This is a genomic window from uncultured Methanobrevibacter sp., assembly GCF_937898925.1.
Classification (GTDB): Archaea; Methanobacteriota; Methanobacteria; order Methanobacteriales; family Methanobacteriaceae; genus Methanobrevibacter.
The window spans coordinates 1-52,399 of the sequence record NZ_CALDKF010000100.1 but is presented as its reverse complement, the minus strand read 5'-3'; the positions used below and the strand labels follow the sequence as shown (position 1 = coordinate 52,399).

General features: G+C 33.3%; 46 protein-coding genes. 30 read left to right on the top strand and 16 right to left on the bottom strand.

The features are described from left to right. The coding region (locus tag Q0409_RS08100) for an amidohydrolase family protein (RefSeq protein WP_298536876.1) at nucleotides 1–442 on the top strand (442 nt) is incomplete at its 5' end. A gap of 91 nt (nucleotides 443–533) precedes the next feature. Here Q0409_RS08100 and Q0409_RS08095 read toward each other — a convergent pair. Beyond that, nucleotides 534–785: a hypothetical protein gene (locus tag Q0409_RS08095; RefSeq protein ID WP_292788822.1), complete on the bottom strand. Its 252-nt coding sequence runs from the start codon at nucleotides 783–785 to the stop codon at nucleotides 534–536. 230 nt (nucleotides 786–1,015) lie between these two features. Between Q0409_RS08095 and Q0409_RS08090 the strand changes: the two genes are divergently transcribed. Together Q0409_RS08090 and Q0409_RS08085 are read left to right on the top strand one after the other, a co-directional pair. Beyond that, complete coding sequence (locus tag Q0409_RS08090) at nucleotides 1,016–1,228, top strand: heavy-metal-associated domain-containing protein (protein WP_298536871.1); 213 nt, start codon at nucleotides 1,016–1,018, stop codon at nucleotides 1,226–1,228. Nucleotides 1,229–1,373: 145 nt separating this feature from the next. Beyond that, nucleotides 1,374–3,857 carry a heavy metal translocating P-type ATPase gene (locus Q0409_RS08085; protein WP_298536868.1) on the top strand — a complete coding sequence of 828 codons (2,484 nt, stop codon included), beginning with the start codon at nucleotides 1,374–1,376 and terminating at the stop codon, nucleotides 3,855–3,857. A 102-nt stretch (nucleotides 3,858–3,959) separates the two neighbouring features. Here the strand turns inward: Q0409_RS08085 and Q0409_RS08080 are convergent, their stop codons facing one another. Then, nucleotides 3,960–4,811, bottom strand: coding sequence for a hypothetical protein (locus Q0409_RS08080; protein WP_298536866.1), 852 nt, complete (start codon nucleotides 4,809–4,811; stop codon nucleotides 3,960–3,962). 149 nt (nucleotides 4,812–4,960) lie between these two features. Next, entirely contained in the window at nucleotides 4,961–6,439 is a 1,479-nt protein-coding gene (locus Q0409_RS08075; RefSeq protein WP_298536863.1) for a TrkH family potassium uptake protein, read from the bottom strand. A gap of 331 nt (nucleotides 6,440–6,770) precedes the next feature. On the opposite strand from Q0409_RS08075, the gene Q0409_RS08070 reads away from it, so the two are divergent. The 7 genes from Q0409_RS08070 to trpA all read left to right on the top strand — a co-directional run bounded on the left by Q0409_RS08070 (nucleotide 6,771) and on the right by trpA (nucleotide 13,640). Continuing rightward, nucleotides 6,771–8,414, top strand: coding sequence for an anthranilate synthase component I family protein (locus Q0409_RS08070; RefSeq protein ID WP_298536862.1), 1,644 nt, complete (start codon nucleotides 6,771–6,773; stop codon nucleotides 8,412–8,414). After that, nucleotides 8,411–8,980: an aminodeoxychorismate/anthranilate synthase component II gene (locus Q0409_RS08065; RefSeq protein WP_298536859.1), complete on the top strand. Its 570-nt coding sequence runs from the start codon at nucleotides 8,411–8,413 to the stop codon at nucleotides 8,978–8,980. The genes Q0409_RS08070 and Q0409_RS08065 overlap by 4 nt, the downstream gene beginning before the upstream one ends. A 98-nt stretch (nucleotides 8,981–9,078) precedes the next feature. Then, entirely contained in the window at nucleotides 9,079–10,086 is a 1,008-nt protein-coding gene (gene trpD / locus Q0409_RS08060; protein ID WP_298536856.1) for an anthranilate phosphoribosyltransferase, read from the top strand. Nucleotides 10,087–10,114: 28 nt separating this feature from the next. Next, nucleotides 10,115–10,891 (top strand): indole-3-glycerol phosphate synthase TrpC, encoded by a 777-nt coding sequence (gene trpC / locus Q0409_RS08055; RefSeq protein WP_298536853.1) that lies wholly within the window; start codon nucleotides 10,115–10,117, stop codon nucleotides 10,889–10,891. A 15-nt stretch (nucleotides 10,892–10,906) separates the two neighbouring features. Further along, a complete protein-coding gene (locus Q0409_RS08050; protein WP_298536850.1) occupies nucleotides 10,907–11,548 on the top strand; it encodes a phosphoribosylanthranilate isomerase in 642 nt (213 codons plus the stop codon). A 104-nt stretch (nucleotides 11,549–11,652) separates the two neighbouring features. Then, nucleotides 11,653–12,837 (top strand): tryptophan synthase subunit beta, encoded by a 1,185-nt coding sequence (trpB, locus tag Q0409_RS08045; protein ID WP_298536848.1) that lies wholly within the window; start codon nucleotides 11,653–11,655, stop codon nucleotides 12,835–12,837. A 17-nt stretch (nucleotides 12,838–12,854) separates the two neighbouring features. Beyond that, nucleotides 12,855–13,640 carry a tryptophan synthase subunit alpha gene (gene trpA, locus Q0409_RS08040; protein ID WP_298536846.1) on the top strand — a complete coding sequence of 262 codons (786 nt, stop codon included), beginning with the start codon at nucleotides 12,855–12,857 and terminating at the stop codon, nucleotides 13,638–13,640. A 78-nt stretch (nucleotides 13,641–13,718) separates the two neighbouring features. Here trpA and Q0409_RS08035 read toward each other — a convergent pair whose 3' ends face one another. From Q0409_RS08035 to Q0409_RS08005, 7 genes are all read right to left on the bottom strand, one after another. Beyond that, nucleotides 13,719–15,104, bottom strand: coding sequence for an MFS transporter (locus tag Q0409_RS08035; RefSeq protein WP_298536843.1), 1,386 nt, complete (start codon nucleotides 15,102–15,104; stop codon nucleotides 13,719–13,721). A gap of 52 nt (nucleotides 15,105–15,156) precedes the next feature. Beyond that, on the bottom strand, nucleotides 15,157–16,521 hold the full coding sequence (locus Q0409_RS08030; RefSeq protein WP_298536839.1) for an MATE family efflux transporter: 1,365 nt from the start codon (nucleotides 16,519–16,521) through the stop codon (nucleotides 15,157–15,159). A 28-nt stretch (nucleotides 16,522–16,549) separates the two neighbouring features. Beyond that, nucleotides 16,550–16,996 (bottom strand): MarR family winged helix-turn-helix transcriptional regulator, encoded by a 447-nt coding sequence (locus tag Q0409_RS08025; protein WP_298536837.1) that lies wholly within the window; start codon nucleotides 16,994–16,996, stop codon nucleotides 16,550–16,552. A 64-nt stretch (nucleotides 16,997–17,060) separates the two neighbouring features. Next, nucleotides 17,061–17,753, bottom strand: coding sequence for a uracil-DNA glycosylase (gene ung, locus Q0409_RS08020; RefSeq protein WP_298536834.1), 693 nt, complete (start codon nucleotides 17,751–17,753; stop codon nucleotides 17,061–17,063). A 54-nt stretch (nucleotides 17,754–17,807) separates the two neighbouring features. Further along, the gene (locus tag Q0409_RS08015; protein WP_298536831.1) at nucleotides 17,808–18,899 is read right to left on the bottom strand and encodes an acyltransferase; all 1,092 of its coding nucleotides are present in this window, start codon (nucleotides 18,897–18,899) and stop codon (nucleotides 17,808–17,810) included. Nucleotides 18,900–19,035: 136 nt separating this feature from the next. Then, entirely contained in the window at nucleotides 19,036–19,773 is a 738-nt protein-coding gene (locus tag Q0409_RS08010) for a flavodoxin family protein (RefSeq protein WP_298536828.1), read from the bottom strand. 21 nt (nucleotides 19,774–19,794) lie between these two features. Then, entirely contained in the window at nucleotides 19,795–21,120 is a 1,326-nt protein-coding gene (locus tag Q0409_RS08005; protein ID WP_298536825.1) for a GNAT family N-acetyltransferase, read from the bottom strand. Nucleotides 21,121–21,407: 287 nt separating this feature from the next. On the opposite strand from Q0409_RS08005, the gene Q0409_RS08000 reads away from it, so the two are divergent. Next, complete coding sequence (locus tag Q0409_RS08000) at nucleotides 21,408–22,034, top strand: sister chromatid cohesion protein PDS5 (protein WP_298536822.1); 627 nt, start codon at nucleotides 21,408–21,410, stop codon at nucleotides 22,032–22,034. A gap of 85 nt (nucleotides 22,035–22,119) precedes the next feature. Here Q0409_RS08000 and Q0409_RS07995 read toward each other — a convergent pair whose 3' ends face one another. Continuing rightward, nucleotides 22,120–22,869: a TatD family hydrolase gene (locus Q0409_RS07995; protein ID WP_298536819.1), complete on the bottom strand. Its 750-nt coding sequence runs from the start codon at nucleotides 22,867–22,869 to the stop codon at nucleotides 22,120–22,122. Nucleotides 22,870–23,010: 141 nt separating this feature from the next. Between Q0409_RS07995 and Q0409_RS07990 the strand changes: the two genes are divergently transcribed. After that, a complete protein-coding gene (locus tag Q0409_RS07990; protein WP_298536816.1) occupies nucleotides 23,011–23,724 on the top strand; it encodes a tRNA threonylcarbamoyladenosine dehydratase in 714 nt (237 codons plus the stop codon). Between the two features lie 6 nt (nucleotides 23,725–23,730). Here the strand turns inward: Q0409_RS07990 and Q0409_RS07985 are convergent, their stop codons facing one another. Together Q0409_RS07985 and purB are read right to left on the bottom strand one after the other, a co-directional pair. After that, nucleotides 23,731–24,192 carry a pyridoxamine 5'-phosphate oxidase family protein gene (locus tag Q0409_RS07985; RefSeq protein WP_298536814.1) on the bottom strand — a complete coding sequence of 154 codons (462 nt, stop codon included), beginning with the start codon at nucleotides 24,190–24,192 and terminating at the stop codon, nucleotides 23,731–23,733. 154 nt (nucleotides 24,193–24,346) lie between these two features. Beyond that, entirely contained in the window at nucleotides 24,347–25,696 is a 1,350-nt protein-coding gene (gene purB, locus Q0409_RS07980; protein WP_292786409.1) for an adenylosuccinate lyase, read from the bottom strand. A gap of 323 nt (nucleotides 25,697–26,019) precedes the next feature. On the opposite strand from purB, the gene Q0409_RS07975 reads away from it, so the two are divergent. The 6 genes from Q0409_RS07975 (at nucleotide 26,020) to Q0409_RS07950 (ending at nucleotide 30,847) form a co-directional block, all read left to right on the top strand. Then, a complete protein-coding gene (locus tag Q0409_RS07975; protein ID WP_298536809.1) occupies nucleotides 26,020–26,826 on the top strand; it encodes a CPBP family intramembrane glutamic endopeptidase in 807 nt (268 codons plus the stop codon). A gap of 95 nt (nucleotides 26,827–26,921) precedes the next feature. Beyond that, entirely contained in the window at nucleotides 26,922–27,722 is an 801-nt protein-coding gene (locus Q0409_RS07970; protein WP_298536806.1) for a CPBP family intramembrane glutamic endopeptidase, read from the top strand. 269 nt (nucleotides 27,723–27,991) lie between these two features. After that, nucleotides 27,992–28,234: a helix-turn-helix transcriptional regulator gene (locus tag Q0409_RS07965; RefSeq protein WP_292786401.1), complete on the top strand. Its 243-nt coding sequence runs from the start codon at nucleotides 27,992–27,994 to the stop codon at nucleotides 28,232–28,234. Nucleotides 28,235–28,297: 63 nt separating this feature from the next. Beyond that, the gene (locus Q0409_RS07960) at nucleotides 28,298–29,032 is read left to right on the top strand and encodes a DUF4013 domain-containing protein (protein ID WP_298536803.1); all 735 of its coding nucleotides are present in this window, start codon (nucleotides 28,298–28,300) and stop codon (nucleotides 29,030–29,032) included. Between the two features lie 83 nt (nucleotides 29,033–29,115). Beyond that, nucleotides 29,116–29,979: a DUF4013 domain-containing protein gene (locus Q0409_RS07955; protein WP_298536801.1), complete on the top strand. Its 864-nt coding sequence runs from the start codon at nucleotides 29,116–29,118 to the stop codon at nucleotides 29,977–29,979. A 58-nt stretch (nucleotides 29,980–30,037) separates the two neighbouring features. Continuing rightward, nucleotides 30,038–30,847, top strand: a complete 810-nt coding sequence (locus Q0409_RS07950) for a hypothetical protein (RefSeq protein WP_298536798.1) — start codon at nucleotides 30,038–30,040, stop codon at nucleotides 30,845–30,847. Nucleotides 30,848–30,986: 139 nt separating this feature from the next. Here the strand turns inward: Q0409_RS07950 and Q0409_RS07945 are convergent, their stop codons facing one another. After that, nucleotides 30,987–31,370, bottom strand: a complete 384-nt coding sequence (locus Q0409_RS07945; protein WP_298536795.1) for a hypothetical protein — start codon at nucleotides 31,368–31,370, stop codon at nucleotides 30,987–30,989. A 129-nt stretch (nucleotides 31,371–31,499) separates the two neighbouring features. On the opposite strand from Q0409_RS07945, the gene Q0409_RS07940 reads away from it, so the two are divergent. The 6 genes from Q0409_RS07940 (at nucleotide 31,500) to lysS (ending at nucleotide 41,929) form a co-directional block, all read left to right on the top strand. Then, nucleotides 31,500–32,303 carry a CPBP family intramembrane glutamic endopeptidase gene (locus tag Q0409_RS07940; RefSeq protein WP_298536792.1) on the top strand — a complete coding sequence of 268 codons (804 nt, stop codon included), beginning with the start codon at nucleotides 31,500–31,502 and terminating at the stop codon, nucleotides 32,301–32,303. Between the two features lie 100 nt (nucleotides 32,304–32,403). Further along, nucleotides 32,404–33,009 carry a site-2 protease family protein gene (locus Q0409_RS07935; RefSeq protein ID WP_298536789.1) on the top strand — a complete coding sequence of 202 codons (606 nt, stop codon included), beginning with the start codon at nucleotides 32,404–32,406 and terminating at the stop codon, nucleotides 33,007–33,009. Nucleotides 33,010–33,233: 224 nt separating this feature from the next. Next, nucleotides 33,234–33,395 (top strand): preprotein translocase subunit Sec61beta, encoded by a 162-nt coding sequence (locus Q0409_RS07930; protein ID WP_295607977.1) that lies wholly within the window; start codon nucleotides 33,234–33,236, stop codon nucleotides 33,393–33,395. 344 nt (nucleotides 33,396–33,739) lie between these two features. After that, nucleotides 33,740–37,153 carry a DNA polymerase II large subunit gene (gene polC, locus Q0409_RS07925; protein ID WP_298536786.1) on the top strand — a complete coding sequence of 1,138 codons (3,414 nt, stop codon included), beginning with the start codon at nucleotides 33,740–33,742 and terminating at the stop codon, nucleotides 37,151–37,153. 391 nt (nucleotides 37,154–37,544) lie between these two features. Then, entirely contained in the window at nucleotides 37,545–39,857 is a 2,313-nt protein-coding gene (nrdD, locus tag Q0409_RS07920) for an anaerobic ribonucleoside-triphosphate reductase (protein ID WP_298536783.1), read from the top strand. A 485-nt stretch (nucleotides 39,858–40,342) separates the two neighbouring features. Beyond that, a complete protein-coding gene (gene lysS, locus Q0409_RS07915; protein WP_298536781.1) occupies nucleotides 40,343–41,929 on the top strand; it encodes a lysine--tRNA ligase in 1,587 nt (528 codons plus the stop codon). A 287-nt stretch (nucleotides 41,930–42,216) separates the two neighbouring features. Here lysS and Q0409_RS07910 read toward each other — a convergent pair whose 3' ends face one another. After that, nucleotides 42,217–43,047: an acyltransferase gene (locus Q0409_RS07910; RefSeq protein WP_298536779.1), complete on the bottom strand. Its 831-nt coding sequence runs from the start codon at nucleotides 43,045–43,047 to the stop codon at nucleotides 42,217–42,219. A 678-nt stretch (nucleotides 43,048–43,725) separates the two neighbouring features. Between Q0409_RS07910 and Q0409_RS07905 the strand changes: the two genes are divergently transcribed. Both Q0409_RS07905 and thiC read left to right on the top strand, forming a co-directional pair. Then, nucleotides 43,726–44,646, top strand: coding sequence for a carbohydrate kinase family protein (locus Q0409_RS07905; RefSeq protein ID WP_292787602.1), 921 nt, complete (start codon nucleotides 43,726–43,728; stop codon nucleotides 44,644–44,646). Nucleotides 44,647–45,103: 457 nt separating this feature from the next. Then, a complete protein-coding gene (gene thiC, locus Q0409_RS07900; RefSeq protein ID WP_298536777.1) occupies nucleotides 45,104–46,402 on the top strand; it encodes a phosphomethylpyrimidine synthase in 1,299 nt (432 codons plus the stop codon). A 96-nt stretch (nucleotides 46,403–46,498) separates the two neighbouring features. Here the strand turns inward: thiC and Q0409_RS07895 are convergent, their stop codons facing one another. Further along, entirely contained in the window at nucleotides 46,499–47,434 is a 936-nt protein-coding gene (locus Q0409_RS07895) for a LysR family transcriptional regulator (protein ID WP_298536775.1), read from the bottom strand. Nucleotides 47,435–47,672: 238 nt separating this feature from the next. On the opposite strand from Q0409_RS07895, the gene hxlB reads away from it, so the two are divergent. The 4 genes from hxlB to Q0409_RS07875 form a co-directional block, all read left to right on the top strand. Then, nucleotides 47,673–48,263 (top strand): 6-phospho-3-hexuloisomerase, encoded by a 591-nt coding sequence (gene hxlB / locus Q0409_RS07890; RefSeq protein ID WP_298536772.1) that lies wholly within the window; start codon nucleotides 47,673–47,675, stop codon nucleotides 48,261–48,263. A 118-nt stretch (nucleotides 48,264–48,381) separates the two neighbouring features. Then, complete coding sequence (locus Q0409_RS07885) at nucleotides 48,382–48,954, top strand: FmdE family protein (protein WP_298536769.1); 573 nt, start codon at nucleotides 48,382–48,384, stop codon at nucleotides 48,952–48,954. A gap of 852 nt (nucleotides 48,955–49,806) precedes the next feature. Beyond that, on the top strand, nucleotides 49,807–50,628 hold the full coding sequence (locus Q0409_RS07880; protein ID WP_298536766.1) for a formate/nitrite transporter family protein: 822 nt from the start codon (nucleotides 49,807–49,809) through the stop codon (nucleotides 50,626–50,628). A 593-nt stretch (nucleotides 50,629–51,221) separates the two neighbouring features. Then, nucleotides 51,222–52,399 (top strand): molybdopterin oxidoreductase family protein (locus Q0409_RS07875; RefSeq protein WP_298536763.1); only part of this gene is annotated, 1,178 nt, incomplete at its 3' end.

Sequence of the window (52,399 nt, the reverse complement as noted above, 5' to 3'; positions counted from 1 at the left end):
CACCCCTACTTTAATTGTTCATCATACCCTTATTGAAGAGGGATTCCCAGTTTGGGATAGTTTTGCTGATAGTAAGATCAAAAAGCTTAAGGAAGTCGTAAAGATCCAAAAGGAAAACATAGAAACTGCTTACCAGGAAGGAGTTAATTTCCTAATGGGTTCAGATTGTGGTGTAATAGATCATGGTCGAAACCTTGGAGAATTGAAGCAACTTGTAGATGTTGGATTGAGCCCTATTGAAGCTATCCGAGCAGGAACCATTGAAGGGGCAAAATTCTTCAATCAGGAAAATGAATTAGGTTCCATTGAAGCAGGAAAAATAGCTGATATGATCATTGTTAAAGACAATCCAATTGATAAGATAGAGTCTTTAGCAAATAATGATAACATTTTAACTGTAATTCAGGATGGAAAAATATTGAAGCATAAGCCTATTTTTTAAGTTGTTTAAAAAGAGAGTTTATTAAATAGGGAATTCAGTCAAAATCAGAAAAATAGCTTTTTTTTAAAAAAAATAAGAGATAATAAAAATATTATCTCTTGAATATCCCTTTTATTTTGTCTAAGATACCGGTAGTAGTGAGAACACCTACACCTATGGTGTAAATATCTTTAGCTCTTGCCTTATCCACTCCCAGTTTCTCAGCAATCAAGTTAACTATCACGTCTTCAGCTCCTCCGCCAGCAGAGAAGTTGTTTGCGAAAATATCGCTAACGATATTTCCTTGGTCTTCAGTCAAGTTAGCTTGTTTCATAAGTTCTTGAATAAGATCTGCATTAGTCATAATAAATTATTTGTTCTTATTTATATTTAATACCCTACTATTTTTTTTAAAACCACAATATTTTTTTATTTTTATGAATTATTTTTTATTAAAAATCAAAATTATTGAATATTGTTTAAAGGCATTATTGATTTTAATTTTTAGGCATACCAAAACTTTATATTATGTTTCGATATATATAATTATATAAAACAATAATAGATTATTATTAAGAATTTAAAGGTGAAAATATGGCAATCGATAAAAAAGAAGTAAAAGTTGTCGGAATGCACTGTCCTTCATGTGCAAAAGCGGTTGAACTTTGCATGATGGATTTAGATGGTGTAGAATCTGCTGTTGTAGATTTAGACGCTAATAAAGTGGAAGTTGAATACGATAGTGAAAAAGTATCTGATGTTGACTTAGCAGGTGCTGTTAAGGAAGCAGGATTTGATGTAGAATAATTAAATGGTTTTTTAAACTATTTTTTTTATTTTTTTCAATATTATTTTTTCACTTACATTTAGATGATTATATATTCATAGAAATTTATTATAATTTATTTTATTTCATGAAATGTTTTTTTAATGATTATCAGGAGGAATTATAATGGCTCAAAAAGAGTTGGATATTCCAGTGGATGGCATGCACTGTTCATCCTGTTCATTGCTTGTTGAAAAATCACTGGGAAAGCTTGATGAAGTGGAATCCATCAATGTGGATTTAAATACCAACAAGGCACATATGGTTTTGAATGACAAGATTTCTCCAGATGTAATCGATAAAACCGTTGAATCAGTTGGATTTACTGTTCCAAAAGATGAAGTTGTAATTCAAATTGATGGAATGCATTGTGCTTCCTGTGTAAACAATGTTGAAAAGTTCTTGCCTAAACGTGTTTATGGTGTTGTAGAGGCAAATGCCAACTTATCCAATCAAAAAGTTACCATAAAGTACTATCGAGACATGCTAAACCTTAAGGAGATTCAAAAGACCATTGAAATGTTGGGATTTGAATATATAGGTCTTGATGGTGAACTTGATGTGATGGATGAAGATGAAAGATACCAAAAGGATCTAAGAGGCAAATTGTATAGAATCATCGTAGGTCTTGTATTTGCAGCAATTTTAATGGCAATCATGCAATTCCATATAATGATTCCTCCATTGACTATGGGTCAGCTCTCCTTGATTATAGCTATTTTCCCATTCTGTTATGTAAGCTATCCAATCTTAAAGACAGGTTGGAACTCATTCAAGCATAAAAACCTTGATATGGATGTAATGTATTCCATGGGTATTCTTGTAGCATTCGTATCAAGCGTATTGGGTACATTTGGCATAGTTCTCGATTCAAGCTTCATGTTTTATGAATCTGCTGTTATGCTTCCTTCCTTCTTGACTATTGGAAGATACTTGGAAGCAAGGGCTAAAAGAAAAACATCCTCATCAATCAAGGAGCTTATTGGATTGCAGCCAAAAACTGCAACACTTGTCACAACCGATGAATCAGGAAATTCCATTGAGAAGGAAATAGATATTGAAGACATTGAAATAGGAAATATCCTGCTTGTAAAGCCTGGTGAAAAGATTCCAGCAGACTCCATTGTAGTTGATGGTGAAAGCTATGTTGATGAGGCTATGATTACTGGAGAACCAGTTCCTAAACTTAAAAAGGCAGGAATCAATGTATTCTCAGGAACAATCAATCAGGATGGTGCCTTAAAGGTTGAAGCCCAAAAGATTGGTTCAGAGACAGTGCTCTCACAAATCATTCAGCTTGTGGAAAAAGCACAAGGATCCAAACCTCCAGTTCAAAGGCTTGCAAATAGAATCGTCAGCTGGTTTATACCTGTAATCCTTACAATAGCTATTATCGTATTCCTATTATGGTACTTTGTAGCAGATTCTGGATTATTGTTTGCTCTCACTTGCCTTATTTCAATTCTTGTGGTTGCATGTCCATGTGCACTTGGTCTTGCTACTCCAACAGCAGTGACTGTAGGTGTTGGAAGGGCAGCAGAATATGGAATCCTCATCAAAAACGGTGAAACATTGGAAAGCTCTAAGGATGTAGATGTATGTGTATTCGATAAAACAGGTACAATTACAGAGGGCAAACCGGATGTATCAGATATCATAGCATTTGATGGTGATGAATCAAAATTCCTTCAAATACTCTCAAGTGTTGAGAACAATTCCAATCACCCTATTGCCAAATCCATATTAAGCAGATTTAAAGCTAATAACATTCAATTGGCAAATGAAGGAAAAGAAGATCTTTCATTGCTTGAAGTGGATGATTTTGAAAACATCACTGGTAAAGGATTAAAGGCTAAGGTAAATATTGGCGGTGAGATGAAAAACGTTCTTGCTGGAAACCTTAAGCTTATGGAATCAGAAGGCGTAAGTTTAAGTGATGATATCTTATCTGATTTCGACAATTTCGTATCTGAAGCAAAAACAACTATTGTGATGGCTGTTGAAGGCGAGATTAAAGGAATAATTACTTTAATGGACAAGATAAAGGAAAATTCAAAATCAGCTATTGATGAATTGCATAAGATGGGCATTGAAACCTATATGCTTACAGGAGACAATGAAAAGACTGCAAGTTCCGTTTCAAATGCAGTTGGAATAGATAATGTAATGGCGAATGTGCTTCCGAATGACAAGCTCGATAAAGTTCAGGAACTTCAAAATAAAGGAAAAAGAGTCTTATTCGTTGGTGATGGTATTAACGATGCTCCTGCACTTTCACAGGCAGATGTCGGTGTAGCTATGGGAAATGGTACAGACATTGCTATGGAAAGCGGGGATATTGTCATTATGGAAGGAGATCTTGAAAATGTGGTGGCTTCCATTCAGTTCTCTAAAAAGGTAATGACAAGAATCAAGGAAAACCTTTTCTGGGCATTTGCATACAATATGATTCTTGTTCCTGTAGCTGCAGGTATACTTTATCCTATTTGGGGCATAGTTTTTCGTCCAGAATGGGCTGGTCTAGCTATGGCATTAAGCTCAGTTACAGTAATTAGTTTGTCCTTATTGCTTAAACGCTATGTGCCACCAATTAAAAAACAAGTTGCTTAGTTATTCCATTGTTTAATTAATCGAACTTTTAATTAAATGAATGGAATTTTATTTTCTATTTTTTAATCCTATTTATCCTATTTTTTATTAACTATTTTTTAATTAATCATCTTTTTTTAAATCATCAGAACTTTCAGCATTATTGTTAATGTTATTTTTTTTAATTAACTCTTCCAATTCTTCAAATCTCTTATTGAAGTGTCTTGAGAGAAGTGCTGTGGTTAATGTTGCAGTACCAACACCGGATAGGATATATCCTCCCCAAACAAGGAATAGGCTATTCAATTTACCTATGGGGCTGTCCCCTAATACCGCATAACCATTACTTGTGAATGCATTTGATACCATTACCAATGAGTCCAATAAATTTTTTCCTTCAGCAAAGGATGTGAAAATGAAACTTACAAATACAAGTCCAAATAACAATAAGATACTTATTCCTAGTCCATTTGATTCGGTAAAATGAATAAATTTGCTGTAATAGACTTTAATCACATAAGCTAATCCTATAAAGTGGACAGCTAATAATATCAATAACAATATTGCAGGGTCATCAAGGGTAGAGTGTAGCAATGAGGAAAGAGGGATTAAAAATAACATGATTATTTTTTCTGTTGTGGTATCTTTCTTAATTGCCAAACAAGCTATCAGAGATACGAGTGTATCATAGAAAATGAAATGTCTGTAAAAGTCATCTGATGCCCAAAATACTATTGAATAAAGGATATCTACAAAACAAAGTGTTATGATTATAAGATAAAAGACTTGTTTTAATGTTTGAGTCTCTTCCTTAGGCAAATATTCTGTTGCATTCAATAATCTGTTATGCCTATTTCTCTTGAGATATTTGATTATGTATGAACTTATAAAATAAAGTCCAAAGAAGAATACTACTGCTAAAATAATGAATATTATTTGTTCTGTTATGTACATGAGACTTGCTTGACTAACCATTAATTTTCCCCACTCAACTTTCAATAATAATAATTATGATTTTATGAGTAATTAAGTTATGTATTATCTTAACTTAATTACCTTTATGAATTTTGGAGTAGATTTTGGATAGATTTTAGAGTAGAATTTGGGGGCAATTAAGTTATGCATTATCTTAAGTTAATTATTCTTCTGAACTTTCTTTTAGCTAATTTTAAGCTTTGGTCGAATGTTCTGAATCCTAATTGTATTGTAAGTAAAATCGGGATGATTTCCAATCTTCCTATCCACATCAAGAATATCAGCATTATTTTAGGAAATGTCGCTAAGCTTCCATTTATAATGCCAGTACTTAATCCAACGTTACCTATTGTGGAGGTTACATCAAACAATGAATTGATTGGATCATTTGTATAGAATGTCATTATTATCCATGATACAATCAAAAACATCAGATAGACTATTATGTATGAAGACGCTTCCTTAATTTCCCTTTCATTAAATGTTCTGTTGGCTATCTTGGTGCTAACAACTCTTTTAGGGGCAATTACGTTTGTAACGGTAAGGTTTATGCCTCTTAAGAATGTGATTACCCTAATGGTCTTTACAGCACCTACAGTTGATCCGGAGGAACCTCCCATCACCATCAGCATCATTATAATTATCAATGAGGCAGGGGCCCAAGATGCCAATTCGCTGGTACTTGCAATATTTGCGCCTGTTGTTGTCACTGCTGAAACTATATGGAATATCACATTCATTGGAGCCATGTGAGTTATTGCTGCAATCAGTATTCCGCTGATTATGATGCTTAGGATAATGGCTTGGAATTGTATATCATTTATTATGGATTTTCCTTTTGTCTTAACTATATTATAATGGACTGCAAAGCTTGTAGCCCCGAGCAACATTAAAATCATTGTAATTATATAGACAATGTTGTCGTTATAGAATCCCACATTTGCATTCTTTATTGACATTCCTCCAGTGGAAATGGTTGTAAATGTAAGATTTACAGAGTCAAAGAGAGGAAGTCCAGCCAAAAGGTATAGAAAAATGCCGAATAAAGTGTAAATAAGGTATATTTCTATTGTTTTATTAAGGGTATTCTTAATGTTTGGCCTAATCTTATCGTCTCTTGCCTCTGACTTATATAATTTAAAAGCGGAGGTTCCCGGTTTAATGAGGAGACTTATAAAAATGATTACTACCCCTAATCCTCCAACCCACTGTTCAAGGCTTCTTAAAAATAGTATTGATCTTGGAAGGGATTCTATATCAGCAAACATGGTCAATCCACTTCCAGTCCATGCTGAAACGTTTTCAAAAAAAGCGTCTATAAATGATATGTCCAATATCAGCATCATTATGATAGCTCCAACAAGCCCTGCCCATAGCCATGCAACACTTGATATGAACATTCCATGCTTGAATTTAAGCTTATCGTACTCGTTAAACTTTTCAGCAAATAAAAAACCTAATCCAATTGATAATGCTGGTGGAATCAAGCCTATGAGGTATGCATGTTCAAGGTAGTAAAGGTCTACGAATATAGGCAGCATCAAAATTGCACCAATCCCTACCATAATGTATCCAAGATAATGCAGGATGATTTTTATATCTTGTCTTGATAAGTAATTTATCCTCATGATATCCACCTTTTAAATCAATGGCTTTTGATTAGATTTTAAATGAGATTATTCATTTATTAACTTTTTTACTTAGTTTAAAAACTAAACGAAGTTAATAATTAATTGAATAATTTTTAAAAATATTTATTTTATTTATAATATATTGAATAATGTTTATAATTATATTAAATCATTATTTAAATTTTTTTATCATCGATGTAATTATCAAGACTTCTAATTAATGTACATTTTTATACAACAAAGATTTAAATAGTACATTATACATAATAAAGTATACATTATTTAAAATTAAATTAAATTAAACATATAATAATAAAGGAGATTAAAAGTGTTTTTCCCCAATATTGAAGAAGCAAAAGAAATAGCTAAGGATTCGTCATATAAAAGGATTCCAATTAGCTACGAGATATTTTCAGATACAAAAACTTCCATTGAAGTTTTAAGAAGACTTAGAATCTTAAGCAATCATTGCTACATGCTTGAAAGTGTAGAGGATTCTAAAAATTGGGGAAGATACAGTTTCTTAGGATTCAATCCTATTCTTGAAATCACTTGTCAAGACGGCAATCTCTCTATTAAAGGCAAGTCAAGCTTTAGCGATTGTGAAATTGAGGATAAGGAAGACAAATGCTTCAATGTCAAAACCGATAATCCTGGAGAGTATATCAGGCAAATCGTTGAAGAGAACAAATCCCCAAAGATTGAAGGGATGCCTCCATTTTCAGGAGGGCTTGTAGGCTATTTCTCTTATGATTACATTAAATACAGTGAACCTTCACTTATACTGGATGCTCAGAATCAGGATGCTTTTAAGGATGTTGACTTGATGCTTTTTGATAAGGTAATTGCATTTGACAACTTTAAGCAAAAGATTGTTGTTATAGTCAATATGGAAATGGATGAAGACCAAAACTCCATTGAAGAGAACTATGCTGAAGCATGCAAATCCATCTTGGACATAGTGGACATCATCAAGGCAGATAATATTGTGGATTTGCTTGATGATGATTTCAATCATCATTTAACAAATAAGAAGACCTTGGAAGCTAGCCAAAAGATGAAGGAAATAGATTCCTTGGAAGAGATAAATAGGATTAGAAAGGAAATTACAAAACATTTGCCTATTGAACTCAAATCTGATTTCAGATACTTGTTTTCAAAAGATGAATACTGCAATATGGTTGAAAAGGCAAAGGATTACATTACAGAAGGTGATATCTTCCAAGTTGTCCTCTCCAATAGGATTGAAGCAGACATTGAAGGAAGCCTGTTTGATGTTTATAGGGTTCTTCGAACTACAAACCCTTCCCCTTATATGTTCTATTTCTCAAGTGATGACATAGAGATTGCAGGTGCAAGTCCTGAAACCCTTGTAAAGCTTGTTGACGATCATGTCTACACTTTCCCGCTAGCTGGAACCAGACCAAGAGGAAAAACAGATGAAGAAGACAGATTATTGGAAGAGGACTTGCTTGCTGATGAAAAGGAATTGGCTGAACATAATATGCTCGTTGACCTTGGAAGAAATGATATTGGTAAAATAAGTGAAATAGGGTCTGTTAAGGTAAATAGGTATATGGATATTGTAAGGTTCTCCCATGTGATGCATATAGGTTCAACTGTTGAAGGAGTATTAAGAGAGGATTATGACTACTTGTCCACAATTGATTCAATCCTTCCTGCTGGAACTTTGTCTGGAGCCCCAAAGATAAGGGCATGTGAGATAATCAATGAGCTTGAAGACAATAAGAGAGGAATCTATGGTGGAGCTATTGGATACATCGATCTCACAGGCAATCTTGACACTTGCATTGCAATCCGGATCGCATTTGCAAGGGACAAAAAGGTTTTCATAAGAGTTGGTGCAGGCATAGTTGCAGACAGTGTTCCTGAGAATGAATTTATTGAATGCAACAATAAGGCAAGGGCAGTTATGGATGCTTTAAGAATGGCAGATGGGGGGATTGAATGATTCTACTTATAGACAATTATGACAGTTTCTCATATAATCTATTCCAATTGATTGGTGAAGTCAATCCGGATATAATGGTTTATAGGAATGACAAGATAAGCATTGATGAAGTTAGGGCTTTGAATCCCGAAGCGATTATATTGTCTCCAGGTCCTGGAAGATGTGAAAATGCAGGAATATGCATAGATATAGTTAAGGAATTTTACAATGAAATTCCAATTTTAGGGGTCTGTTTAGGCCATCAGGCAATCTGTACAGCATTTGGAGCTAAGGTTTCATATGCAAAAAGGTTGATGCATGGAAAGTCTTCAAGAATTTCTTTAGATTCAGATTCAATTTTTAAAAGGTTGCCAAATGAGATAACCGTTGGAAGATATCATTCTTTAAGCTTGTTGGAGGATACACTTCCAGATTCATTGAAAATCATATCCAAATCAGAGGATGATGGTGAAGTAATGGCTGTAAAGCATAAGGAATTTGATGTTTATGGGCTACAGTTTCACCCAGAATCAATATTGACACCAGATGGATTAGCAATTATAGAGAATTTTTTAAATAAAGTATAATAAAATTGGATAGAAGCAAGTATTATTTTTATAAAATTTGTAAAATTGATTAGTTACAGACATTAAGAATTTTTAAAAAAGCAAGAAAAAGGGATTTTATGATTAAAGAAGCAATTTTAAAGGTATATAAACATGAAGACTTAACTTATGAGGAAGCTTATGAGACAATGGATGAGATCATGAGCGGAAAGGCAAGTGAAGTACAAATGAGCGCATACTTAACAGCAATGTCAATGAAAGGTGAAACAATTGATGAGATCACTGCATCCGCTGAAGCTATGAGGGCTCACTGTGTAAGATTATTGAATGATGAGGAAGTCGTTGAAATTGTTGGAACTGGAGGGGACGGTTCAAACACATTCAATATTTCCACCACATCTTCCATTGTGATTTCCGCAGCAGGTGTTCCAGTGGCAAAGCATGGGAACAGGTCCGCTTCAAGCAAATGTGGTGCAGCAGATGTGCTGGAAGAATTAGGAGTCAATATCCATATTAGTCCTGAAAAAAGCTTAAGTTGCCTAAAGGAAATAAACTTATGTTTCCTCTTTGCTCAAAACTATCATCTCTCAATGAAATATGTTGCAGGGGTGCGTAAAGAGCTTTCAATCAGAACAATATTCAATATTTTGGGGCCTTTGACAAGCCCGGCAGGTGCTTCAATGGAAGTTTTAGGAGTGTATGAAAGGGAACTTCTGGAGCCTCTTACAGATGTTTTGAAAAATTTAGGAGTCAAATCTGCTATGGTTGTTTATGGATTGGATGTGATGGATGAAATCTCAGCAAGTGACAAGACTGCAGTATGTGAGCTTAAGGATGGCAAGACAAGGACATATGAGCTTTCTCCAGAGGACTTTGGCATGACCATTTCATCTAAGGAAGACCTTGTTGGTGGCGATGCAAAGGAAAATGCAGAAATCACATTATCTATTTTAAATGGAGAAAAAGGTCCAAGAAGAAATGCAGTTCTATTGAATTCAGCTGCAGGATTGTATGTTGCAGGAAGAGTGGATTCATTGGAAGATGGAATCAGGTTAGCTGAAGAGGTCATTGACTCAGGCAAGGCATTGAATCAGCTTGAAAGATTCATTGAAGTTACAAATAGATAAATACCTTAGCTTACTAATAGATGATTATATGCTGGAAAAAATTGTTGCAAAGACTGAAGAGAGATTGGTTGAATCAAAAAGGAATAAGCCTTTAAGCCAACTCAAAGAGGAAGTATCAAAACTGGATATCAATGATGACTTCCCTTTTAAGGAAGCTTTGAAAGACCCTGAAATTGCCATCATTGCGGAAGTCAAGAAAGCTTCTCCTTCAAAAGGATTAATAGCTGAAGATTTTGATTACATTAAAATCGCAAAGGATTATGAGCAAGCAGGAGCATCTGCAATATCAGTTTTGACAGAACCATATTTTTTCAAAGGATCTAACGATTACCTTAAGGAAATTGCTGAAAATGTAGCTATTCCAATTTTAAGAAAAGACTTTACAATAGATGAATATATGATATGGGAAGCTAAATCATTAGGGGCTTCAGCTATTCTTTTGATTGTTTCAATACTTGAGGATGTTCAATTGAAGAGATATTTGGATTTGGCTCATGATTTAGGTCTTTCTGCTATTGTTGAAACTCATGATGCAAATGAGATCAGGACTGCAATAGATGCTGGTGCAGAGATAATAGGTGTAAACAATAGGAATTTAGCAGATTTTACTGTTGATATTGAAAACAGCATAAACCTACGTAGAGTGGTTAGTGATGATATCCTATTTATCTCAGAAAGTGGAATTAAAACTGCTGAAGATGTAAGGAGATTGAAGGAAAACAATGTCGATGCAGTCTTGATAGGTGAAACTTTAATGAGAAGTGATGATAAAAAGGCTATGATTGAGGAGTTGAAGAACGCTTAATTTTGGAGTTAAAGAATGGTTAAGCTTAAGATTTGTGGAATGAGAAGGTCTGAAGATATAGAAATGGCAAATAGACATAAGACAGATTACATTGGATTTGTTTTTGCTGAAAGTCCACGTAAAGTATCATTTGAGCAGGCTAAGGAATTGTCAGAGCTTTTGAGTGATGAGATTGTTCCTGTAGGGGTTTTTGTAAATGAGCATATGAAGCTTATTGTTGACTTATTCAGGGATGGAATAATCGAAATGGCTCAGCTTCATGGAGATGAAGATGAAAAGTATATAAGGAATCTAAAAGATAAATCAATTGAAGAAACTGGAAAACAAATACCTGTAATAAATGCAATTGAAATAAAAGATGGTGCTGATTATAATGATGAGCTATTGAAGTGGCGAGATTCAGCATCTGACTATTTTATTTTAGACAGTGGAAAAGGGTCTGGCAAAACATTTGACTGGAGTCTTATAGATAAAGAGAGCGAATTCTTTAAGAATTCCATTTTTTTAGCTGGAGGGCTGAACAGTGAAAATTTGGCTTTAGCTATTGAGGAATTCAATCCATTTGCAGTTGATTTAAGCAGTTCTGTTGAAACGGATGGATTTAAGGATGAAGAGAAGATTAAGGACATCATTAAAATCATGGAAAATTATAGATAATAATAATTAATAATAAATATTTGAATTTTATAATTGTAGATATTTGGATAATAATTACTAACAATATTGATTTTTATTTTTAGAGATAGAATTGGAGATAGAATATGAGCAGAGGAAGATTTGGAGTTCATGGTGGACAATACATGTCTGAAACATTGATGAATGAACTCCTGAACTTGGAAGAACAATATAATCATTTTAAGGAAGATCCTGAATTTGTAGAGGAATTGAACACTCTATTGAAGGAATATGCAGGAAGGCCTTCATTATTGTATTATGCAAAGAGAATGACCGAAGATCTCGGTGGAGCAAAGATTTACCTTAAGCGTGAAGACTTGAACCATACTGGAGCTCACAAAATAAACAATGTGCTTGGCCAATGCCTTTTGGCTAAAAAGATGGGAAAGACCAGAGTCATTGCCGAAACTGGTGCTGGTCAGCATGGAGTGGCTACTGCTACTGCAGCAGCTTTATTAGGTATGGAATGTGAAGTGTTCATGGGTGAAGAGGACACCAAGCGTCAAGCATTGAATGTATTTAGAATGGAACTTCTCGGAGCTAAGGTTCACACCGTAACAACCGGTTCAAAAGTGCTTAAGGATGCGGTGAATGATGCATTCAGAGAATGGATTTCAAGAGTTGATGACACTCACTATGTAATAGGATCCACTATGGGGCCACATCCATTTCCAACAATTGTAAGGGATTTCCAAGCTGTAATCAGTGAAGAGATAAAAGAGCAAATCATGGAGCTTGAAGGCAAATTGCCAGATATGGTTATCGCTTGTGTTGGTGGTGGAAGCAATGCTATGGGAGCATTCTACAATTTCTTGGAAGATGAAGAGGTAAAGCTTGTAGGTGTTGAAGCTGCAGGAAAGGGAATTGATACTGAATTCCATGCAGCAACAATTGCTAAAGGTGAGCTTGGAATCTTCCATGGAATGAAATCTTATTTCTGTCAAGGAAACTATGGTCAGATTTCTCCAGTTTATTCTATCTCTGCAGGACTTGATTATCCTGGAATTGGTCCTGAACATGCCTATTTGCATGATATCGGAAGAGCAGAGTATGTTTCAGCAACTGATGATGAGGCAGTGGAGGCATTTGAATACTTATCCAGAATGGAAGGAATCATTCCAGCTATTGAATCTTCCCATGCAATAGCCCATGCCATGAGAATTGCAGGGGATATGGATAAGGATGATATTGTTGTAATCAATGTATCTGGCCGTGGAGATAAGGATGTAGCAGCTATTGCTCGCTATAAAGGAGTTGAATTATACGAATAATTGTAGGTGTGTTTGAAATGAGTGATAAGAAAGATATAAAGATTGCTGATGCCTTCAAGGATGGAAAGGCTTTCATTGGATTCTTGACTGCAGGGGACCCTACAATTGAAAAGACTGTAGAATATGTTTTGGCTATGGAAGAGGCAGGATGCGACTTGGTTGAGATAGGAATTCCTTTTTCAGATCCTGTAGCTGAAGGGCCTGTCATTCAGGAAGCAAACATCAGGGCGCTTTCAAACAATACAAACACTGATGACGTTTTTGAAGCAATCAGGCAAATCAGGGAAAAGTCAGATGTTCCATTGGTGTTCTTGACTTATATCAATCCAGTATTCTATTATGGCTATGACAAGTTCTTCAAGAGATGTCAGGAATTAAATGTCTGTGGAATCATTTCACCAGACCTTCCATATGATGAAAAGGATGAGATTCTTGAAGTGACTCAAAAGTATGGCATTGACATTATCAGTTTGATTGCCCCTACCTCAAAGGAACGTATACAGATGATTGCAAGGGAAGCAAGCGGATTTATTTATGTTGTTTCATCATTAGGGGTCACTGGTATGAGAAGTGAGATTAGGACAGACTTGGAATCTATTTTAAAAGATATTAAGGAAGTTACTGATGTTCCAGCAGCAGTTGGTTTTGGTATCAATACTCCGGAACAGGCAGAAAATATTGCAAAAGTGGCTGATGGTGTTATTGTAGGAAGTGCAATTGTTAATATTATTGCAGAGCATGGAGAAAATGCAAAAGAGCCTCTTGTAAATTATGTCAAATCTATGAAAGATGCTATTTCCTAACATCTTTCTTTAATATTTTTTATACTTATTTTTTTTCAATTTTTTATAGTTTTTTTTATTATAATTTTTTTTTAATAATTATTGATTTGCTTTCATGGTAGCTATTTGCTCGTCACGGCTTTTCAATCTCAAGGTGAATGCAAATGCAATGATTGCAACTATTGTTGCTAAAAACAAGCTGATCCTATAACCTAAGATTCCAGCAAATGATGCAATTATTCCACCAATGAGAGCTCCACCTATCAATTGCCCTGCACTTGAGAGCATGTTTACAATAGCTTGGCCCGCTCCTCTTTCATATGGTTTTGCTTCAGTTAGAACTATGTATCTCAAAGGAGCTCCAATGATTGTTACAAGTCCTACACCAATCATGCATCCTGCTATTATGAAAAATATTAGATTGCTTGGATAAACTGCAATTGCAAATAATCCTATTGCAAGCATCATTGTTCCAACTGCCATGGTCTTGCGGGAACCTGTAGAATCCAGAATCTTACCGAGTATTGGTGCTGCAACTGCATTTGCTCCCAAAATTGGAATCAGCATCAGGCTTGCATATTGTTCATTCAATCCCATTGAAAGTATTACAAGTGATGGGATGAATATTGCTGAAGAGTAGATTATTCCATAGCATAATGTTTCAATACAGGCAATGCTGATTTCCCTGTTTTTAAGCATGTGTATAGGCACAATGGACTCTTCCGCTCTTTTTTCCACTTTTAAGAATATTGGAATTAGGATAATAAACATCAATAGGAATGGTAGGACATTCACAAACAATAGGCTGTTTATGAAATTGCTTGAATCGATTTGGTTTAGGCCATAAGCTAAAAATATCGCAAGCAGGCTTAGTATTAGGATTCCTAAATAGTCTATCTTCATTTTTTTATCTTCTTCCATTTCAGGAAGGATGTACCATGCAAATGCTATTATGAAAATGGCTATTGGAATGTTTATTGTAAAGCACCAATTCCAACCATATGGAATCAAAGCCGCTCCAACCAATGGGCCTCCAATTGCAGAAATACCGAATACGCTTCCAAGGATTCCCAATGCCTTTCCTCTCTCTTCAAGTGGGAATGCATCTCCGATAAACGCTCCCGCTACAGGGAATATTCCTCCACAACCGAAACCTTGCACTATTCTTCCTAAAAATATTGCCTCTATGCTGAATGCAGATGCTATTAGGCATGATCCTATTCCAAAAAGAATCACATCTAAGATAAAGACCTTTTTTCTACCGTAAAAGTCTGAAAATTTAGCCATGACTGGAGAGCCAATCATGAAAAATATTACAAAAAGTGTAAATATCCAACTTGATTCCCTACTTGTCAATTGGAAGCTTTGTTCGATTGATGGAAGCACTGGGCCTATGATTCCAGTATCCAATGAGCCCATAAACACTCCTATTAAAAATAATATGAGTATCAAATTCCGTGTTTTTGTATCTAGTGTTTTTTGCATAGTATTTTTTCCTTTAGATTATATTGTTATTTAGTAGTGTAATAATTGATAATTAAGTGCCGAATTTCTCTCTCACTTTCTTGATTGTGAATCTTGCAAATGCGAAGTTCAAGATACTTGCAGTTATTCTTCCCACTGCCAGACCTGTCCAAATACCAACAAGCCCCCATCCTAATACTATTCCGAGGGTGTATGTTGCGGTAACAGTAAAGATAACCTCTCTGATAATGGTCCACATCAAGCTTATGGTTCCCTTACCCATTCCTTGGTATAGGAAACTTGAAGTCATTCCCGCTCCAGTGAGTGGGAGACAAAGGCTTGCTATTCTTAAGAATCTGGTAATTTCTGGAATCAAAACTGCTGTCTCTTCAGTATATGCAAATAAAGTTGCAAGCTGTGGTGCAAATGCAACCAGTATTATTGTAACAGCTGTTCCAAATGCTACACCAAATTTAACCCCATATAAATGAGCTCTTGATAGGTAATCGCCATTTTTAGCACCGTAAGCGCTTCCTGAAACTGCAGCCACTGCGCTACCGATAGCTGTAAGTGGCATTATAGCAAAAAGGTATAATCTTTGGCCTGAGGTGAATGATGCGATACCATATTCTCCTCCAATTGTTGAGATGAACACTAAATATAAGCTTACAGCAACAGACATCATGAACATATCCATAGATGCTGGAATACCTACTTTCAATATGTCTTTAGCTATTTTGGACTCGAATTTGAACTCTCTTAAATTGACATCCACATAGGTGTCCTTCTTGATGAGAATCCAGTAGAGGATTACAGATGCAGATCCTAGAGCGCTGAAAATTGTTGCCATGGATGCACCTGCAGAACCGAAGCCCAATACATAAATGAAGATAGGGTCAAGAATGGCGTTAAGGGTTACAGATACAATCATTGCATACATTGCTCTTTTCATGTCCCCTTCACCACGAAGGATACCGCTTCCTCCGTTACCGAACATAAAGGCAATAAGGCCTAAAAATAGAGGGGTTCCATATTTAATTCCTTCAGCAAGGTTTTGTCCGCTTGCTCCATAGATACGAAGCAAAGGCTCCTGAATGAATAAGAGAATCACTGTAAGAAATATTGAAGCCACTAAAAATATTAAAAGAGCATGTGCTGCAGACTTATTGGCACCTTCATGATTTTTTGCACCAACAAAACGGCTGATACTGCTTGTTGCACCATTTCCAAGACCTACGCTCACACCATTCAATATCATGAAGATAGGTGTTACAAAACCTATTCCAGCTATTGCAGCCTGTCCAAGCCCAGCTACCCAAATACCGTCAATGATATTGTATGATGCTGTCAAAAGCATTGATATCATGATTGGGATAGCAAGCTTTTTAACTGCTGTTTCTGGATTTCCCCTCATTAATTCCACATTTTTATTCGCCATTTCAATCCCTAATCTCTAATAATAATCATTATTTTAATATTTCCTCTGTTTTTCTAGCTATTTCTCTTAATTGGTCTTTTGCATCATCGTCTAATTTGTCTATTCCAACCAGTTCTTCCCACTTATTCAAATCATTTTCTAATAGAATAGCTAGTTTCTCTCCTTTTTCTGTTATATTTAAGATGTATTTTCTTCTATTGTTTTTATCGATGACTCTTTCAACATATTCATGGTCTTCCAATTTTCTTAAAGCTTTAGCAATTGTTCCTTTGCTTTGACCAAAAATAGTTGCCAAATCATCTTGGGATAAATTTTTTCTTTTATAGATTTCCATCAAGTATTGGCCTTCATGAACCATATCTATTTGGTTTGGGTTTTTCTGAGAATATCTTAATTTATTTCTTGATATGTGATGTATCAGTGCAATAAAAGGCATTGAATCAAATTTATCCAACTGTTTTTCATTTTCTGTCATGATTAATAGTTGGTTTTTGAAATATATAAATGTTTCTTAGGAAACTGTTTATCAATGAACGATATTAAAAAAGAGTTTGTTGGCCTTTAGTTGAGCTATTGATTTTCCAATCGATTTCTTCTAAATTGTTTTCCTTTAGGAATTCATTAGCCAATTTAAAATGATTGCATCCAAAGAATCCTCTTCTTGCAGAGAATGGACTTGGATGTGATGATGTTAGCACTAAATGGTTAGGATTATCGATCAATTCCTTTTTGAGTTCTGCCTGTTTTCCCCATAAAAGGAAAACGATGGGATGGGTTTGTTGATTTAAGATGCTTATTACATTGTCTGTTAATGTCTGCCAACCGCATTTGCTGTGTGAATTCGCATTTCCCTCTTCAACGGTGAGTACAGTATTGAGTAGGAATACCCCTTGCTTAGCCCAGGATTCAAGGCATCCGGAATCTGGAATAGGATAACCGTATTCCGATTCTATTTCCTTAAAGATATTTTTTAGAGATCTTGGGATTGGATGCCCTTCTGGTGTTGAGAATGCAAGACCGTGAGCTTGTCCTTCTTCATGATAAGGGTCTTGGCCTAATATGACAACTTTTACATTGTCTATAGGGCATAGCTTGAAGGCATTGAATATCTCTTCTTTTGGAGGATAGATTGTTTTGGTTTTGTATTCTTCTTTTACAAATTCTTTTATTTTCAAGAAATATTCCTTTTCAAATTCCTCTTCTAAAACATTATCCCAACTGTTTCCAATCATAAAATCACTTTTTTAATATGCATTTTTAGGGTTAATATAAATATTTTTTATTTATTATTTCTTTCCTGTTACCTTGTCCAAATATGGAATCTTATCTAAAATAGATAGAATTGCTAAACTGATTGCTGTTGTGATAATCACTAAAACAGGTATCCCAATCAATGAGCTGCCTTGAGTGAAATTGATGAATTTTATTAAATTGATTTTTATGCAATATAAAACCAAGTAATGAATAAGATAAATTCCATAACTGTAATTGCTTATTGTTGTAAATGCATTTCCTAATCTATTATTTTCCATATCAATGAATGATTTGGTCTTGGATAAGTATTTAAACAGTAAAAATGCATTTGCAGACATGAACAGAATCAATAAATTGAAATAGCTTAATCTGACGAATTGGTGCACTAGATGAGACCTTGGAACTACAAAACAGAATATGTACCAAAGGTAAGATCCTATGAATAGCAGAGCTGTTATAATTATTAGGTATTTTCTATCAATTCTCTTTTCCAAAAAGTCGCATTTTGCCAAGAAGTAGCCAATTATTATATACGCCAGGAAAGAAATGTAATAGGTTAATCTAGGACTATATGGATTGAATAGTTGGTAATGACTTAATCCAATGTAAATTACAGAAAGAATTGCTAAAATTGTGATGAATCTCTGATTGAAATCATTGATGCTGATATCTAATTGCATCACTTTGTTAATAATGAATATTCCAACATAAGCTATTATGATCATCCAAACGAACCAGAAATGAACTCCTAATGTTCCTGCTGTTCCAAAGAATATCTTTAGGGCACTGTCTAAGTTAAATCCATGGTTCATAATGATTGTAAATATTATATAAACCAATACCCAAAACAGGAAAGGTATGAAAAGTCTTGATAATCTCTTTTTAAAGAATTTTATTAAAGTGTCTTTTTTGCCTATAAGCAACGCTCCACTAAGCATTACAAAAATAGGAATTGAAAAGTCTCTAAAACAGTCAAAGAATACAGAAATATAAAGATTAGGGCTATTTATATCTCTAGATACGTATGAAACGGATACATGACAAAATACGATTCCAATTATTGCCAATGCTCTCAAGACATCGTAATAGAATATTCTTTTTGAGGGTGCTTTAGATTGATTCATAGGATTACCATTACTTACTTTTTGATTATATTTATTCTTAATAATCTTTATCTTCAATTAATCTTTATCTTCAAATAATCTTTATATTTTTAAAGTTTTAATAGTTTTTCTTTTGGTTTAAGAGAGGATTTACAACTTATTTCATCACTCTTTTAAGTATGGAAAACATTATTTTAGCAAAAATCTTCTTTAGGATTCCCAAGTTTACGTTTGGAGCAAAATCGTAATTCACCAAGCCTGTGCTTTCCCAGTATTCTGCATCTGCTTCAAGTGGGTCTTCGCTTAATGCCATAACTCTCCATACATTGTAGAATATCAAATCCATAATCTTTGGAGAGTGGAGTTTTTTGGAAGATACGTCCTTATGGAACTTTTGAGCAATCTTGTTGATTTCTTCCCTATTGATGTCCTCCTTTCCACCACAAGCATAAGTTATCTTATAGTTTTTATTGAATCCCCAATGCCTTAAGGTTTCATCAATGTATTTTGCAACATCCTTTTGGCCTGCTCCTGCTGTGGATACAACGATTAAGGCTTTCTTGTCAAAGAATTCTGGCCTATGGTATAGATAAGCGGTATGGTCGAAGAAGTTCTTAAGGAGTCCAGTGACATTCATAGCATAAACTGGACTTGCTATAACTATTCCGTCTGCCCATCTGATTTTGTCTATAATCGGTTGTACAATATCTTGATGAGGGCAGTGATCTTCTCCTTCCATTATGCATTTGAAGCAGCCATTGCACATTGGTATTTTAGCTTTCATCAATTGGATTTCTTCAAATTCTGCATCCTCTCCTAGATTAGCTTTAGCTTGCTTAACCATGCTCCATGTATTTTTCTTTCTTGGAGATCCATTGATTATAATGTATTTCATCACAACACCTTTATAATAATTTTATATGTCTAATTGTCCTTCTAAGACCTTTTTTTCCTTATATTCAAAGTTTTTATCAAATTCATCTACATACTTTTCATCAACATCAAATACTTCTGGGTTGTGGAATATTCCCTTATCATAATCCAAGTCGTTTAGGGTATTCTCATTTTCATCCAATATTTTTATCATGAAAAATGGATTTTCGTCTTCGATATCTGTTCCTTCAAGGTAAATATTGTATTTTGATGCACTTTCAAATCCGAATCTGTGATAATACTCTTCATCACCTATTACAAAAACAAATGGGATGCCCATTTCTTCTGCGAGATTTAAAGTATATCCTATTAATTTGGAACCATAGCCCTTGCTTTGACATTTGGAATCGATAGCTATTGGTCCAAGGACAGTTGCCTTTCCGCTTCCATCACTAAGTTTAATGTCCACTCCATACCGATTTTTCCTATAAAGATTCAATTTGCCGTTTGAATAGTTTATACTGCCAATGATTTCATCATTTTCCTCTAATACATATGCCAAGTCATTAATGAAGCTTGAGTCATTTCTTAAGTTATGGACTATATAATGTTCCCAAGCTCCTGGGCGATAAACGTTCCAAAATGCATCCCTTACAATATTTTCAACTTTGATATGGTCTTTTTCTTCTTCTAATCTGATAGTTTCTTCAGGCTCTCTTTCTTTTTCCAATTTGTCTTTTGGATTTTTTGTATCTATCTTCACGGAATTAAAGAGAATTTTCATATGATTTGTTGTTCTTCTTTCGAAATCCTTTAGGAATTCCTCATCATCTTCTGGATAATTAATTATGAAATGTTCGTACAATAGGAATAATCCATAGTAATAGAATGATTCTGCAAGCTGTTTGATGTCTGCATCCATTTTAATGAACTTCTTTTCCTTCATCAATTCAAATAGATCTTCCCATCCATTGATTGCATAGCCAATAATCGCTTCCTTTACAAAATTCTTTATCTTTTCATTATGGTATGATTCAACTAGGAAGATTCTTGTAATCTTCATCATCTTCTCTTCAGAGAGTTTAGATATGAATCTATCGCTTCCTTCCTTGTAGAACTGATCAAAATCCATCTTCAGATTCTTTTCAGATTGCATTATAGGTGCTTCTTCCTTAAGCATTTCATTAATGTAATAGCTTAATATGGATTCTAAAATGGATTCTTTGCTTTGGTAGTGATTATAGATGGAACTTTCCTTTATTCCTACTTCCTTAGCTATTTGGCGTATGGAAACTCCATCGTATCCATCTTGTGAGAACAAGTCAATGGAAACATCAAATATTTTTTCTTTTGTATTCTTTTTAGCCATATTATCAGTTTTAATTAGTTTAATTATTTTAATTAGTTTAATTATTTTAAATTAGTTTAAACCAATGTTTTATTAAAATTAAATACTATAAACTAACACTTGTTAGTCTAATTATATTTTATTATATTGGCATTGCTATATAAAACTAACGATTGTTAGTATATTTTTTTGATATTCTATTTTTTCAAAATTAAAAAAAATGATATTTTTTTAGCATTAGAAAAATAGATATTTTTAAATATCTTCGTTTAGAGAATCTTATTAGTCAAAATAAGGAAAATAATAAAATGTCAAATAGAGCAGATAAGGAAATACTAAATGAATTAAAAGAATTGACGAAGGATAAGGAAAACTGGAAATCAAATATCGATGATGTTGCCCATAAGTTGAATGATGATTATTCTGTTGCTGTAAAAGCAAAGGCATTATGGCTTCTTGGAGAAATGGGTTTGAAGTATCCAAAAGAAATAGAATGCCATGTCAATGATATTGCAAGTTACTTAGAGAATGATGATTCTAAATTGAGAGAAAGATCTGCTAATGCAATTGGAAGGATAGGTCGGGCAGATAAGGATTTCGTAATCGTTTATATGGACAAATTGATGAAAATGAAAGAAGATGAATCATCTAATGTCAGGCATGCATTCATTTGGGCTTGTGAAAATATTGCTACAAATGCTCCAGACTTATTTTGCGATAAATTGGATATCTTTTATGAAATGATTTCGGATTCTGAAGATAAGGTTAGGATAGAAGCTCCTGAAATGTTTAGGGTAATTGGAAAAATAAGGCCAAATTGCGTAAAGCCATATTTAGAAAAACTAGAATATTTTGCTGAAAATGATGAGAATCCTGTTGTTCGAATTCATAGTGCTGGCGCAATCAGAATTACAAAAAAGGCATTAGGGCAATAAATTAATCAGATTCTTTAAAACTGCTAGACTATTTTTTTATATTAATTATTTTCATATCTTAAGGTTTTTCATATCTTAAGTATTTTCATATCTTAAATAATCTTTGTGCATTTTTTGTAGTTTTCTCCATAACTTCTTTTTCTTCAATATCCAATTCTTCAGCTATTTTTTTAATGATGTATTTCAGGTTTAATGGGGTATTCTGTTCCCCTCTCTTTTCTTCTGGAGGTAGATATGGTGAATCTGTTTCTAAAAGGATATGATTAACACCTATTTTCTTTAGCATATTCCTTGTTTTCTTATTGTTGTTGTGGGTTACAGTTCCCCCTATTCCTATATAGAAACCTAGTTTAATGAATTCTCTTGCCATCTCAGCTGAACCTTGATAGGAATGCATGGATCCAACTGCCTTATGTTCTTTTATTATATCGTAGGTATCTTGCATTGCCTTTCTGGAATGGACTATCACAGGAAGCTCATGTTTTTCAGCCAAGCTAAGCATCTTTTTAAAGAGTTCAATTTGCTTACCCCTATTTTCTTTTCCTTTGTAGTAATCTAATCCTATTTCCCCTACTGCAATTACCTTATCATTTTCCAGCTGATTATCCAATAGCAAAATGTCTTCATCTCTAATTTCATCTGCAAAAGTGTAGAAGTATCCTAAAGCAGCATAGACATTTTCATAGCTTTGGGACAATTCCAACACCTCTTCATTGCTTTTAGGGTCAGTTCCATTCAATATCATGAAAATATCTTCTTTTAGAGCTTCTTTTATTATTTCCTCTGCATTTTCCATTTCACTATTGTAAATATGGCAATGTGTATCGATAATCATCAAATTCCTCACATAAGAGATTATTTTTTCTGTTGATTAGAAATTTCTGTTGATTAGAAAATTATTGCATTAAGTTTTTATTCTTTTAACCTCAATTATTATATAATCAATTGAATTAAATTAAATTTTTGGTGAGCATAGATGGATGAGAAGTTTTCAAGAACAGAAATGTTAATTGGAAATGAGGGAATGGAAAAACTGAAAAATGCTAAGGTTGCTGTTTTCGGGCTTGGCGGTGTCGGTTCCTTTGTTTGTGAAGGACTTGCAAGAAGTGGAGTAGGCAATTTTATTTTGGTGGATTTCGATAAGGTTGATGAGACAAACATCAACAGGCAGATAATAGCCACAACTAAAACAATCGGCAGAAACAAGGTTGATGTCATGAAAGAGAGAATCTTGGATATCAATCCTGAAGCCAATATTGAAATTTATAATGAATTCTACCTTGCTGATTCAAAATCAGATATCATTACAGAGGACTTGTCATATGTCGTTGACTGTGTGGACACTATAATGGCTAAGATTGCAATCATATGCAAATCTAAGGAAATTGGTGTGCCAGTAATGTCCTGTATGGGTACTGGAAACAAGCTGGATCCTACAAGTTTTGAAATAGATGACATTTACAAGACTTCCTATTGTCCGCTTGCCAGAATAATGAAAAAAGATTTAAAAAAGAGAAATATAAAGAAATTAAAGGTCTTGTATTCAAAGGAACATCCTATAAACACAAATGATTGTGAAATAAACCAAAATGAAAAGAAGCATAAGGTCAAGGGCAGTGTTTCCTTCATGCCTCCCGTTGCAGGCTTAATGATTGCCGGTGAGGTAATAAAGGATATTGCCATCAGATGATTTAAATTATTTTTCCTCAACTATCTTTCCACTCATATGCTCTATTGTGATTTCATAAAGTTCTGTTACATCCAAAAGATTATCTATTTCGGACTTGGTCTCTTCTTCAGTTGGGAAGAACTTGTTTCCTAAGTGAGTCAATTTTTCTATTTTTGTATCCCTGTCCTTGATTGTTTTCATTCTACCAAAGACAATAACGCTTTTGAATGTGTACCACCAGTCATCTGCTGCTTTTATGCCTTTATTCATCACGCAATAGGATACCTTATCATGCTTTTCGATTGCATCTCTTTTATGGCTTTCCTTTATAGTTCCATGGAAGTATATTTTTCCATCAACATAAACATGACTTAATGGTACAGCATAAGGATAATCCTCGTCTCCAAGCACTGCTAAGACACCACGAGGTTCGTTAATTAAAATTTCTATGCACTCTTCTTCACTTAAAGACTGTTTCTTCCTTCTCATTTCCCTAAACATATTTAATAGTTTAGATTTACTTATAAAAATAATTAATTAAAATTAATATTCGTTTATAAAACCATTATAAGACTTTAAAAAATTAGAAAAAGAGTATAAAAATAGCTAAAAATAGTAAAAAAAGAAAAAAGTAACTGGTTAGTTAAAACCAGTCTTTAGATGATTCTATGATTTCATCAACGATTATTGGTGCAGAACCGATGTATGTGTGAGGATCCATGATTCTTTCAACATCCTCTTTGGTTAAGAATTGACTTGCATCAGGATCTTCAAGGATTAGGTCTGCAAGTAGCAATTTTTCCTTGTTTGCTTTGATAGCGTTCTTTCTTGCTACTCCATAAGCGGTTTGCTTACCCATTCCTGCTCTGGTAAGTTCTGCCATCAATCTTTCTGCCATAATCAATCCATTGGTGAAATTGAGGTTTCTTTCAATGTTTTCATCATAGAAAATGAGATTGTTCATGAGCTTGATTGTTAAGTTGAGAATGTAATCAGTAAGAATGCAAGCTTCAGGGAACATGATTCTTTCACAGGAAGAGTTAGTCAAGTCCCTTTCATGCCAGAGAGGGTTGTTTTCCATAGCTGCATTTACATAGGATTTGACAATTCTTGCAACACCGCAAATTCTTTCAGCAGTGATTGGATTCATCTTGTGTGGCATGGTACTGCTTCCAACTTGCTTTTCAGGGTCGAAGAATTCTCCTAACTCTTGAATTTCAGTTCTTTGCAAGTTTCTTACCTCAAGAGCAATCTTGCTTAAGGTAGTTGCTATGTTTGCAAGGGTTGCTACAAATTCAACATGGTTGTCCCTTTGCAATACTTGGTTAGTGATTGGAGCAGGTTTTAATCCAAGAATTTCAGATACTTTCTTATGAACTTCCCAACCTTGGGTTCCAAGAGCTGCGGTGGTTCCTACAGCACCGTCCATCATACCAAGACAGACATTTTCTTTAGCATGCAATAATCTGTCATATTGCCTATGCAATTCATCTGCCCAGATTGCAAATTTCATACCATAAGTTGTTGGAAGTGCATGTTGACCATGGGTACGGCCAATGCAGACTTTCATTTTGTTCTCTTCAGCTAACTTGAGGATTATTTTAGTTAATCTTTCGATTTTTTCTTCCAATACTTCAATGGAATCCTTTAAAAGCAATGAGTTTGAACTGTCTACAATATCATTGGAGGTTGCTCCGAAATGAACATATTCTCCTGCTTCTCCTTCACATACTTCACTTAATCCTTTTGAAAGGGAAGCGATATCGTGTTTGGTTTCAGCTTCAATTTCACTTACACGTTCTACAGTAACAAATTTGGTATTTGCTTTTGCCTTGATTTCATCTGCAAATTCCTTTGGAATGATTCCAAGCTCTCCTTCAGCTTGAGCCAATGCAGATTCAATATCTAACATTCTTTGCTGCTTGTTTTCCTGTTCCCAGATTCTTTTCATTTCTGGAGTTCCATATCTAAATTCTATTGGATGTATTGCCATTTAAACTCTCCTTTGATTGTAGATAATTTTGATTAAATATAATTTTTTTAAATTAATATAGTTTTTAAATTAAATATAAATTTTTAAATAAAATATTATATTTTTTTAAAATACATATCTATTTTTGAATTTTTGATTAAATATATTTTATTGATTTTCATATTATTTTTTCATATTATTTTTTTCATATTATTTTTCAATTATTTATAAAGATTTATTAATAACTATAATAAATTATTATTTAGAAAGCTAATAATATCTTGAAAATAATAATTAATAAAATAAATAATAAAAGATAATTATTTCTTTATTGGGTGATATGTATGGATTTCAGTGTTAAAGATTTCAATGTGAGACTTAGAACAATTAAGCTTTGGGAAATAATCATTGCAATAGTCATTTCTTTTTTCTTAACTTTATTTGTTGAGGGATATTTCAATATTTCTTCTGGAGAGTTGGAATACATCCTTTTCTTCTGCTTTATGATGGTATTCTTTTTGATTGCCACATATGGCACTACAGGATTCAATAAGGATGTCAATGACCTGTTTAAAGCAAGTAGCATTCTAAGGGTTTTGATTTTAGCCATTGCAAACATGTTTGTGGCAATTTTCATTCAAACCATGTTTTTCCCTTTGGATTCACTTTTAAATATGGTCAATTCAATTTCCCTACCTTTATTGGATGTGGTTACTGGGACAAATGATCCATTGCTTTTCATTTTTGAGATGTTTTCAGCAATAATCATCGCACCAATATCTGAAGAATTGTTCTTTAGAGGAGTTCTATTCAATAGACTGAAAATCAGAAAAGGATTTGTCTTTGGTTTAGTTGTTTCTTCAGTCATTTTTGGATTATGCCATTTCAATTATCCTGATCATTTTTCACATATTATCTATACTTGCATAATGGGAATGACCCTATGCATTCTGTATTCAAGAACAGACAATTTACTGTTGAATATGCTTGTCCATTCTGCATATAATCTCTTATCATATCTTCTTGTGTACACTCCATTGCAATATTTGATTTTAAGTGGAGAATTCAGCTCATTAATGGGTTTGATCCTTATTTCTTCATTGATATTTATTCCAGTTTATATTCTTTATTTCACTTATAAACTGAAATAAGGGCCTATTTAAATTTTATGGAAAAAATTTATTAATGGTAGCATGTAATATTAAAAACACTTATTCAAATGATTTTTAACTGTTAGGTGCATAAAATGGATTTTAATGTTACTGACTTTAATGTAAGGCTTAGAACAATCAGGTTAAGAGAGGCAGTTTTAGCTATTATAATTGGCTTTATCTTGAATGTAGTTCTCGTTGCAATATTTCCTTCATTAAGTGAAAATGAGACTTTAATGATCATGCCTCTTTTATGTTTTGTTCTTTTGTTCTTCATATGGGCTTTAAGAGGCACACATGGCTTAAATGATGACTTTTCAAAGCTTTTTGAAAGGGATAATCGTAGGGAAATATTCTATATATTCCTAATAAATTTCTTGTTTGTATTCTTGGTAGTGGCATTATTTGCAAATTTGGATATACTTTATGGTTTAGCATATCCTGAAATGGATCCCTTGTTGGATTTCACTCCAAATGCTCTTGACCCATTATCTTTCATTTTGGAAGTGATTTCTTCAGTCATATTGGCGCCTATTCTTGAAGAATTGTTCTTTAGAGGAGTTCTATTCAACAGATTGAAAATAAGAACTGGCATAATAGCTGCTATGGTCATATCTTCAGCCCTCTTTGCTATTGGACATGAATTCGGTGGAATAACCAGTGCATTTGTATTTGGAATCTGTATGTGCATAATCTATCTGAAAACAGATAACATCCTCATGACAATGTCAATCCACTTCTTAAATAATCTTGTAGCGGTTATTCTTGAAGCTGTTAATGCAGATGCATTCCTGTTCCAAATGCCAGTTGCACCTATTACAGGAATAGTTTCCGTAATTGCAGGGCTTTTGATAATAGTCTATATCTTTGAAGAGATTAAGCGATTAAGGGCTTAAATTTTTTTTCACATGTTTTTGCATTAATTCATTGACTTTTTTACTTTTTTTAGCTTTTCATCCTTCTTTTAACTTTTATTCTTTTTTTAACTTTTTTTAAATCTTTAAATTTGGCTATTTTCATAGAAACATTTATATATGATGTAATATAATTTTTACATATAGGAATGTAATATAATTTTTACATTTGGAATTTATTTATTACATTTGGAATGTATTTGTTACATGTTTATGTTTCTATATTTATTAGATATTGTTTAAGTGATCATATGAAAACAATTATAAGATATTTAAGGCAGGAGATTAAGTTGAGTCAACAGGATTTGGCTGAGTCTGTTGGAGTTACTCGTCAAACAATCAATGCCTTAGAAAACGGACGGTATAATCCCTCTTTGCTTTTAGCATATAAAATAACAAGAATCTTGAATGAAGCCACTTATGGTGAAGATAAGGATTCCTATTTAAGCATAGAGGATATTTTTAAATTTAGTGATGACGACTTTAAAAATTAAATATATCAAAGTTTGATGCTTTGATTTAAATTTATTTGTTACATATTGTTTAGGGGTAAAAAAATGATATTAGATATTTATAAGGATTCTTTAGAGTATTCTGCTAAAGACTTAAAGACTTTATTGGTATTGGGAGTAACTTACTTTTTAAGTTTCCTTTTGCTTCCAATTTTCTTGATTTACGGTTATTCCTACAGAGTAACTAAAATCTCTGTAGAAGGTATGATTAATGGTAATGATCCATTGCCAGAATTTGATAACATCATTGACATGTTTGTAGATGGTATAAAGGTTGTTCTGGTCTATCTGATTTATGTGCTAGTTCCATTTATAATATTCTTCCTGTTTGCAGTGATATCTAGTTCAATCGGAGGATATGGTGAATCTGCATTAATGGCTATCGGCACTGTCATTACTGTTGTGTTAATCTTATTTGCTTATGTAATGAGCATGTTTGGAGTAGCACACATGGCAAATAATGGCGATTCATTATCTAAAGCATTTAATTATAAGGAAATAATTGAAATCATAAAATCTGTTGGTGTTACAAGAAGTTTAGGAGCTTACATTGGTTTAGTTATTATTTGCTCAGCAATTTATGCGGTTGTTTTCTTCTTGATTCTATTCGTATTCGGATTCTTCGGAATATTTACCGGAACTTTAGGATTTGCTATGGCAGCTGGCGGAATATTTGTTGCAGGATTCTTTATAGCTTACTTCGTAATGTTGTTTATTGTAGGTCCTTACACCATGTTAATGCAATCAAGAGTAAGCGGATTATTATACAATCTTCATTAATTAATTAAAAGCTTCAAAATAAAAAAATCTTTAAAATTAAAATTTTTAAGTTATATTTTATTATTTTCTTTATTGGTGATTTTATGGCTAGTATTACTGATGTAGTTAAAGAAGGATTAAAGTATCCTTTTAATGACAGCAAAAAGGTTTTGACTTTAGGTATTATATTCCTTGTTTCAAGTCTTGTCTCATTGGCAATGGAATTTTTAGTCTTTGACAATATGAGGATTTTAGCGAACATTGCTCCTGTTGATACAGTTCAAGCAGCACTATCAGCTATGCCTCCAAGTAACATGGCTTTGATTGTCTTGTCATGGATCGTAACCTTTATATTGATGGTATTCGCTTCAGGATACATTTATGATGTTATTAAATATGGCATAGAAGGAAAATCTGAACTTCCAGAGTTTAGTGACATTAAAGGATTATTAGTGAAAGGTCTTCGTGCATTCGTTGTTGGATTGGTTTATTCCATTTTGCCTATAATCCTTTTCTTCCTTGGATTGATGTTAACTGTAAACGAATCTGTAGGCGCTTCTGTAAATGCAATTGGCGGAATCGTATTGCTCATTGCTATCATATTTGCAATATTCGTTTCTTTAGTGAATGTAATGGCATTATGCAATATGGTTGATAAGGACGAATTTGCTGCAGCATTCAGATTTAAGGAAATCTTAGGCTTAATCAAGAACTTAGGATGGGGAAGATTCATAGGGATTTTACTCTTCACTGTTATAGTGATTATGATTATCTCTGTATTTTTTGGCTTTATATTTGGAGCTATTGCTGGAATCATCAGCGTTATAGTAGGTTCTGCGTTTGTAATGGCTTTAGTTAATATGATTCTCAATTCCTTGCTTATCAATCCTTATATCAGCATTGTAATCAGCAGAATTTATGGATCAATTTACAAAGAAGCAACTAAAACTGAATTAGAAACTATCTAAAATGAGAAAATTAGAAACTATGGGTGATTTAACTAAAAATTGTAAAATGGGTGATAAATTGAAAATTGATTCAAGAATTTTAGCAGGATTATCTGCACTCCTTGTTGTTGCAATAGCAATTTCAAGTGTTGGTGCAGTTGATTTGGTAAGCAATGGTATAGGCAGTGCTAACTTTGCAATTGACATTCCATCAGGCAGTGACTTTGCTGAAGAGGCAACAACTAACTTGAATGTTGGTGATGTGGCTATGAACATGGAAGTCTTTGCAAACCATGGGGACAATGCAAATGATGTAAATGCCATCATGTATTTGAAAGACGATTCTAAAGATCAAAGCATCATTTCAGATGTGATAAATGATTTGAAAAAGGATGCATCTATCGTAGAAGAAAATGACAAGTATTTCATTGTAGAAACCAAAGATGCAAATAATTGGGATTTCTTTGATTTTGGCTTTGGAAATGACATTGACACCTTATGGAACTTTGCGACTGGAATCTTTTCAGATGATTCCAATGTGAATGTCACAACTGAAGATGCTGATGTACAGGTTTCTAAAGATGAAGGAATTCATATTGTTGGTGATGACAATAGTACAGTTTCATTAAACACTAATGGATTGGCGGTTTCAGATCCAAATGGCGATGATGTATCCATTTCAACTGATGGCGTAAAGGTAAATGATTCAAACGGTGAAAATTCAGTAGATGCAAATGCTTCATTTGATGGGGATATTATTTCAAATATTGATAATGCAGACTATGCAATCTGCATTGAAAGTCCAGATAACAATCAGGTAATTGTAATTGCTGGTAATGATTTGGAATTATTAAAATCAATTGCAGAAACTGCTTCTTTTACTAATTAAAATCATTATTTTAGTCAGTTTTTATTTTTTCATTTTTTTATTTTTACTTTCTTTTTTTGATTAGATTTATTTTATTTTAGTTTTTTTATTTTTTTAATATTTTAGTAATTTTCTATTTTTTATTTTAATTTTTTTATTTTTATTCTAAGTCAATCAACCCTTCAATTGACTTGTAGAGCTTTTCTAATACAGAATAAATCTTATCTCCAATGACTATTTTAGGTTCCATATTTGCTCCATAGCTATTGAGTTCTTTGGATTTGTAAACGATTTTTATGCTCCAAGTGAATCCTCCCTCTAAAGTGCAGGATTGATATTCCTCTTCTAGATCCCAAAGGCCTATTTTTTCAACATCTTCCCAAAATTGAATCCACTTTTCACTGCTTATTCTTTTTATGTCAATCAGTTCGGGATTTGGATTGTTTATCAAAAGAGAATTGTTCAATAGCTTAATGGATTTTGTTCCATTCAAATCGTGCTTGTAATTGATTTCAAATTCTTCGGGAATGTAGCTGATTGTCATGATTAGATACCTAAACCTTCTTATTATTTATTTAAAATATGTTCGTTTAAACTTATATATTATAAAACTAAAGATTTAAATAAATAAATATTATTTACATATTTACATGTTTTTAAAGGTGAACTTAATATGCTTCGATTAAATGATTTTTTAGATAGATTATCCATAATAAAGGTTTTATCTTTCTTTTTATTGATTATATTAGTTCTTACCTTAATTCCTATGGTCTTAAAGATTCAGTTAGGAAGCTTATTTTTCAAATTCATATTGTATGGAATAATGCTACTGTTTTTTGCTTATGCATTGAATGATGTCGATTTTGGTGAAATCTCATTTAAAGATGCCTTAAGAAAGGAATATGATTCAATATTCAAGGTCTCTGACATTTATCACATCTCATTCATTGTGATTGCAAATATCCTATTTGTTTCCGCGGTGTATTTTATATTGAGATATTTAAGCAATTTGTCAATAATTAGCTTCAATTCACCTCTTTTTGGAGATTTCAGAACATTAGCTATCTCAACACTGGCTCTTTACTTTTTAACTGTAGTTATACTCTCTCCGATTATAGAGGAGCTATTGTTTAGAGGTTTGTTCTTAAGAAGATTCAATAAGGAATTGGATGTTACTTTAGCTATTTTGATTTCTTCAGTGTTGTTTGGTGTTTGCCATAACTTTGGAGGAATTTTAGGCGCTATCCTATTTGGCATTTGCGTTTCAATTCTTTATATAAAGTCTAAAAATATATTGGTGCCAATATTCGCTCACTTTTTGAATAATCTCTTATCATTCCTTTTAGCATTAAGCGGAGTTGAATACTTGATTCAGTCCAATTCAATGATAATTATCTTGATAATCATTTTAGCTATTGTTTCTAATTTCGTCTTATTTAAGGCAATTTTCAGTGAATGGCCTAATGAAATGGAATAAAATGATTATTTCTGCAGTTTTTCATTGATTTTCTCATTGATTTTTTGCACTGATTTATATAATCATAAACTTTATATGACTATAAAATATAATTTAAGTTATGTTTAGATTTACAGGTAAAGAGATAAGAGATTTAATCATATCCTTTATAGTGATTGCTTTAGGATTTACCATTCTCTACTCCAATGGGGATTACAGTCATATTACTTTGATTTTCCCTATAGTTATGATTGGAGTGGGAGCAGGTTTCATTTTCCACGAATTAGGACATAAATTCGTTGCAATGCATTATGGATATTATGCGGAATATGAATTATGGCCTACAGGTTTGCTCATTGCATTGGCAAGTTCATTTTTCGGATTCATATTTGCAGCTCCTGGAGCAGTTGTTATTTATAGTAATGGTATGGAAGAGAAGACAAATGGTATCATTTCCATTGCAGGACCAATTGTAAATATCATTTTAGGTTTAATATTTTTCCTTATTTTAGGATCTCTTGGAAATTTTGTATACACTGAAACCGGAGCTATTGTCTACTTGATTTGTGTGCTTGGTACTAGAATCAATTTCTTCTTGGCGGCTTTCAACCTATTGCCGATACCTCCTTTAGATGGTTCTAAAGTAATGGCTTGGAGTGTTCCTGTTTGGTTGATAACATTTGCAATCGCTGCACTTTTAGTTTTATTCTTTGGAGGAATTTTATAATTTCTCTAAATAAAACTTTAAGCATGGAAATTTAAGTGTGAAAATAGCATGAAAATATTATAAAAAATTATAAAACTAAAAGTTTTAATATAAGAAATGATAGAAATAGTTAATACTTATAAAATTTATATTAATATTATAGTGTTTAATGCTTAATTAATTAATCAAATTTAAAATTCAATTAAAAAATTCAAATTTTATTCAATTATTTTAACGTGATATTTATGGCAAAAAAAGATAATAAAATCAGCATGCCTATGAGCGGGGCAGGTTTAGTAAGATATTTTGATGACGAAAGTGTAGGTCCAAAAATCGCTCCAGAAATAGTCATCGCACTTAGTGTAATTTTAGGAATCTTCTGTTTCATCTTAAGATTCTCTGTATAAGCAAACTTTTAAAAAAAGTTTGATCAAAATCATTTTCACTAGTTGTGGGATTCACTCTAACTAGTTTCTTTTTTTAATTTATTTACTTTATTTTAATTTTTAAATTATTTTTAAATTATTTTTATTCCATTTTTATAATTATTCTTTATCCCATTTTTTTAATTTTTTTTTAAATTTTCTAAAATTTTTTCAATTTCATATTAGTTTTTAAATGCTCTCTTAATATTTTTAAATATGATAAGGAATATAATAATATTAGAGAAAAAATAAGAAAAAAATTTAATTATTAATCAAATTTTTGTAAAATTTTTGTAGATTATTATTTTTATTTATCAGTGATTATAATGGATGCTGGAATGGATTATTTTGAAAGATTGGAAAGTGAAACTCTCAAGCTCTATGAGATAGCTAATGAGGCAAGATCAAAAGGGTTTGATGTTCAGTTAGAGACTGAAATTCCATTGGCAAAGGACTTAGCAGAGAGAGTGGAAGGGCTTGTAGGTCCTAAAGGCATTGCAAAGCGTATCAAAGAATTAGAAAAGGATATGTCTAGGGAAGAGGTGGCATTTGAAATTGCTGCTGAAATCGCATCTCAGGAATCAAAAGAAACCGGTGCTAAGTTAGAGGCTGAAAAACAGGCTTTTGCAGACCAAGGACTCAGAACAGCTTTAGCTATTTTAACAGAAGGGGTTGTAGCAGCTCCTTTGGAAGGTATTTCTGGAGTAAAGATCAAAAGCAATTCTGATGGAAGCAAGTATGTTGCGGTATACTTCGCAGGTCCTATCCGTAGTGCAGGAGGTACTGCAGCTGCATTATCCGTTCTTTTAGGCGATAAGATACGTGTAGCTACCGGTCTTGACATTTATAAGCCTACTGATGATGAGATTGAAAGATATGTGGAAGAAGTTGAGCTTTACGAATCAGAAGTTACTAACTTGCAATACTCTCCAACCCCTGAAGAGGTTAGATTAGCTGCAAGAAGCATTCCAGTTGAAGTCAGCGGTGAGCCAACAGACCAAGTTGAAGTGTCTCACAGAGACTTGCCTCGTGTAGAAACCAATAACATTAGAGGTGGTGCTCTTCTTGCGATGGTTGAAGGTGTTATTCAGAAATCCAAAAAGATCTTAAAATATGCTCACACCCTTAAATTGGACAGTTGGGCATTTTTAGCCGAATATGCTAAAGGTGTAGGTTCATCTAAGGAAGAAGAAAGTTCCCCATCCGAGGGTGAAGAAGTTGTCGAGGAAATTGATGACAATATCATTGATAAGGATGAACTCTTTGAACATTCCAAGTATGCTCATGATATCATTGGTGGAAGGCCTGTTTTAGGTTATCCTTCTGAAAAAGGCGGATTCAGACTCAGATATGGCCGTTCAAGAAACACTGGTCTTGCAACTATGGGTGTTCACCCTGCAACAATGGAGCTATTGGAATTCCTGGCAGTTGGAACACAGCTCAAAATTGAAAGGCCTGGAAAAGGTAACTGTGTAGTTCCTGTAGATTCCATTGAAGGTCCAACTGTAAAACTGAAGTCTGGTGAAGTCCGCAGATTGGATTCAATTGAGGATGCAAGAAAGGTTAAGGGAAAAGTTGTTGAGATTCTTTTCCTTGGAGACATGCTTGTTGCATTTGGTGAATTCCTAAGGAATAACCAGCCAATGTTAGGCGCTTGTTGGTGTGAGGAATGGTGGATTGAAACAATAAGGAATTCAGAAAAATACCAATCATTCACCGATGAGGAAAAAGAGGCATTCGATTTAAATTCATTGCAAACCAAGAAATTCACAGTTGAAGAGGCCTTTAAGATCACTGAAGAGTTTAATGTGCCTTTGCATCCAGAATACACTTATTATTACAATGATATCTCCATTAAGGATTTAGTTGACTTAAGCCAATGGTTAGATACAAGAAGGGACTATTTGGAAAATGGATATCTAAATGGAGAGGATCTAGAACTTGACTTATCCTATCAAAAGAGAATCTTGGAAGTTATGGGATTATGCCATAAGCTTAAGGATGGGAAAGTAATAATTGACAAAAATCATGGCTTTAGCTTACTAAAGACTATAAATGGAGATTATTCAAAGTATCTCGATGATGAGTATTACAAGATGAAAGTCGTAGACATCATCAATGAGAATATAGATTTCGAGATAAAGGATAAGGCTCCATGCTATATCGGTACAAGGGTTGGCCGTCCTGAAAAATCAAAAGAAAGATTGATGAGACCGGCTCCTCATGTGCTTTTCCCTATTGGAAACAATGGTGGAAACAGACGTTTGGTTGCAGAAGCTGCCAAGAAGAAAAAGATCAAAGTTGAATTCGCAAGAAGAGAATGTACCAATCCGGATTGCAGATTAAGTTCATTCCAAGCTATTTGCCCACACTGTGGTTCTCCTACTGTTATCGGTAAGTCCGGTCAAAAGGATATCAATTTAGCCCATATGCTTTCAAAGGCTTCCAATAATGTAGGGGTTCGTAAAGTTGATGAAGTCAAGGGGGTTATAGGTTTAATCTCTGAAGATAAGCTTCCAGAACCTTTGGAAAAAGGTATATTGAGGGCTAAAAACGGGGTGTTCACATTTAAGGAAGGAACTATCCGTCATGACTCCACTGACTTGCCGTTAACTCACTTCATTCCAAAGGAAATTGGAGTAACCGTTCCAAAATTATTGGAAATGGGATATACTAAGGACTGCTATGGCGAAGACATTGTCAGCGAAGACCAAATCATTGAACTTAAGGTTCAGGATATTGTAGTTTCCGATAATTGCGGTGAGTATTTGGTAGGTGTAGCTAATTTCGTTGATGATTTGCTTGAGAGATATTATGGAATGGAAAGATTCTATAATGTAAAGGACAAATATGACTTGATTGGACATCTTATTGCAGGTCTTGCTCCCCACACATCTGCAGGAGTATTGGGCCGTATCGTTGGATTCACCAAGGCATTAGGATGTTACGCACACCCTTATTTCCATTCTGCAAAAAGGAGAAACTGTGACAGTGACGAAGATTCTGTCCTATTGTTGCTTGATGCATTGATCAATTTCTCAAAATCCTACTTGCCAAGCACTCGTGGAGGAAGTATGGATGCTCCTTTGGTTTTATCCACCCGTATAGACCCTGAGGAGATAGATGATGAATCCCATAACCTGGATATCTTTGAAAGATTCCCACTTGAATTCTTTGAAAGGTCTCAAGAACCTTTAAAACCTGCAGACATGTTGGATTTGGTGGATAATGTTGCTAAGCATTTAGGTACTGACAGGCAGTATCATGACTTGATGTTCTCCCACCACACTTCAAGCATTCATGCAGGTCCAAAAGTTTGCTTATACAAACGTTTAGGATCCATGAAGGAGAAGGTGGAAGCTCAAATCAATTTGGCTGAACTTATCAGGGCAGTTGACCAAAGGGGAGTTGTAGAGGGAGTATTGTCTTCTCACTTCTTGCCGGACATTATGGGAAATTCAAGAGCTTTCTCCAAGCAGAAGGTAAGATGCCCTAAATGCGGTGCTAAATATAGGAGAATGCCGCTTACAGGTAAATGCAAATGTGGTGGAGACCTGATTTTAAGCGTATCCAAGGGATCTGTAGTCAAGTATCTTGAAATTTCACAGAACCTTGTAAACAGATATCCTGTATCTCACTACCTTGAGCAAAGATTGGAAATTCAAGAATTTGGTATCAATTCATTATTTGAAAGTGATAAATCCAAGCAAAGTTCATTGGATGTGTTCTTTGGAAAATAATTGCTTAATTGATTCACAATTGGGTAATGGATTATATTGGATTGTTATTTCATTGATTAAGGATAGTATTAGGGTTAATCCCTTAATTTTTTAATTTTTTAAGTATTTTCTTTTTATTTGTTTTAAGTATTCTCCATCATCACAATTGTTGCAATATATTTTGTTCGTATCAAAACGAATGATTTATATACATCTTATCACATATATTATTTCGTGAAGTAACTAACTTTTTGTATAGTTACAAACTTTCGTATAATTTCAAACGGATATTATACATGTAAGTACATAATTATTAGTAATCACTTTGAAAGTTTTATCTAAATTTTCATGATTACATAATTATTAAATTAATTATTTATTATTTGATTTTATTTTAAATGAAGGTGTTAAAGTGGAAAAAGTCGATAATGTAGAAAACGATATTAGAAGAGCTAAAATCACCGTTAAGAAAAACAACGGTGTTTGTGAAGCTTTCAGTTATGAGAAATTGTTAAAGTCTTTAGTTATGGTTGATGCTCCATACTTTGAATCTGAAAGAATTGTTTCAACTGTTGTTGAAAACCTATACGATGGAATCAGCACTAAAGAGATCAAAAAGATTGTTTACGAATGTTTGGAAGAAGTTGATTCTGAAGCTGCTAACAAATACTTAGCAAAAACTACTTTAAAAGTACGTTCTTCAAGAGATAAGATTGAAGCATTCGACATGGCAAAGATTGCAAGTACCTTAGTTGAAGAAACTGGTGCTTCCCAAGAAACCGCTTTTGAAATTGCTACTGAAGTTTGGAAAGAACTCAAAAAGCTCAATGTCGAATACCTTACCGCTCCTATGATTAGGGAAATCGTAAACACAAAACTTGTAGAATACGGATTAGAAGATTTAAGAAGCAGATACACTCGTTTAGGTATTCCTGTTTACAACATCACTTCCTTAATTGAAAACGGTTCAAGAGACAATGCAAACATGATGCATAACCCTGAATCCATTCACAAGTATGTTGCTGATGAAGCATTAAAGCAATATGCTCTCTTACACATGTTGCCAGCTCATTTAGCTGATGCACACATGTCTGGTGACATTCACATTCACGACTTGGAATTCTTTGCTGGAAGACCATTAAACTGTCTTCAACACGATATAAGAGCATTCATCAAACATGGTCTTAAAGTAGACGGTACTGGAGATCACACTTCAGTTGCTGCACCTCCTTCCCACATGGAAACCTTGATGAACCATACTGGGGAAATCATGTTAGCAGCACAGCAAAACATGTCTGGTGGACAAGCTATGTCCCTTTGGAACGTATTTGTTGCACCATTTGCAACCGGCAGAAGCTATGATGAAGTAAAACAAGCTATTCAAATGTTAGTTTACAACTTGAACATGGCTTATGCAGCAAGAGGTTCCCAAGTTCCATTTACAAGTATGCAATTAGAATTCGGAGTTCCAAAATTCTTGCAAGATGTTACTGCATATGGTCCAAAAGGTCAAGTTGTAGGAACTTACGCTGACTTTGAAGATGAAACCAGAATGATCCAAAGAGCATTCACTGAAATCTTGCTTGAAGGAGATTCCGAAGGTAAACCTCACTTATTCCCAAATACAATTTACACTTTACGTGAAGAGACCTTAAAAGGTGACTATGATGATGATTTACGTTTAGTTCACGAACTTTCTGCAAAATACGGTTCATCATACTTCGTAAACATGTTACCTAAATACAGAGGTCAAATGGCTAACTATATGGGTTGCAGAACCTGTCTCCAAGACACCTGGACCGGTGACTGGGAACAAGACTGTTTAAGAACCGGTAACTTAGCTTACGTAACTTTAAACTTACCAAGAATTGGATACCAATCAAGAGATGAAAACGATGTATTCGAATACTTAGACAACTACATGGATTTAGCTGTTGAAACCTTGATGATTAGAAGAAACCAAGGTCTTAACTGTTTAAACAACTTTGATATCTTACCATTCTTAGATCAAAAAGTTGATGGTGAAACCTATTACAGAATTCAAAACGCTACTTTATCCTTTGGTTTCTGTGGTCTTAATGAAATGTTGCTTGCATTATTCGGTGAAGGTATCGAAAACCCAGATGCAAACAAATTCGGTATCAAATGTTTAGAATACATCAATGCAAGAGCTAAATCCTTACAAGAAGAAACTGGACTCAGATGGTCTGTATTGCAAACTCCTGCAGAATCCACTGCATACAGATTTGCAACCTTAGACAAAGAGCAATTCGGAGATAAAGCAATCTTACAAGGTGACAATGGAGCTAACTACTACACTAACTCCTCACATGTACCTGTAAACAGTGACATTTCCTTTGCTGACAAAGTCAAAATCGAAGGTAAATACCACAGCTTAACTCCTGGTGGACACATCTTCCATGCATTCATGGGTGAATCATACTCTGATCCTGATGCATTAATGAGCTTAACCAATAAGATTGCAAGAAAATCTGACATTGGTTTCTGGGCTTACAGTTCAGCATTCAGTTTCTGCTTAAACTGTAAAACCTTAATGAAAGGATTAAGCAACAAATGTCCTTCCTGTGGTGAAACTGCTGATGTAGAATGGTATGACAGAATTACTGGTTACGTACAACAAGTAGGTCACGCTAAATCTGCAAACGGTGGTTGGAACGCAGGTAAACGTCAAGAATTAATCGACAGACGTAGATTTGAACAATAAGTTCAATCTACTTTATTTGTTGATTTATTGTTGATTGATCTCGAAGTTAAATTTAATTTATTAATTAATTTCATAGGCATTGTTTTTTGCCTATTTTTCTTAAATTTATTTTTATATAGAGCTTGACTCTATTTTCCACTTAATAGGGTTCTTTTTTTAGAATCCTATTTACATCCTTTAACGGCTATTTTTATAAAATTTCTATAAATTTTTAAAAAATTTTCCAAATCTATTTTTATTATAATTTTTATCTGAATTTTTTGTTTAATTTCAAATTTTCGTAATTAATTTTTTATAAGATGATAATAAAAATATATAATATAATAAATTATTAAGATATTTATATTGGATATTTGTTATCAAAATATTATCAAAATAGTATCAAATTCATATTAATTTATTACTTCATTATTGCTTTCATATATAGTTTGGAATATTAAACGCATTTAATTGAAAGCAGCTTTTATAATTATTATGGTGAAACAATGAAACATTGGATTGAAAGAATCGCTGATGAATTAAATGAAATGGATGTAGAAAAACATGTCATAGCAAGTGGTACATCTATATCAGGTTCTATACATATTGGAAATTCTTGTGACGTGTTCATTGCAAATGCTATTGGAAAAGCATTGCGTGAATTGGGAAATGATGCTGAAACCATCTGGATTGCAGATGACCACGACCCACTTAGAAAAGTTCCTTTCCCACTTCCTGAATCTTATGATCAATACCTTGGTATGCCCTACTCTATGATTCCATGTCCTGAAGGATGCTGTAAAAACTTTGTAGAACACTTTGAAAAACCTTTATTCAAAGTTCTTGATGCTTATGGTATTGAAATTACCCCTAAATCTGGTTTTGAGATGTATAAGGATGGATCTTATCTTGAATCAATCAGAATATCCCTTGAAAAGCACAATGAAATCAAAGCCATTTTTGACCAATACAGAAGAGAGCCACTCGCAGACCACTGGTTGCCTTACAACCCAATCTGTGAAAAATGTGGAAGAGTAAACACCACTGAAGCATATGACTTCGATGGAGACATTATAAAATACAGATGTGAATGCGGTCACGATGGTGAAATGGACATTAAATCAGGTAACGGTAAACTTACTTGGAGAGTTGAATGGGCAGCAAGATGGAAAATCTTCGGAACCACTTGTGAACCATTCGGAAAAGACCATGCAGCAGCTGGTGGATCTTACGATGTAAGTAGCGTAATCTCTGAAGAGATCTTTGATTACCCAGCACCATATCCAGTTCCATACGAATGGATTACATTAGATGGTGAAGCAATGAGTAAATCTCATGGTGTATTCTTCACTCCAGAACAATGGTTGGAAATCGGACCTGCAGAAAGTCTTAACTATTACTTATTCAGAAGCAAACCAATGAAATCCAAAGACTTCTCTCCAAAAATGCCATGGTTAGACTTTATGGACACCTTTGATAAGGTTGAAAGGGTATTCTACGATGAAGAGGAAGCTCCATCTGAAAAAGAAGGAAGAAAATTCAAAAGCATCTATAAAAATGCTCAAATCAAGGCTGATGCTCCATTGCCATTCAGACCTCCTTTCAGATTCTTGGTAAATGCTTATCAAATTGTTGGAGAAAAAGACCTTGAAAAGATCTTTGGCATTTTGAAAAAGAATTCACAATTGACTAAAAGCTTTAAGGATAAGGACTTCTGTGACTTAACTGAACTTGAATTGGCTCAATATGATGAAAGAGTGGATAATGTAGTGGCTTGGTTAGACAAATATGCTCCTAAATTCGTCAAGTTCCAAGTCCAATACGATTCCATTCCAAAATTGCCTCTTCCAGATGATCAAATTGCATTCTTGAAAGACCTTGCTGATTTAATGGAAGAAAAAGAGTTCTCATCTGCTGAAGAATTGCATGATGCTATGTATGAAGTTTTAGAACGCCATGGATTAAAACCACAAAAAGCGTTCCAAGCTATTTACAAAATGATTCTCGGTCAAAAACAAGGGCCAAGAGCAGCTTCATTCTTACTCTCTTTAGATAAGGACTTTGTAGTTAAAAGGTTAAGACAAGAAGCTTAGCCCAGCTTTTCCGCCCCTACGGGGCGCAAAACCTGAACCAAAATTTTTATTAATAGTTGGGAGTAATTTCCTACTCTAACTATTCACTATTTTTTTATTTTTTCTCATTTTTTCATTATTTCTAAAATAATCCGAGGCTTATTCGTTTGATTATATTCAAACTTTATTTTTAAAAATAGAATTTTATCTAAAAAAAATAATTATTCTAAAAAAATAGTGTTGTAAATAAAATTTATAAAAAAAGAAAAAAAGTGATTAATTAATAAAAATTAATTAATCTAATACAATTATCTGCCTCTGATTTTGCTAAAGAATCCTTTGTTGTCTTGCTCTTTAAGCTGTTCAGATAATTGTTGGTTTTTGTTTTTAAGAGAGTTAATGGTTTTGTCTTTAGCATTCATTGCAGTGCTTAACTTATTGTAATCTCTCTGTTTGTTATCTAATTTTTCGTTGAGGTCTTTAATTTCCGCTTCTAACTTAGCGATTGTTCCTCCAATTCCTGCATTTTCTGCTTCAAATTCTGCTTCTCTAGCTTTCATTTTAGCGTTGATTTCAGCAGTTTCAGCTTTGAGTTTAGGAATTAGATTTTCTTTCAAGTCAGCTATTTCAGAGTTTTTGTCTTTTAACTGGTTTTGTTTTCTTACGATTTCCTTTTCCTTATTGTCAATAACTCTGTCTTTCGCTTCCAATTCTTTGTTCAATTTATTGACCTTATTGTTTAGTTTGTCAACTATTGATTTTTCCTCATCAGACAAGTCTTCTGTAGCGGCAATTTCCGCTTCTTTTTCATTAGCTTTTGCTTCAAGTTCAACCACTAGCTTTTCAATTTCTTCCAATCTGACTTTAGCTAATTGAAGGCCAGCACCTTTTTTAGCAACGCTTTCACTTAAATCCGCATTGATTTCCAATTGATCAAAATATTTTTTTGTGCTTGTTTCCAATGCTTCAGTAAGTTCCTTTTTAACTATCTTTAGTTCCTTGTTCTGCTTTTTCAATTCAGGAATGACCTCATTTGTTAAATGATTCAATTCGCTTGCCTGATTTTTAAGTTTGTCATCTTTCTTAGCTAATCTTTCTTTTAAAGTTTCAATTTCTTCTTCGGAAATAAAAACCACCATCCGCTATCAACTATCCAATATATTATCATAATACATCAGACAATCGATTATTTTTCATAATTTGATCACATTTCAATTTAACCATTGTGTTTTTTAAAACAGCTAAACTGATTTTTATCTAGATTAAATTTAAGAAAATTCAATAAATTTATCTATATAATTATTATATTGTAATTTTCCATTAATAAATTTTTTTTATTAAACAGTTTCTTAAAATATTTTTAAATAGTTAAATACATTTCAAAATCAGAAAAATTTTTAATCAAAATATTAGTTTTCAAATGCTATCGCAAGTTAAAATTATTATAAAAATAAAATATTCATTACTTGAATGTTGATGATTTTTTTGTTTCGATTCTATCGAAAAATTTTACATAACATATGTTAATAAAAATCATTAAATATTGGGAAGTCTAAAATAATATTGTACTAATTTTAGAAAAAAATTTTTCAATTCAATAATATTTTATGATTGAATTTTTTCTAAATTTAAATCAGTAAATATTATTTAATTCATTAATAAGATGATAATTGGCATTATTTTTTAAAAAATAATTCTATTTAATCTTATTTTATCTAAAAAATTCATTGATTAAGTTTTTAATGCTTTTTTCAGTGATTTTTTTACTAACAGTTACGGTTTAAACAGTTAAAACAAGAGTAAAGGGTTGTATTTATTTGAGTGTAAAAAAAGATTTATTAGCAGTGGGACATACTGCATTGGATTATATCATCACAGTTGATGAGTTTCCCGAGGCCAATCATTCTGCACCTATGAAAACAATGAAAAACTTGAATGGCGGTGCTGCAGCTAATGGCGCTATGATTGGTGCAACTTTGGGAATGAAAACCGGTTTGATCTCTGCTGTAGGATGTGAATTCATTGATTCCCCTTATCACAAGAATATGCAAAAATTAGGTGTTGACACTGAAGCATTAATCATCTCAGAAGAGGAAAGCACTCCGACAGCATTTGTCATGACAAACAATAATCAGGACCAGATCAGTTACTTCTACATGGGTGCGGGCAAAGAGTTCCATGACAGTGATGTTCCAAGGGAAAAGATAAGGCAGTTCAAGGCAGTTCATTTGGCAACAGGTGACCCTCACTTCAATTGCAAGGCAGGAATTGTTGCTAAGGAAGAGGAAAGACTGGTTTCCTTTGATCCAGGTCAAGACCTTGGATTGTACAGTCCTAAAAAATTAAAGGAAGTTATCTCCAATGTAAATATTCTATTTGGAAACCATCATGAAATCAAAAGAATTCAAGAGTCCTTAAATGTAGACATTAATGGATTGATGGATTTTGGTCCAGAGATTGTCTTGAAGACTTGCGGTTCAGAAGGAAGCATTATCTACAGTGAGGATGAGGGCAAAATAGAAGTCAAATCTATTTACAGGCCAGCTGTAGATCCTACTGGTGCAGGAGACTCATATAAGGCAGGATTTGTTTCCAGGCTTATTTATGGTGCTTCATTAGAGGAAGCTGCGAAATTCGCTTCATCTGTTTCATCATTTGTTGTTGAAAAGCAAGGGTGCCAAACAAATATGCCTACTTTTGATGAAGCATACAATAGAATGGTTGAATTTTATAAATAATCTATCATTCTTTTTACTTTTTTTATCTTTCTTTTTTTATTATATTAAATTCTATTTTTTATTTTTTCAATTTTTTCATATATCTTCGATCTTTAATTTCATTTATTTTCTTTCGCATATCTTTTTTTAATTTTTTAATTTTCATAACCTATTTTTAAAACACTTAAAATTTAATAAAATACATTTGATATATATCAAAGGTATTTGATAAAAAAGGCTTATAAATGATTTATTTTGCAAATAAAGGACAGATTAAATAGATATGTTTATATTAGATGAAATACATTAAATAAAATTATAAAATCAAGCAAAATAGAATTAAATTTAACTTTACTTTAATAAAATATATTTGAATTTAAATTAAACGATTCCTCAACATAATTTAAAGAAATAAAGGATTCTAAAGAAATTGATTTTATAATAATCTAGCATAATCAAAATATGGGGAGATCTATTAATGACACAAATAAGTGATGCAAAAAAAGGAATATTAACAGAAGAAATGAAACATGTCGCTAAAATTGAAGGAGTTAGCGAAGATTTTATCTTAAGGTCTGTTGCAAACGGTACCATTGTAATCCCATCTAATGTAAACAGGGATATTGAAGCATCCGGTATCGGTGCAGGACTTAGAACAAAAGTAAATGCAACTGTAGGAACCTCTACAGATATCGTAAACTTTGATGAAGAAGTATTGAAAGCACAAATTGCAATTGATCATGGTGCTGACTGTTTGATGGAATTGAGTATTGGTGGAGACTTGGATGTAATAAGAAACAGAGTTTTAGACATGTCCCCACTTCCTGTAGGTTCAGTACCTGTATACCAAGCAGCAATTGAAAGCATTAGAGAGCATGGTTCTGTAATTTACATGGATGAAGATGACTTATTCAATACCATTGAAAAGCAAGCAAAAGACGGTATTGACTTCATGGCTGTTCACAGCAGTATCAATATTGAAACATTGACAAGACTTAAAAGACAAGGCCGTGTAACTGGACTCGTATCCCGTGGAGGATCATTCATGTCCGGTTGGATTGTAGAAAATGAAAAGGAAAATCCATTATACTCTAACTTTGATTATGTATTGGAAATTGCAAAGGAACATGATGTGGTTCTTTCCCTTGCAAATGGTATGAGAGCAGGTTCCATTGCTGATTCAACCGATAGGGCTCAAATTCAAGAATTGATTATTTTAGGAGAATTGATTGACAGATCCCGTGATGCTGGTGTGCAATGTATGATTGAAGGGCCAGGCCACATACCAATCAATGAAATTCCAACCAATGTAATGATTCAAAAGAAAATGTGTTCCAATGCTCCTTTCTATATGTTAGGACCTATTGTATGTGATGTGGCGCCTGGTTACGACCATATCGTATCCGCTATTGGTGCAGCATCTTCTGCAAAAGCTGGAGCAGACTTCATCTGTTATGTAACTCCTGCAGAACACTTGGCTTTACCATCCCCTGAAGATGTAAAAGAAGGTGTAATTGCAACTAGAATCGGTGCATATGCAGGTGACTTGGCTAGCGGTCAAATCGATGGTTCTCAAGACTTGGCTATGGCTGAAGCAAGAAAAAGATTAGATTGGGAAGCTCAATACGAATGTGCAATGTTCCCAGAAGCTGCACGTGCAAAAAGAGATGAAAGACCTCCTGAAGAGGAGGACACCTGTACAATGTGCGGTAACTATTGTGCTGTAAAAATAGTAAATCAATGGTTAGATCAATCTGATTCTGATTTAATAAAATAAGTGGGTATTAAGTTTCATTTAATGAAACTTATTTTCTTTTTTTATTTAGCTTTTTATTCTATTTTCTATATTTTTTCTATTATTTTTATTTAATAGTTATCTAGTTTTCCAAGGTTTCATAGGAATAAATCCTTGTTCTCCTATTTTTATTTGCCCATCAAAAAGTAAATATTCAATCAAATTATAAATGTCATCTTTTGTATCATTTATTTGAACCAAACTTATTACGTGGCGGGTTTCATTTTTTAGGATTTCATTTCCGTTGAAATAGCTTGCGTTTAAGAAAGTATAGTATTCATCAGAGTTTCTAACAATCTTGAATGCATCAAATTGTGATTTCACTTCCCTATCTATTGTAAAATTAATGTTTTCCTGTCTTAAGGTGCTCCATGCTAACCTTTGGGCACTTCCTTTAACTCCAATGAATTTCAAGCCTTCCAAATCTTCTATCTTTTCAATTGTTTTTCCATGGTTTGGGGAAATCAGTACTAGATGGTCATAAGCGATAGCTGTAAAGTTCAAGTCATTTTCAAAAGCGAGTAAAGGGTCGTCTAATGCTAAAATGTCTACTAAATCCTTTTTTGCAAGTTCATATGCACTTTCATCATCACTGCTGTAAATCAATGTCTTAAATGGCAAGTCATAGCTGATTGCCTGTAGAAGGCCTGTAATGATGTGCCCTCCAGCGATTATGATCTCTTCTCTATCTTCCAATCGGTTTTTGTATTTGTAGTAAAGGTCCAAGAGTTCATATCCCTTTTCGCTCAATTCTGAACCGGAACCTACGGTAATGACCAGTTTCTCACCAAGCTTGTCTTCTGCGTTTTTGATTCTTCTGTTAAGCACGGAGTGAGACACTTTCAATTCCTTTGCAGTCTTTCTTTGGGAATATGTTTTTGACAATGATTCCAAGGTTTCAAAGAACTTGTAATTTAAGGATATCCCATCTATTTCAATTCCAATCTCAGGTCTAATGATGTTCTTTTCATTATTGTTAAAGCCATCCTGATTTTGATTTTCGCGATTTGGCATTCAATCCCTCTAAACCCCATTTTTGTTTTGAAAATATATATTTTCTTTTATTGAAAATATTAAAAAAACTTTTTGATTTTGGGGCACTGATTAATTTTAAATATCTTAATGAATATAATATTATTATCTAATTTCAAAATATTTATCAAGTAAATTTTTGTTTTTTTAATTAGTTTTCATATGCTTTTTGAGTTAAATAATTATTGAAATTATGTATTAAGTTTAGGTAGAGATTTAAATGGAGTTTATGTTATCAGCAATCGAGGCAATTTTAGACAATATTCGTGATGCAGAAGAGTATTTAGTTGAAGAGGATATAGAAAATTTTATTGAAATTATTACAACTGCAGACAACATCTTTGTAACTGGTGCAGGTAGATCCGGGCTTGCAGCTAAAGCATTTGCAATGAGATTGATGCACTTAGGCTTAAGTTCCTATGTTGTAGGTGAAACCATTTCCCCGGCTATCAATGCAGGAGATTGCATTTTAGCTATTTCCGGTTCTGGTGAGACCAACACTATCGTAACCGCTGCTAAGATTTCTAAAAAAAGAGGTGCAAAAGTATTGGCATTGACCTCTTATCCAGAAAGCAGTTTAGGCCAATTGGCAGATGGAATCATTCATGTAAAAGGTAGAACAAAAGTTGAAGTGGATGATGAAAACTACCTTAAAAGACAAATCAAAGGAAATTACACTTCCTTGACTCCTCTTGGGACTGCTTTTGAATTGACTTCATTGGTTTTCCTTGACGGTTTGGTTTCTGAATTGATGGAAGCTATGGGAAAAACTGAAGAGGACTTGAAAAATAGGCATACTGTTTTAGAATAAGCCTACTAATTTTTCTTTTTTCTTTTTTTTAATTTTTCATTTCCAATAGATTGGATTCCATTTTTTTATTTTTCAATTTTTTTTCTAATTTTCTATGATTTTTATAAAGGGTGTTAATATGGTAAGTGTAGAAGACTATGAGGAACAATTGGCTAAAGCAGGGGAATTTCATGGAGAAATCTGCGGAGGAATAGCCATTGGAACTAAGCTTGCAATGTATGGTATGGAATTGATGGGCTTTGAATTAAACAAGCGTCATAAGAACCTGATTGTATTTTTAGAAATTGATAGATGTATGGCGGATGCAGTTCAATCCGTCACCAAATGCACTATGGGGAAAAGGTCCCTAAAGCAAATGTATTACGGCAAGTTTGCTGTAACTTTCTATAATATGGATACTGGTGAAGCAATTAGGGTTTCCGATGCAGATGCCAACAAGCAAGAAAAAATAAAAGAAACCAAAGATGAAATGATTGAAAGGTTTAAAAGAACTCCTGCTGAGGAATTATTCAAAGTTGAAAAAGTTCATGTTGAATTGAATCCTTCCCAAATGCCAGGTAAGCCACATACCAGTGTATTCTGTTCAGTTTGCGGTGAGAAGATCACTGATGGCCGTCACTTGAATCGTGGTGGAAAGCCAGTATGCATACCATGTGCAGAGGGAGCATATTATGAAGTCATTGATGATTAAGTAAATTTAAAAATTTCTAATAATCTTCTTCTAATCTTTCTTAATATTTTCTTTCTCTTTTCACTGTATTCTTTCTTAATTTTTTCTTTATATTTTTCTAAATATCATTGTTAATGATTCATTGCTATTTATTAGGTTATATCATCATAATTTTTCATAATTTATCATGATTTATCATGATTTGTCATGATTTTGGGGATAAGGTCTCATTCAACAAAAATTATTTTTTTAAAATTTTTTCTATCGTTTTATAAATAGCTTTCATGTTGAGGTATTTTCCTTTATTTTAGCCAAATAAATAATTTAATCGGGTTAACTGTTTGTATTTATTCAAATGATTCTAAGGTTTTTTTAATGCGTTATTCCCATTGATATGTTTTTTATGTTCGTAAGGTATTTGCTTATTTATGTTATTTTAATGATATGAAATTTAATTATATTCATAAAATAACTGTTTTTATGATTTTTTAACATTTTTAAGTGTTTTTATTAAGGTATTTTAATTTATCATGATTTATCAATATGAATATATTTTTATATAGTATTAATTTATTAATTTTTCATTTAAGGAAACTATTTTTTTATTATTTATTTTACCATGCTTCTTAAATAAATATGAACAAATTGAATATTTTTTAATTTTTTGATATTTTTATATCGATATGAAACAAATTTCTTTTTGTAAAAATGAACATTCTCACTATATAAATGTTTTGTTTTCATTTTAATAGCAAAGTCTTTTTATATGAATGATAAATAATTATAATTAATGCTCTCTTTATGTAAGGTTTGACATAAACCTCGAGAGTATTGATTATTATATGGGATAATTTAAAAAAGAGGTTGAGATATATGAGTTTTAAAAGTCCTGCAGATACTGCAAAAGCAATTGCATCTGCAGCTACCGCAAAAGGTGAAATGCCTATATTAAAACTTGCTGTTTTAGGTTTCTTAGCAGGTGCTTACATTGCATTTGGTGGATTACTTGCAGAAGTAGCAAACACTGGTGCAGTAGCTGGTGGCGTACCAATAGGTATTTCTAAATTGATCTTCGGGGGAGTGTTCCCTGTAGGTTTAATTATGGTTGTTATCTGTGGATCTGAGTTATTCACTGGTGACGTAATGTTTATGACTATGGGTCTTTTAGATGGTAAAACTGATATTATGGGATTACTCAAAAACTGGGTTGGAAGTTGGGTTTTCAACTTAGTCGGTGGTCTCTTTGTTGCTTACGTACTTGCTTACGCAACTGGTATTATGGTACCTGAAGCATTCGCTGGCGGTGCAATTACCATTGCTAACACCAAAGCTTTAGGTGGAGCTACCTTCATGGCAGCTGGAAAATCAACTGCTTCTTTAACTTGGGTACAATGTTTCCTTAGAGGTATTGGTTGTAACTGGTTAGTATGTTTAGCAGTATACTTAGCTAACGCAGCTGATGATGTAGTAGGTAAATTCTTCGGTATTTGGTTCCCAATCATGGCGTTTGTATGTATTGGATTTGAGCACAGTGTCGCAAACATGTTCTTCATCCCATTAGGTATCTTCTTAGGTGCTGAAGTAACCTGGGCACAATTCTTCATCAACAACTTAATACCTGTAACCTTAGGTAACATCGTTGGTGCTGCAGTATTTGTAGCATGTGCATACTGGTTCGTATACTTACGTGACTAAATGTACAAAATCAGTTTGGATCTAATATTCTATTAGTCAAACACAAAGGATTTTTATAAATCCCTAAATTTGTATTTACTTATTGAAATATTTGAGCGAAACCTATTTAATTCAAATATCAATAAGTATTTACATAATTTATTAAAGTTTTTAGAAATTTTTTTAAAAATTTCATTTGAATGAAAATCATACTTATAGGAATTTTAATTCCAAATACTCTTTTAGAGACATAAAATGTTTCTAAAACACGTTTAGATCTTTTTTTAAAGTTCTAAATTTCACATTTCATGATAATATAATATTATATTATTTATGTACTTCGAATATTATTGTCAATTCTTTTATTGGATTATAACAATAGACACAATTCACAATACTCGACACAATTCACAATAATCCTAAAAGATTTTAATAAATTATTATATTGCTTAAAATAAGACACAATTCACAATACTCGACACAATTCACAATATCTAAGAAGTTTTAATAAATATATAATTATTTAAAATTTCAGTTGTTAGTCAATAATTGAATTTGCCAATATGTAAACAAAAACAAAAATAAAACCTTGATTTTATTATGGAGATTATAAAATGGTTGAGATAAAATATGTACCATCTATTTGTCCTTACTGTGGTACCGGTTGTGGTATTAACTTTGTAGTCAAAGATGGAAAAATCATTGGTGTCGAACCATGGAAAAGACACCCTGTTAATGAAGGAAAAGTATGTCCAAAAGGTAACTTTGGATGGCAATTCATTAACCACCCAGACAGATTAACTACTCCGTTAATCAAAGAAAATGGTGAATTCAGAGAAGCTTCCTGGGATGAAGCTTTAGACTTAGTAGCTAGCACCCTTAAAAAATATGCTGACACTGACCCTAACAAATTAGGTTTCTATGCATGTGCTAGATCTCCTAACGAAAACATTTACATAACCCAAAAATTAGCAAGAGCTGGATGTGGTACTCAAAACGTAGACCACTGTGCACGTATCTGTCACGGTCCTACTGTAGCTGGTCTTGCAACCACCTTCGGTTCCGGTGCATCCACCAACGGTTATGACAGTATTGAAGAAGCTGATTTCATCTTCTGTATTGGTTCTAACAACATGGAAGCACACCCATTATTCGGTCGTAAAATTATCAGAGCTATTAAAAACGGTGCAAAATTAGTAGTAGCAGACCCAAGATTCACCCCTACTGCAAAATTAGCACATGAATACATGCAATTCAAAACCGGTACTGACGTAGCTTTAATGAACGGTATGATTAAAATCATCATTGAAAACGGTTTACAAGATGATGAGTTCATTAAGAACAGAACCAAAGGTTACGAAGAAATGAAAGAAGTTGCAATGAAATACGACCTTGACAAAGTAGCAGAAATTACTGAAGCTGACCCTGAACAAATTGAACGTGTAGCTATTGAATATGCACAAGCTGAAAACGCAGCTATTGTATACTCCTTAGGTATTACCGAACACTCTCACGGTGCAGACAACGTAATGTCCACTGCTAACTTAGCAATGTTAACCGGTAACTTAGGTAAAATCGGTGGAGGAGTAAACCCATTAAGAGGACAAAACAACGTACAAGGTGCTTGTGATATGGGTGCATTACCTTCCGATTACGTAGGTTACAGAAAAGTTAAAGACCCAGAAACTACCGCATGGTTCAACGACTACTACAGTGGATACGGTTACGAAGTAAACTTACCAACCACTCCTGGTTTAACCTTAGTCGAAATGATGAACGCTGCTCACGCTGG

Bases quoted from the DNA above. Each gene is read 5' to 3' on its own strand.
- Q0409_RS07910 (WP_298536779.1), bottom strand. From the start codon at position 43,047: ATGGTGGTTTTTATTTCCGAAGAAGAAATTGAAACTTTAAAAGAAAGA.
- Q0409_RS07985 (WP_298536814.1), bottom strand. From the start codon at position 24,192: ATGAGAAGGAAGAAACAGTCTTTAAGTGAAGAAGAGTGCATAGAAATT.
- Q0409_RS08000 (WP_298536822.1), top strand. From the start codon at position 21,408: ATGTCAAATAGAGCAGATAAGGAAATACTAAATGAATTAAAAGAATTG.
- Q0409_RS07930 (WP_295607977.1), top strand. From the start codon at position 33,234: ATGGCAAAAAAAGATAATAAAATCAGCATGCCTATGAGCGGGGCAGGT.
- Q0409_RS08010 (WP_298536828.1), bottom strand. From the start codon at position 19,773: ATGAAATACATTATAATCAATGGATCTCCAAGAAAGAAAAATACATGG.
- Q0409_RS07970 (WP_298536806.1), top strand. From the start codon at position 26,922: ATGGATTTTAATGTTACTGACTTTAATGTAAGGCTTAGAACAATCAGG.
- Q0409_RS07885 (WP_298536769.1), top strand. From the start codon at position 48,382: ATGGTAAGTGTAGAAGACTATGAGGAACAATTGGCTAAAGCAGGGGAA.
- Q0409_RS07935 (WP_298536789.1), top strand. From the start codon at position 32,404: ATGTTTAGATTTACAGGTAAAGAGATAAGAGATTTAATCATATCCTTT.
- ung (WP_298536834.1), bottom strand. From the start codon at position 17,753: ATGATTGGAAACAGTTGGGATAATGTTTTAGAAGAGGAATTTGAAAAG.
- lysS (WP_298536781.1), top strand. From the start codon at position 40,343: ATGAAACATTGGATTGAAAGAATCGCTGATGAATTAAATGAAATGGAT.
- Q0409_RS07990 (WP_298536816.1), top strand. From the start codon at position 23,011: ATGGATGAGAAGTTTTCAAGAACAGAAATGTTAATTGGAAATGAGGGA.
- Q0409_RS07955 (WP_298536801.1), top strand. From the start codon at position 29,116: ATGGCTAGTATTACTGATGTAGTTAAAGAAGGATTAAAGTATCCTTTT.
- trpC (WP_298536853.1), top strand. From the start codon at position 10,115: ATGCTGGAAAAAATTGTTGCAAAGACTGAAGAGAGATTGGTTGAATCA.
- Q0409_RS08025 (WP_298536837.1), bottom strand. From the start codon at position 16,996: ATGACAGAAAATGAAAAACAGTTGGATAAATTTGATTCAATGCCTTTT.
- Q0409_RS07880 (WP_298536766.1), top strand. From the start codon at position 49,807: ATGAGTTTTAAAAGTCCTGCAGATACTGCAAAAGCAATTGCATCTGCA.
- thiC (WP_298536777.1), top strand. From the start codon at position 45,104: ATGACACAAATAAGTGATGCAAAAAAAGGAATATTAACAGAAGAAATG.
- Q0409_RS08080 (WP_298536866.1), bottom strand. From the start codon at position 4,811: ATGGTTAGTCAAGCAAGTCTCATGTACATAACAGAACAAATAATATTC.
- Q0409_RS08015 (WP_298536831.1), bottom strand. From the start codon at position 18,899: ATGAATCAATCTAAAGCACCCTCAAAAAGAATATTCTATTACGATGTC.
- Q0409_RS08035 (WP_298536843.1), bottom strand. From the start codon at position 15,104: ATGCAAAAAACACTAGATACAAAAACACGGAATTTGATACTCATATTA.
- Q0409_RS07895 (WP_298536775.1), bottom strand. From the start codon at position 47,434: ATGCCAAATCGCGAAAATCAAAATCAGGATGGCTTTAACAATAATGAA.
- trpD (WP_298536856.1), top strand. From the start codon at position 9,079: ATGATTAAAGAAGCAATTTTAAAGGTATATAAACATGAAGACTTAACT.
- hxlB (WP_298536772.1), top strand. From the start codon at position 47,673: ATGGAGTTTATGTTATCAGCAATCGAGGCAATTTTAGACAATATTCGT.
- Q0409_RS08090 (WP_298536871.1), top strand. From the start codon at position 1,016: ATGGCAATCGATAAAAAAGAAGTAAAAGTTGTCGGAATGCACTGTCCT.
- Q0409_RS07960 (WP_298536803.1), top strand. From the start codon at position 28,298: ATGATATTAGATATTTATAAGGATTCTTTAGAGTATTCTGCTAAAGAC.
- Q0409_RS08030 (WP_298536839.1), bottom strand. From the start codon at position 16,521: ATGGCGAATAAAAATGTGGAATTAATGAGGGGAAATCCAGAAACAGCA.
- Q0409_RS08005 (WP_298536825.1), bottom strand. From the start codon at position 21,120: ATGGCTAAAAAGAATACAAAAGAAAAAATATTTGATGTTTCCATTGAC.
- Q0409_RS07940 (WP_298536792.1), top strand. From the start codon at position 31,500: ATGCTTCGATTAAATGATTTTTTAGATAGATTATCCATAATAAAGGTT.
- trpA (WP_298536846.1), top strand. From the start codon at position 12,855: ATGAGTGATAAGAAAGATATAAAGATTGCTGATGCCTTCAAGGATGGA.
- Q0409_RS07945 (WP_298536795.1), bottom strand. From the start codon at position 31,370: ATGACAATCAGCTACATTCCCGAAGAATTTGAAATCAATTACAAGCAC.
- Q0409_RS08085 (WP_298536868.1), top strand. From the start codon at position 1,374: ATGGCTCAAAAAGAGTTGGATATTCCAGTGGATGGCATGCACTGTTCA.
- Q0409_RS08050 (WP_298536850.1), top strand. From the start codon at position 10,907: ATGGTTAAGCTTAAGATTTGTGGAATGAGAAGGTCTGAAGATATAGAA.
- Q0409_RS08075 (WP_298536863.1), bottom strand. From the start codon at position 6,439: ATGAGGATAAATTACTTATCAAGACAAGATATAAAAATCATCCTGCAT.
- Q0409_RS08095 (WP_292788822.1), bottom strand. From the start codon at position 785: ATGACTAATGCAGATCTTATTCAAGAACTTATGAAACAAGCTAACTTG.
- purB (WP_292786409.1), bottom strand. From the start codon at position 25,696: ATGGCAATACATCCAATAGAATTTAGATATGGAACTCCAGAAATGAAA.
- Q0409_RS07995 (WP_298536819.1), bottom strand. From the start codon at position 22,869: ATGATTATCGATACACATTGCCATATTTACAATAGTGAAATGGAAAAT.
- Q0409_RS07975 (WP_298536809.1), top strand. From the start codon at position 26,020: ATGGATTTCAGTGTTAAAGATTTCAATGTGAGACTTAGAACAATTAAG.
- polC (WP_298536786.1), top strand. From the start codon at position 33,740: ATGGATGCTGGAATGGATTATTTTGAAAGATTGGAAAGTGAAACTCTC.
- Q0409_RS07965 (WP_292786401.1), top strand. From the start codon at position 27,992: ATGAAAACAATTATAAGATATTTAAGGCAGGAGATTAAGTTGAGTCAA.
- Q0409_RS08065 (WP_298536859.1), top strand. From the start codon at position 8,411: ATGATTCTACTTATAGACAATTATGACAGTTTCTCATATAATCTATTC.
- trpB (WP_298536848.1), top strand. From the start codon at position 11,653: ATGAGCAGAGGAAGATTTGGAGTTCATGGTGGACAATACATGTCTGAA.